We start from the raw sequence: 57,506 nt of genomic DNA, 5'->3' as shown, positions 1-57,506 counted from the left end.
TGCGCTCGTGGTCGCCGAGCATCTGCACCGCGCGGGCGTGGCCGTCGAGGTTTGCATGCCGATAGCCGTCAAGCCCGACGACGCCCGCTGGGCGCTCGATGCCGCGCAGGCGGCCGGCGTGCCGATCGAAAGCGAACCGCCCGCGTCCTTCGACGGTTTCGGCTGGCTCGTCGACGGCATGTTCGGCATCGGACTCACGCGCCCGCTCGACGGCGTCTTCGCGACGCTGGCCGCGCGCATGTCGCGTCGCGCGCAGCAATCCGGCCGCGTGCTCGCGCTCGATGTGCCGAGCGGCCTCGACAGCGATACCGGCGTGCCCGTCGGCGGCGGCGAGGCGCTCTGCGCGAACACGACGATCACGTTCATCGGCGCGAAGCCGGGCCTCATCACCGCGCTCGGCCGCGATCTATGCGGCACGCTGCACGTCGCGACGCTGGACGTGGAGCCGCCCGCCGCGCCCGCGATCTTGCTCAACGCGACGGCGCTTTTCCGGGCGAGCCTGCCGCCGCGCGACTTCGCGACCAACAAGGGCACGTTCGGCACGCTGGCCGTCGTGGGCGGCGACACGGGCATGTGCGGCGCGCCGATCCTCGCGGCGCGCATGGCGCTCTATGCGGGCGCGGGTAAGGTCCACGTCGCGTTTCTGGGCGAAGGCGGCCCGCCGTACGACCCGCCGCATCCCGAGCTGATGCTGCATCACGTCGACGGCTTCGCGCTCGACAAGACGGATGCGCTCGCCATCGGCTGCGGCATGGGCAAGACGGATCGCGCGAAGCGCGTGCTCGCCGATGTCCTCAAGCTAGACATGCCCAAGCTCCTCGATGCGGACGCGCTCAATCTCGTCGCGACTGACGACGCGCTCGCGGGCGAAGTCGCGGCGCGCGGCCGCGCGGGCGATCCGTGCGTGCTGACGCCTCATCCGCTGGAGGCCGCGCGGCTTCTGCAATCCGACGCGAAAGCCGTGCAGGCGGATCGCATTGCCGCAGCGCGCCAGCTTTCGGCGCGCTACGCAGCTGTCGTCGTGCTGAAAGGATCGGGCACCGTGATCGCGTCGCCGGATGGCCGCGTCGCCGTGAATCCGACCGGCAACGCGGGACTCGCCACAGGCGGCACCGGCGACGTGCTCGGCGGCCTGATCGGCGCATTGCTCGCGCAAAAGCTGCCGCAGTACGAAGCGGCGCTCGCGGGCGTCTATCTGCACGGACTGGCCGCGCAGTCGCTGACCGGTCGCGGCATCGGACCGGCCGGGCTCACGGCGGGCGAACTCGCGCCCGAGGTACGCAGTCTCATCAACCGCCTGTTTTATCCGCCGAACGGCTAACGCCGCGGCGCGTGTGACGGCTTGCAAGCATCCATTCACGCATGGTCGCTATACTCCCTTTGATTCGTTGCTTCGATTCGGGCATCCGCGGCGGCACGCACCGCGTTCACGAACCTTCGATGGTCGCAGTACGCAGCCTCGGCAAACCGCATCCGCACGGACGTTTCCCACTGTCACTCTGGACTATCAGACCGCTATGACGCTCAAATCGCACCCTGCCTGGTCGGCGCTCCAATCGCACTACGATGCCATCTCCGGCGAGCGCTTGCGCGACTGGTTCGCGCCGCAAAACGACACGGCGCCGACGCGCGCCGAGCGCCTGACGTTCGAAGGCGGCGGCCTCACGATCGATTTCTCGAAGAACCGCATCACCGACGCCACGCTCGAACTGCTCGTCCAGCTCGCCGAAGAAGCCGGCGTCACGAAGCGCCGCGACGCGATGTTCGCCGGCGAAACCGTCAACGTCACCGAAGGCCGCGCCGCGCTGCACACGGCGCTGCGCGCGCAGTCGCCCGATGCGCCGTTCCACGAACAGGTGCAGAAAGAAAAAGCGAAGATGGCCGCGTTCGCCGACAAAGTCCGCGGCGGTTCGTGGACCGGCTATACCGGCAAGCGCATTCGCCATGTGGTGAACATCGGCATCGGCGGCTCGGATCTTGGGCCGAAGATGGTCGTGCACGCGCTGCATCATCTCGCGTCGAAGGAACTGGATACGCACTTCGTCTCCAACGTCGACGGCGCCGATCTCTATAGCGTGCTGCAACAGATCGACGCGGAAGAGACGCTCGCCATCGTCGTCTCGAAGACCTTCACCACGCTCGAAACCATGACCAACGCGCACTCCATGCGCGACTGGTTCCTCGAACAGGGCTGTCCGGAAGACCAGCTGTCTAAGCACTTTGTCGGCGTGTCGGCGAATACGGCCGAGGTCGTGAAGTTCGGCATCGCGAAGGAAAACGTCTTCGAGATGTGGGACTGGGTCGGCGGGCGCTATTCGCTGTGGTCGGCGGTCGGACTGTCGATCATGCTGTCGGTCGGGCCGCAGAACTTCGAGGCGCTGCTGCAAGGCGCCGACGCGATGGATCAGCATTTCCGCACCGCGCCGCTCGCGCAGAACCTGCCAGTGCTGATGGGCATGATCGGCATCTGGTATCGCAACTTCTTCGGCTCGCAAAGCGATCTCGTCGCGCCGTATTCACAGGCGCTGCACTATCTGCCGTCGTATCTTCAGCAACTGGAGATGGAAAGCAACGGCAAGTCCGCGACGCTCGACGGCGGCATGGTCGACTACCCGACCGCCGCGGTGATCTGGGGCGAGCCCGGCACGAACGGCCAGCACGCGTTCTTCCAGATGCTGCATCAAGGGCCGACCATCATCCCGATCGACTTCATCGCGCTGCTGACGCCGGAACACCCGCTCGTCGATCATCACGCGAAGCTGCTTGCGAACTGTTTTGCGCAGAGCGAAGCGCTGATGCTCGGCCGCACGCTCGAAGAAGCGAAGAAGGTCGCCGGTCCGGGCAAGGAAGAACTCGCGACGCACCTGAGCTTCCCCGGCAACCGGCCGACGACGACCATCCTGCTCGACGCGCTCACCCCGCAGTCGCTCGGCGCGCTGATCGCGCTTTACGAGCACAAGGTGCTGGTGCAGGGAACGGTGTGGGACATCAATTCGTTCGACCAGTGGGGCGTCGAACTGGGCAAGATTCTGGGCAAGGTCGTCGAGGCGGATATCACGGCAGCGAGCGTGGACCCGGCCAAGCACGATTCGTCGACGTCCGCGTTGATCGAACGCGCGCGCAAGGCGCTCAAGCGCTAAATTGCCGTTTGTGCAGACGCCCGCATCTTCGCCGATGCGGGCGTTTTCATGTCTAGACCGCGAGACCGTTGACGAGCCGCCCTGCTTCGATCGTTACGGTCGCGTCGCAGCGTTGCGCGAGTTCGGTGTCGTGTGTGACGAGCACGAGCGTCGCGCCGTTGCGCGCGTTCATCTCGAACATCAGGTCGATGATCGCGTAACCGGTCGCGGCGTCGAGGCTGCCCGTGGGTTCATCGGCGAAAAGAATGGCAGGATGCGTGACGAAGGCGCGCGCGAGCGCAACGCGCTGTTGTTCGCCGCCCGAAAGCAGCTTCGGGTAATGCCCGGTCCGTTGCGAGAGACCGACCTGATCGAGCAGCGAGCGCGCGCGCTGCGCGATCTGGTCATGCGGCATCTCCGCGCGCAGTTCGAGCGGCAGCATGACGTTTTCGAGCGCGGTCAGGTGCGGCATCAACTGGAACGACTGGAACACGAAGCCGACAGCGCCGCTTCTGAGCGCGGCGCGCTCGTCTTCGTTCAGTGCGGACAGGTCCTTGCCGAGCAGGCGAACCGAGCCGTCGCTCGCGCTGTCCAATCCCGCGAGCAAGCCGAGCAACGTCGACTTGCCCGATCCCGATGCGCCGACGATCGCCACGCTGCTACCCTTCGCGATGGACAAGTCGATGTTGTCCAGAATCGTCAGCTCGCCCGTGGCGTCCTTCACCCGTTTGCTCAATCCCCGAACTTCGATGACCGGCTCAGTATTGTTTTGCATGGACACCTTGAATAAGAACTGGAGCGCGCGCGGCTTCGTGAAGGCAGCGATCGCGAGCATGATGTTGTCAGCGGCCGCTTTCTCGCATGCTCAAGCTGCCGAGGCGCAAATGAAGCCCGCCATCGTCGTGCTGGGCGACAGTCTCTCGGCGGAATACGGCCTGCCGCGCGACACCGGCTGGGTCGCGCTGCTGCGCGAGCGGCTGGCCAAAGAGCGTCTCGATTATAACGTCGCCAATTCGAGCATCAGCGGCGACACCACGAGCGGCGGACGCGCCCGCCTCACCGCCGTGCTCGCGCGTATCAAGCCGGCAGTCGTTATTGTGGAACTGGGCGCCAACGATGCGCTGCGCGGCGTGCCGCTCGCGACCACGGAGGCGAACCTTCGCGGCATCGTCGACGCGTCGCAGGCGGCGCACGCGAAAGTGCTGCTCATCGGCATGTATGTGCCGCCCAACTACGGCCCGGACTATTCGCAAAAGTTCCACGCGGTGTATGAGCGCATCGCCAAGGACAAGCACGTCGCGCTGGTGCCGTTCCTGCTCGCCGGCATCGAAGACAAGCCTTCGATGTTCCAGTCCGACCAGATTCATCCGACGGCTCAGGCGCAACCCTTGCTATTAAACAACGTCTGGCCGACGTTGAAACCCTTGCTGGGCGCAAGCGCGTCGCAATAGCGGGACGCAAGCGCGGTAGCGGCGGGAAAAACGCGAAACGCGGCCAGGATTCTGTCATCAGACTCGCGTCACTCTTATAACCCGCTCGACATCGAGCGACTCTACAAGGAGGTCACGTGAAACATATCCCCTTGCTCGCATTGACCGTTGCGATCTCTGCCTGTGCTGCGCAGCCGCCTGCCGGCGTGCAGCAAGTCGGCACGAGCCAGAAGGCGCCGAAGGTGGTCGCGCAATGCATCTCCCAGCAGTGGGCGACGAAGTCGCAGCAGCAGGTGATTTCGCAAGACACGCTCGCGAACGACCAGGCCGTCGACGTGTTCGTTCCGGGCCAGCAGCCGCCTAACGGCGCAGCGGCCGTGGTGCGTCCGTCGTGGTCCGGTTCGGGTACGTGGGTCGGCTTCCGCGCCTCGGGCGCAGCCGGCAGCGACGCGACCGGCGACATTCAAGGCTGCCTGTAAGTCCGCGTTCGCTCTGTGATGTGCCGAGACATCGCAGGCGGCTGATTCGCGGATGACGGCCAAGACAAAGCCCCCGCTCCTTTCGGACGCGGGGGCTTTTTCGTGAGCGACGCTTGAGATGCTTACTCGTTCGCGGACGGCGCAGGCGCCGCGCTGAGCTTGACCTTCGAGCGCGCCTTCAGCGAGTCGATATAGGCTTCCATTTCGGCCTGCCCATACACCTGCGCGATCTGCTGCTGCGCGCCTGCGAGGCGGTCCGCTGCGACCGGAGCGGCCTTCTCGATGCCGTTCACGCGATAAATCGCGTAGCCGTCCGCGCCCAGATCGACGCCCACATACGCCGGCAGTTTCGATGCATCCGCCTTGAAAATCGCTGCGAGCGCGGGAGGCGGCAAGCCTTGCGCGTCGTTGCGCGAGACCGTGACGGCCGACGTGAAGCCGTCCGCCGACTTCGACTTCTGCAATTCGGCGAGCTTGGCTTCGCCTTCCTTGTGGGCGAGCGCCGCAGCTTGTTCCGCGACGACCTTCGTGCGCACCGCATCCTTGACGGCGTCGAACGCCGGCACCGTCGGCGCCTTGTAGTCGGTCACGCGAGCCGCGATCAGCGTGTTGTTGCCCACGTCGATCGCCTGCGTGTTGTAGTGCTGCTTCACCGAATCCGGCGTGAACACGGCGGCGAGGAACTTCGCGTTGTTGAGCGGATTGTCCGGCGGCAACTGAGGATTCGGCTTCGGTCCCACCGTGGCGGTCTGGATCGTCAGCTTGTACTTGTCGGCGGCGGGCTGAAGCGACTTCTCTTTCTCGTAGACGAGGTCCGTGAAGCCCTGCGCGCTGTCCGCGAAGCCCTTCGAGCCCTGCTGCGCGGCATAGTCCTTCGCGACGGCGTCCTTCACTTCGTCGAACGGCTTCGTCGCGGCGGGCTTCACATCCGTCGCCTGAATGATGTGATAGCCGAAGTCCGATTCGACGATGTTGCTGACCTCGCCCTTCTTCAGGCTGAACGCGGCGTCGTCGAATGCCTTGCCGCCCGCGATCTGGCCGGGCGCGAAGTAACCGAGATCGCCGCCCTTGTCGGCCGAGCCCTGGTCATCCGAATTCTTCTTGGCGATATCCGCGAACTGGTCCGGATGCGCCTTCACTTGTGCGAGCAGCGCTTCGGCCTTCTGCTTCGCCTTGGCTTTGTCGGCGGCGCTGGCGTCCTTCGGCGCGTTGATCAGAATGTGGCTCGCGCGCACTTCGCCCTGCGTGCGGTAACGCTGGATGTTGTCGTCGTAGAACTTCTTGAGGTCGGCGTCGCTCGGCTTCGAAGCCGCCGCGAGCGTGGCCGGCGACAGCACGAGATACTGGATCGTCGCGGTCTCGGGCGTCGCGAATGCGTTGCGATGCGCGTCGTAGTAAGCATGCAGTTGCGCGTCGGTCGGCTGGACCTTCGCGGTGTAGTCCGCGCTGCGCAGCGACAGGCCCTGCACCGACCGGCGCTGTTCGGCCAGTTCCGTCAGGTTCTGTGCGAGCGACTTCGACGTGAACGCGCTCTGCTGAATGCTCGACGGAATCTGATCGTTCGCAATCGTGTAGCGCATGCGTTCGTCGTATTGCGCGGGTGTCATGCCCTGCATCGCGAGAAGCTGCTTGTAGCGGTCGAGGTCGATGGTGCCGTCCGGCTTGCGCAACGACGCAATGCCCGGATCGGACAGCAGCGCGCGGCGCACGGCGTCGTCCGAAGCCGTGAGATGCAAGCGCTGGGTTTCGTCGGCCATGACGCGTTGCTGCACGAGGCTGTTCACCATCGCGCTGCGCGTCTCGGGCGAATCGAACATTTTGGGATCGAACTGCGCGCCGAGCATGGCGCGGGCGCGGTCGACCTGCTGCCGGAAGGCGCTTTCGTATTCGGCGCGGGTGATCTTGTGACCGTTCACGCTGGCGACGTAAGCGCTTTCGTCGAAGAAGTTGCTGAAGCCCTGAATCCCGACGATACCCAGTCCGGGCACGATGATGAGAATCAGCAGGGCCATCATCAGGCGCTGGTGGTTGCGGAAGAAGTCGAGCATGCGTTGCGCTGCGAGGTTAGACAAAACGCTCGATATTACAACAGCGGGAGGGGAAAAGGCGAAAGCCGGCGGCGTTTTCCGCTTTTTGATGCTGTGATCTTTCGTTTGATCGACGCGTGATGTCCCATCCTCGCCCGAATCGTTGCGCCAACTGCAACTTGAGAATAATTAGGATACTTAACGAGACGCGGCCAAAATAAAAATCCCGCAAGCCGTGAAGCTTGCGGGATTTCCGGTCGTTCTTGGCGGAGCGGACGGGACTCGAACCCGCGACCCCCGGCGTGACAGGCCGGTATTCTAACCGACTGAACTACCGCTCCTGGGTGCTGCTACTGCATCAATGTACTGCGTGCCGCTGGAAGTGGTGGGTGCTGAGAGGCTCGAACTCCCGACCTACGCCTTGTAAGGGCGCCGCTCTACCAACTGAGCTAAGCACCCGGATTTCTGTTCGCCTGGAACAGAAGAACCGGTGAATTGCACCGTTCCCAGCGAGTCAGCTAGTTTAGCGCATCCTTCAGGGCTTTACCAGCGCGGAACTTGGGAATTTTTGCCGCTTCGATGGTGATCGCCGCGCCCGTGCGCGGATCGCGACCGGTGCGGGCGACGCGCTCGCCTACCGCGAAGGTGCCGAAGCCGACGAGCGTCACTGAATCGCCCTTTTCCAGCGTCGCCCGCACGCCGTCGATGACCGCTTCGAGCGCTCGCCCGGCCGTTGCCTTGGATATATCGGCTTGCTGCGCGATATGGTCGATCAGTTCCGTCTTGTTCATTGTTTCCCCAAATCTGTAATGGCACGTTGTAATCGATTTTTCGGTCCGCCGTCATTCGCGAACCGCATCGCGCCTGAGCCGATGCGCGGCCATTAAACGCAGCCGAAACTGCCGTGTCAACGAGGGTTGCGCCCGATTGGAACGCGTGCTCGGGCGACTTAGAAGCGGCAGCCGAAAAAAAACCCGCGGACGAAGCCGCGGGTTTCGATTGATGCCTTGAGACGCTCAGTGTTTCACGACGTCGCCCGTAGCGGGCTGGTCTTTCTGCGCTTCCGCTGCCACCGGGGTCGCTTTCGCTTCCTCTTCCGGCAGCGGTTCGGGCAGACGTTCCAGCGCCAGTTCCAGCACGCGGTCGATCCAGCGAACCGGCACGATCTCGATGGCGTTCTTCACGTTGTCGGGGATGTCGGCCAGATCCTTCGTGTTCTCTTCCGGGATCAACACGAGCTTGATGCCGCCGCGATGCGCCGCCAGCAGCTTCTCCTTCAACCCGCCGATCGGCAGCACTTCGCCGCGCAGCGTGATTTCGCCGGTCATCGCCACGTCCGCGCGCACCGGAATGCCGGTCAGCACGGACACGAGCGCCGTCGTCATCGCGATACCGGCGGACGGACCGTCCTTCGGCGTCGCGCCTTCGGGCACGTGGATGTGGATGTCCTTCTTCTCGAACGACTCATCCGTGATGCCGAGACGCCGCGAGCGCGAGCGCACGACCGAGCGCGCGGCCTCGACGGATTCCTTCATCACGTCGCCGAGCGAACCTGTGCGGATCACGCCGCCCTTGCCCGGCATGACCGCCGCTTCGATCGTGAGCAGATCGCCGCCCACTTCCGTCCACGCGAGACCCGTCACCTGACCGATCTGGTTTTCCTTCGCGGCCAGACCGAAGTCGTACTTGCGCACGCCGAGGAACGTGTCGAGGTTCGAACCGTCCACCTTCACCGCGCCATCCGCCTTCTTCAGGAGCAGCATCTTCACGACCTTGCGGCAGATTTTCGACACTTCGCGCTCGAGCGAACGCACGCCCGCTTCACGCGTGTAGTAGCGAATGATGTCGCGGATAGCCTGCTCCGCCACCTCGATCTCGCCTTCCTTCAGGCCGTTGTTGCGCTTTTGCTTCGGCAGCAGATAACGCTGCGCGATGCTGACCTTCTCGTCCTCGGTGTAACCCGAGAGGCGAATCACTTCCATCCGGTCGAGCAGCGGCGGCGGAATGTTCAGCGAGTTCGACGTCGCGACGAACATCACGTCCGACAGGTCGAAGTCCACTTCGATGTAGTGGTCCGCGAACGTATGGTTCTGTTCCGGATCCAGCACTTCGAGCAGCGCGGAAGCCGGATCGCCGCGGAAATCCATGCCCATCTTGTCGACTTCGTCGAGCAGGAAGAGCGGATTGCGCACGCCGACCTTCGCCAGGCTTTGCAAAATCTTGCCCGGCATCGAGCCGATGTACGTGCGACGGTGGCCACGAATCTCGGACTCGTCATGCACGCCGCCGAGCGCCATGCGCACGAACTTGCGATTCGTCGCGCGGGCGATGGACTGCCCAAGCGACGTCTTGCCGACGCCCGGAGGCCCGACGAGGCACAGGATCGGCGCTTTCACCTTCTCGACGCGTTGCTGAACCGCGAGATATTCGAGAATGCGTTCCTTGACCTTTTCGAGGCCGAAGTGGTCTTCGTCGAGCACGCGCTCCGCGTTCGAGAGGTCGTTGTTGACCTTGCTCTTCTTGCGCCACGGCAAGCCGATCAGCGTGTCGATGTAATTACGCACGACGGTCGCTTCAGCGGACATCGGCGACATCAGCTTCAGCTTCTTGAGCTCGGCGTCGGCCTTCTTCTTGGCTTCCTTCGGCATGCGCGCGGCGGCGATGCGCTTCTCGAGTTCTTCGAGATCCGCGCCTTCTTCGCCTTCGCCCAGTTCCTTCTGGATGGCCTTGACCTGTTCGTTCAGGTAGTACTCGCGCTGGCTCTTCTCCATCTGACGCTTCACGCGCCCACGGATGCGCTTCTCGACCTGCAGAATGTCGATTTCAGCTTCGAGCTGCGCAAGCAGGTGCTCCAGCCGCTCGATGACCGGGAACATCTCGAGGATGTGCTGCTTCTGGTCGAGCTTGAGCGGCAGATGCGCGGCGATGGTGTCAGCGAGACGACCCGCCTCGTCGATACCCGACAGCGAGGTCAGGATCTCCGGCGGAATCTTCTTGTTGAGCTTCACGTACTGATCGAACTGCGAGACGATCGCGCGGCGCAGCGCTTCGGTCTCGGCGCTGTCGGCGTGGTCCGGTTCGAGCGGCATCACGTCGCAGGAGAACTGGGTTTCCTGCTCTTCGATCGAGAGCGTCTTTGCCCGCTGCAAGCCTTCGACGAGCACTTTCACGGTGCCGTCCGGCAGCTTCAGCATTTGCAGGATGTTGGCGACACATCCCACTTCGTACATGTCTTTTTCGGTCGGCTCATCTTTCGCCGCCGTTTTCTGGGCGACGAGCATGATGTGCTTGCCGCCTTCCATCGCGGCTTCGAGTGCCTTGATCGACTTGGGCCGCCCAACGAAGAGCGGAATCACCATGTGCGGGAACACGACTACGTCGCGCAGCGGGAGCAGCGGCAACGTGATGCGTTCCTGCGGGAGGAGTTGGGTTCCTGACATTTCATTTCCCCATTAATGGAATCGGTTCGTTCGTAAGTAAGGCCGTTAAGAGCTATTGCAAGCCTTTATCGGAAGGGAAAAGTCGGTAGTCCAAGTTCGTCAGTAACGTCCACAAGATAAACCGAAAAATAAAAACAAAGGCCGTTCACGTCGCCATGAACGGCCTCTCGCCGACACACAGCCCGATTTAGTTCGACCCTGCTACTTTCGGTGCGTCTTCATAGATGAGCAACGGTTTGCCGTCGCCGTCGATGGTGTTGTCATCGACGATCACCTTCGACACGCCCTTCATCGTCGGCAGTTCGTACATCACGTCGAGCAACGCCTGTTCCAGAATCGAGCGCAGCCCGCGCGCGCCGGTCTTGCGGCGAATCGCCTTTTGCGCGATGGCCTGCAGCGCGGCCGGACGAATCTCCAGTTCCACGCGTTCCATGGCGAAGAGCTTGTGATACTGCTTCACCAGCGCGTTCTTCGGCTCGATGAGAATCTTCACGAGCGCGGCTTCGTCCAGCTTGCCGAGCGTCGCCACGACGGGCAGACGGCCGATCAGTTCCGGAATCAGGCCGAACTTGATCAAATCTTCCGGTTCCACTTCGCGCAGCACTTCGCCGGCGTCGCGATCCTGCTTGCTCTTCACGCTCGCGCCGAAACCGATGCCGGTCTTTTCCGTGCGGTCCGTGATGACCTTCTCCAGACCGTCGAACGCGCCGCCGCAGATGAACAGGATGTTCGTCGTATCGACCTGGATAAAGTCCTGGTTCGGGTGCTTGCGCCCGCCCTGCGGCGGCACCGAAGCCATCGTTCCTTCGACAAGCTTCAGCAGCGCCTGCTGCACGCCCTCGCCCGACACGTCGCGCGTGATGGACGGGTTGTCCGACTTGCGGCTGATCTTGTCGATTTCATCGATATAGACGATGCCGCGCTGCGCCTTGTCGACTTCGTAGTTGCAGTTCTGCAGCAGCTTCTGAATGATGTTCTCGACGTCTTCGCCGACGTAACCCGCTTCGGTGAGCGTGGTGGCGTCCGCGATCACGAACGGCACGTTCAGCATGCGCGCGAGCGTCTGCGCGAGCAGCGTCTTGCCGGAGCCGGTCGGCCCGATCAGCAGGATGTTGCTCTTCGACAGCTCGATGTCGTCCTTCTTGTCGAGGTGCTTGAGCCGCTTGTAATGGTTGTACACGGCCACCGCGAGAATTTTCTTCGCGCGTTCCTGGCCGATCACGTACTGATTCAGGATGTCGCTGATTTCCTGCGGGCTCGGCAGGTCGGACTTGGTCAGCCCGGCCTCTTCCGCCGCGCCGGCCGCTTCATCGCGAATGATCTCGTTGCACAGGTCGATACATTCATCGCAGATGAACACCGACGGGCCGGCAATGAGCTTCTTCACCTCATGCTGGCTCTTTCCGCAGAACGAGCAGTACAGCAGCTTCTCGCTGCTGGAACCTTTTTTGTCCGCCATAAATGTGTAAGCCTCCGGACACTCTTGTTACATGATACGCCCTTCGATCCGGCCACGCAGATTCGACTCCGCGCGCCCGCCACGAAAGGCGTTTTGGCGTTGCGCCGCATGCGCCATCCGCATTGCCCAGCCCTGTTTCCGGGGCCGGCGCGGCGCCGCTCCGGACGCCTTCAGGGACGCTTGTGCAGCACCTGGTCGACGATGCCGTAGGCTTGCGCGTCGTCGCCGGACATGAAGTTGTCGCGATCCGTGTCGCGCGCGATGCGCTCGACCGGCTGACCCGTGTGATGCGACAGCAACTGGTTTAGACGTTCCTTCAGGTACAGAATTTCCCGCGCCTGAATTTCGATGTCCGACGCCTGGCCGCGCGCGCCGCCGAGCGGCTGGTGAATCATCACGCGGGCGTTGGGCAGCGCGACGCGCTTGCCCTTCGCGCCCGACGCCAGCAGGAACGCGCCCATGCTGGCAGCAAGCCCCATGCACAGCGTGGAGACGTCCGGCTTCACGAACTGCATGGTGTCGTAGATCGCCATGCCGGCCGACACCGAGCCGCCCGGGCTGTTGATATACAGGCTGATGTCCTTGTCGGGATTCTCGCTTTCCAGGAACAGCAACTGGGCGACGACGAGATTCGCCGACTGGTCGTTGACCTCGCCGACGAGGAACACCACGCGCTCCTTCAGGAGCCGGGAATAAATGTCATAGGCACGTTCGCCACGGCCGCTCGTTTCCACGACCATCGGGACGAGGCCGAGCGCCTGGGCTTCGAAGTCCCGCGGAGCGTGGGACGCCAACGTATCGAGCAATTCAGCGCGAAAGGTCATGCAATTTCCTTGTTCGGAATAGGGATACTGATCGACGAAGGAACATCCAAAAGAACGGCACGTGCATGCACAACTTTAATGCAAAAAAGGCGTGCGGGCCGCCCTCCGACGACCCCGCACGCCCCTTGGCTTTCCGCGTCAGGCTTGCGCCGTTGCGCTGGCCAGTTCCTCGAAGCTAACTTCCTTGTCGGTCACCTTGGCCTTGCCGAGCACGAATTCGACGACGTTGCTTTCCACGACGTACGCTTCCATTTCGGCGAGGCGCTGCTGGTTCGAATAATACCAGCGGACGACTTCCTTCGGGTCTTCGTAGCTTTTCGCGAATTCGTCCACTTCAGCGCGGATCTGTTCGGGCTTCGCCTGCAGGTCGTTCGCCTTCACCAGCTCGGCCAGCACGAGGCCCAACTTGACGCGGCGCTCGGCCTGCTCGGCGAACATTTCCGCCGGAATCGGCGCGTCCGCTGCGTTCGGCACGCCGCGCTGCTGCAGGTCCTGACGCGCCATTTCCACCAGACGCTGCTGGTCCTGCTCGATCAGCGCCTTCGGCACGTCCAGCTCCGAAATCTTCAGGAGCGCGTCCATGACCTGGTTCTTCACGATCTGCTGCGTGCGGCGCTTGGCTTCGCGTTCCAGATTGTCCTTGATCTCGGCGCGCATCTTCGTGAGATCGCCGTCTTCGATGCCCAGCGACTTCGCGAATTCCGCGTCCACTGCGGGCATATGGGGCCATTCGACCTTTTTCACAGTGATCGTGAATTGCGCCGTCTTGCCCGCCACTTCCTTGCCGTGGTAGTCCTCGGGGAACTTCAGGTCGAATTCGCGCGTTTCGCCGACCTTCAGGCCGGTCGCCGCCTGTTCGAACTCCGGCAGCATGCGGCCTTCGCCGAGCACGAACGCGAAGTCCTGCGCGCTGCCGCCTTCGAATTCCACGCCGTCCAGCTTGCCGACGAAGTCGAGCGTCACGCGGTCGCCGTTCTGCGCAGCGGTGTCCGCGCCGCCGTCGCCGTGCTCGCCGCCTTCGCCGCGCGGGTGGAAGTGCACGCGCTGCTTGCGCAGGATTTCGAGCGTGCGGTCGACTTCGGCTTCCGAAATGGTGGTGACGGTGCGCTCGATTTCAGCGGTGGCGACATCGCCCAGCTTCACTTCCGGGTAGACCTCGAAGGTCGCGTCGAACGAGTACGCGTCGGCGGCCGGCTCGGCCTTCGGCGCGAAGCTCGGCTGGCCCGCGACGCGCAGGTTTTCCGCGCGCGTGACATCGAAGAACTCCTTGCCGACCTTGTCGCTCAGCACTTCGGCCTCGACCTGGCCGCCGTACTGCTGCGTCACCATCTTGAGCGGCACCTTGCCCGGGCGGAAGCCCGGCATGCGCACGTTCTTGGCCAACTGACGGATGCGCGAATCCACTTCCTTCTGCACCGAGTCTTTCGGCAGGGAAATGGTCAGGCGGCGTTCGAGCTTGCCGAGGTTTTCAACTACGTTAGCCATGGCTTCAATCGTCCTAGAGTAATTCGGTGTTCGTTCGGTGGTCGGTTCTTCCGCGGTTCTAAAGGCGCGGGTCCGGTGAGCTTGCCGGCGCTCGCCACTTCGACGCCCGATTCGCGAAAGCGCACGTCATGCGCGTTTCGAAGACGCCCGGACCGTCGCCGAGCGAGTCAGCCAACAGAGCCCAGCATTTTAGCAAACAAATCAGGCCGGCCTGCTTGCGCGAACGCGCATGAAGCGTTTCGCGGGGTTTTTGGCGGATTTAGGGCGCGGATACGGCGTAAATCCCCGTTTTCCGGACGGTCGCGGCCGCGCACAATTCCCGCTATCGCAGCCGCGCTATTTTGCCGGACAAAGCGCGCTGCTAAGCTTGCCGCGCGTCGTTGACCCAATCTGCGCGCAGTTGTCCGACGCCGCGCCTCAAACAGAACATTCGAGACACCATGCCTACTACGTCCGCCACGCCCGCTCCCGTTGTCGTCATCGCGCCCGATTCGTTCAAGGGATCGCTCTCCGCGCAAGGCGTCGCGAACGCGATCGCGGAAGGCATCAGGCGGGCGCGGCCCGACGCGCAAATCCGCATTCGCCCGATGGCCGATGGCGGCGAAGGCACCCTCGACGCGATGCTCGCGGCCGGCGGCGAGCGCCGCATGCTCACCGTGCGCGGCGCGGCGGCGGCACGCCGCGACGCCGCGACGGGCCTGCTCGCCGATGGCAGCGCGATGATCGAGACGGCGGAGGTCGTCGGCATCACGGACCCGGACGGCATGGCCGTGCCCGTTACCGAACGCAGCACGCTCGGCATGGGCGAGGCGATCCGCGCGCTCTTCGACTCCGGCGCGCGCCGGTTCTTCGTCGCGCTCGGCGGCAGCAGCACGAACGACGGCGGCGCCGGGCTGCTCGTCGGCCTCGGCGTGAAGCTCTTCGACGCCGACGGCAACGAACTCGCGCCGGTGCCGTCGTCGCTCGCGAGGATCGCGCGTGTCGACGCATCGGGGCTCGATCCGCGCGTGAAGGAAGCGGAGTTCGTCGGCATGTCGGATGTCGATAATCCGCTCACCGGCGAGCACGGCGCGACCGCCGTCTTCGGGCCGCAAAAAGGCGTGACGCCCGAGCAGATCGCCACCATCGACGCCGCCCTCGCCCATTTCGCGGACCGGCTTGAACCGGCGATGGGTCTCGTGAAACGAAACGAGCCGGGCGCGGGCGCGGCGGGCGGTCTCGGTTTCGCGCTGCACATGCTGGGCGCGCGCTTCGAGACCGGCGCGGAAGTCGTGGCGCGTGAAATCGGTCTGGACGCGGCGCTGGAAGGCGCGAACTGGCTCATCACGGGCGAAGGCCGCTCCGACGTGCAGACCCTGCATGGCAAGGCGCCCTTTATTGCCTGCAAGCATGCGCGGGCGTCGGGCGTGCCGGCGTCGTTGCTCTCCGGCGCGATCGATCCGGCCGCGCTGCCGCGCCTCTCGGAATTCTTCAGCGGATGCTTCTCGCCCGCGCCCGGCCCGATCACGCTCGATGTCGCCATTCGCGACGCCGCGCGTCTGCTCGCCAATGAAGCGGAGCAACTGACGCGCTTGAAATTCGGCGTCGCGTGAGAAAGGGGCGGCGCTAGATTTGCGCCTGTGACCGCGCCGGGTTCTCGCCCGCGCCCGGCCCGATCACGCTCGGTGTCGCCACTCGCGACGCCGCGCGTCTGCTCGCCAACGAAGCGGAGCAACTGACGCGCTTGATGTTCGGCGTCGCATCAGAAAGGGGCGGCACTAGATTTGCGCCTGTGACTGCGCCGGGTTCTCGCCCGCGCCCGGCCCGATCACGCTCGGTGTCGCCATTCGCGACGCCGCGCGTCTGCTCGCCAACGAAGCGGAGAAACTGACGCGCTTGAAGTTCGGCGTCGCATGAGAATGGAGCGGCGCTAGATCTGCGCCTACGACCGCGCCCTGATTCTCGCCCGCGCACAGCTCCATCACGCTTTATGTCGCCATTCGCGACGCCGCGCGTCTGCTCGCTAACGAAGCGGAGCAACTGACGCGCTTGAAGTTCGGCGGCGCATGAGAAAAGGCCGCCGTCTGGTTTGCGCTGACCCCGCCCCGACTCGCGCTTGATGTCGCCATTCGCGACGCCAAACGAAGCCGAGCAACTCGCGCGCTCGAGCTTCGGCGTCGCCTAATAGCGTCAGCCTTGCGCTCGTGCCCGCGAGCCGAACGCGAGGCGGTCGAGACACCAGACGGCGAGCATCGTCAGCCCCATCAACGGGAAAATCGCGCCGACGAGCGCGAGGCCGGCGCGCCACACGCGCATCGGCGGGCGATTCGCAGGCCGCGACGGCGCCCCGAGCGTGCGCGACCGACGGCGCTTGAACCACATCACGACGCCGGTCACGGACAGCGCGGCCAGCCCGAGCGAGATCGCCGCACACACGATCTGATTGGCAATGCCGAAATAGCGCCCCATGTGCAACGACGTGCCATACGAGATGAATCGCGCGACCGCGCCATAGGTGCCGTACGAGATGTCGGACAGCACGCGGCCGCTGTACTGGTCGATGTGCAGCGTGCGTTCCGAGCGTGGATCGGCGGGAAAATACGACACCGTGTAGACGCCCGTCGGCGACGTGGGCAGCGCGATCCCGTAGTCGCTCGTCACGCCCTGTTTCGCGGCGAGCGCAATCACATCGTCGAGAGAGCGGTTCGCCGCCGCCGACGCCTTCGCGGTCTGCGGCACGTCCCTCGCGCCGACGGCCCACGGCGTCTGATGCAGCGGGAGATCGTCCATTTTCATCGGCATGGCGTGCATCGCGTGATCGGCGGGCACGCTCGAATGCACATGCGCCTCGCCCCACGCCCCTTTCGGATAGCCGAGCGATGCGGACGTCGCCAGCGCCTTGAACTGCTTGCCCCACGATCCGGACCACGGCAGTCCGCTGAGCACGAAGAAGAGCGCGCCGATAGCGAGCCACACGCCGCCCACCGCGTGCAGATCGCGCCACCACGCGCGGCCTTCGAGCGTAAGACGCGGCAGCCACACGCCGCCCGCGCGACGGCCCGCGCCGCCCCACGGCCACCATAGCGCGACGCCCGTGCCGATCATCACGAGCGTCCAGCATCCCGCGAGTTCCATCGCGAGTTCGCCGGTCTTGCCGAGCATGAGCCCGCGATGCAGATTGCGGATCTGCTTCATCAGCCGATGCTCGACGGAGAGCGTGCCGAGCACCGCGCCGTCGTACGGATTCACGTACACGCTCTCGCTCTCGCCCGAAGGCAGGCGGAACACGAATTCGGCGCTGCGCGTGCGACGCGTGTCGATCTGGGCGAGCGTCGGCACGGCGCCGCGCGGCTCGTGGGCGACGGCTTTGGCGAGCAGCGCATCGGTGGAAAGACGCGGGCCGTGTGTATCGGCGACAACCATGCGGTCGCGGTACAGCATCGGCTCGATCTGCGGCTGAAAGCAGTACAGCGTGCCCGTGATGGCGAGCACGACGAGAAGCGGCATCACGAAGAGGCCGGCGTAGAAATGCCAGCGCCACAGCGTGCGGCGCTCGGCGACGGCGTCGCCCTGCGTCGAAGCGGGCGTAAAGGGTTGTGCTTGCATGACGTGTCCTTTTGGAATCGAACGAATGCGAATGGATGGAGATCAGATGCCGATGCGTCCTTCGACATAGAACGTGCGTCCCGCATACGGGTGGAACACGTAGTAGCGGCGATCGAACAGGTTATCGACGCCGATGCCCAGTTCCGTGCGCTTGGTCGGCTTGTAGGAGAACTTGGCATCGACGACGGCGTAGGTGCTCGTGCCGCCATACGTGTCCGGATTGATGTCCGTGTTCGTAAGCGTGTTGTACTGGCGTCCCGAATAACGCACCGCGAGCGTCGCGGCGGTTTTCGCGTTCGCGCGATAGGTCGCCACCGCATTCGCCCGCCACAGCGGAATGCGATAGAAGTACTTGCCCACGGACGCCGGATTGCCGCTGTTCGCGAGAATCTTCGACTGCGTGTACGCGACGTTGGCGGCGAGATCGAGTCCGCGCAGCCACACGTCCTGACCTTCGTAGCTCGCTTCGGCGCCGCGCGAACGCACCTTGTCGATGTTCTGGAAGTTGGTGATGTTCGGAATGACGGTCGTGTTCGTCTGACTCAGAATGGTGTTCTTTACGTCGTCCTGAAAGAGCGTGAAGCGATAGATGCCGTTGCGGTGCGCCCATTCCGCGGTCAGTTCTTTCGAAAGATCGTCCTCGGGCTGCAGGTTCGGATTGCTGTTGACGATCGACACGCCGTTGATTTGCCCTTGAAACAGCTCGCCGACAGTCGGAAAGCGGTACGCCCGCCCGATGGATGCGCGCAACGTTAGATCGTTCGTGGCGTCGAATGAAAGCGATGCCTTGGGCGACCAGTGGCTCTGGCTTGCATCGGCGTAATCGAGCGATGTCGCGCCGACGGCCCGCGTGCCGTCATAGGCATTCCAGTTCTCGTAACGCAGGCCGTAAGTGAACGCCCAGCGCGGCAGGAAGCGCCACGCGTCCTGCGCATAGATCGCTTGCGTGCGGGTGCGCCCGCCGAACGCGTTGGCGAACGAGATGCCCGCGTCATCGCGCCATGCGGCCGTGTTCGAGCTTACGTTGTCCAGAAAGTAGTTGTCGTAGTGATAGCCGAACGACAGCCCATGCGCGGCCAGTCCCGAACGAACGGTCGGCGTCCAGCTTGTGCGCAAATCGAGCGACTTCCATCCCGATCCGGAGCCGTCCGTGAGCGTGCCGGGGCCGTCGCCCGGCACCCCAGAAGTTGCCGTGCGCGCGATGCTCTGCGTGATGTCGAAGTACGACGCGATGGCTTCCGCGTTCCAGCCGGTGTCGTGGTGCGTGCGCAGCGTGAGGCCGTAGAGAAAGTTTTCGCTCGATCCCATGCTCGGCGCGAACGTCGCGGCGGGAATCGTGTATCCGAACCCGCCGATGTTCACGCGCCCGCTATACACCGGGTTGCCGGCCGCGTCGCGCAGAAAGGTCGTCGTGTCGCTGTTGTATTTCTGATGCCAGTAGCCGAGCGTGAAGCCGGCTTGCAGCGTGTTCGTGATGTCGTAGGCGAGCTTCACGCGCAACTGGTCCTGAAACGTGCGCTCGATGCCTTCGGACGACGTGCCGAGCACCGCCGCGCGCGCGCCGTTCTGATCGTTGTAGAACGTCGCGCCGGTCACGGGCCGGTCGGCGGCGGTGGCGGGCGTTTTCGATTGCGCGAGCGTCGCGAACTGCAGCGGCTGCCCGGTGTTTTCCAGATGATCGACGCCGATCAGAAACGAGAGCTTGCCGATGCGGTCGCCGACGGTCGCGGTCGTGTTCGTGCCGTTGAAGCTGCGGTTGATGCCGAAGAGATCGAAGTGCTGCGTGAAGGCCTGCACTTTCGCGTCGGCTTCGAACTGCGTCGGCATGCGCGTCGTGATCGCGACGGTTGCGCCGATCGAGTTGCCCGGATAGAGCGCCGAGTAAGGACCGTAGATGACGTCCGTGCGCGCGATGTCGTCGGCGAAGACCATCGACCAGCGCGGCGCGAAGGTGAACGTGTTACCCAGGAAATTGCTGAGCAGAAGGCCGTCCGCATACACGAGGCCGCGCGCCGTTTGCGCGTTGCTCGTGCCGCGCACGGCGATGGGCGCGTTCACGTCGCCGATAAAGCGCTTGCGCACCGCCATGTTCGGCGCGTACTTGAGCATGTCTTCGGGCGTGACGACGTTCCAGTACTGTGACTCGTCCGCCGTGACGGTCGCGACGCTCGCGGGCAGGTTCGGATCGAGCGGCGATTTCAGGGACGCTGACTGCGCGCTCACCATTACCGGCGCGAGCGTGGTCTCGGTATCGGAAGCGGCTGCTGCTGCCGGCGTGGCCGGCCATGCGGCATGAGCGAAGAGGGACAGCGGCAGTGCGGCGTGCAAGGACGCGACGGTGCGACGGCGCGCGCGTCGGCGCGCTCGCGGGAGGAGCGTGAACATGGCGAAATAATTTCCTGAATGAGCTGACGAGCGAGCGCGCGCGTCGCCGGGCGCTCAGGCGCCTGACGAACAACAAAGCGATCGGACGGAGAACGGCTTCAGGAAACGATGGGCGGCGCGCGCGCAGACGCGGCGTTGAATGACTTCGAGCAGGCGGCGTCGACCGCCGCGACGGGCACCGCGCGCGTGACGCGCTCGGCAGGCGTGACCGCATGCGCCGCCGCCGACGCGACCGGCAGATGATGCGCGAGCAGCCCGCAATACGCGCAGGCGTCGAAGTGGCTTGCGGCGTCGTGATGGCCCGCGTGCTCGTCGGCGCCTACATGCGCGGCATGGTGATCAGCGTGCTCGCCGCCTTGCGCGAACAAGCTCGCTAGCGTACTGACGGTACAGAGCGGCGCCTCGGGATCGAGTGCCGCGTTGCGCTCGGCGATGCTCTGGCTGATGACCGGCGCGACAATGGCAAGCCACATGGCGGCGATGCCGAGCCATGCGACGAAGCGATTGCGCGCGTTGCGGGTCATTGGGAGCGAGAAAGCGAAACGGAAGGATTGAGCGAGATTCTAGGCAGACGTCTGCCTCGCCGCAATGCTTGCGCCCATATCGCCAGCATCGCGCGCTGCATGGCGCAGCGAGCGATGCAATCGTCACGCAAATTCTCAGACATCGCCTGACGAATGCGTTAGAATGCCCGGCTTGGCACAGTGGACCGGTGCCAGACACGGGGATGTGTCAAGTGCGGCAGGATAAAATCCGCTGCCTCGCGAAGCCCCCGTGCTGCGAGGATGGCGAAATTGGTAGACGCACCAGGTTTAGGTCCTGACGCCCGCAAGGGTGTGGGGGTTCGAGTCCCCCTCCTCGCACCACTCCCCTCACCGCTCGCTCAGAGCGGCTATAGCGCGATGTCGCTCAGCTCGACCATCATCACTTCGCCCTTCTCCTGCGATCGTCCCGCGAAGTCCACGCCCGTCTGATTCATCAGCTTCCTGATTTCTTCCGGCACGCGCTCGCTGGCACGCGCGGCGGCAATCGGCCGGTCCAGGTTCGATAGAAACTGGCGCACGCTCGACGGCGGCAAGTACACGAACACGTTGAGCGGATACGACGCTTTCGCGTCCGCGCGGCGCGCCGCCGTGATATGCAGCCCGGGCGTCGGCGAGACGCTCATCTGACGCGGGCATACGCGGAAATCGAAGCCGAGGCCCGTTGCCACGCTCCTCACGATAAGCGGCAGGCACTTGTCGCCGAATTGTTTGGTTTCCGTTTTGCTGAGCGGCATGGCGGCTGTCTCCGTTGGTCTCGCGCGTGTGCGTGTTTCACGCAGTGTTGCGCGGGCCCTTCGGCGCGTCGGTGGGTCGGCGCACACGCCCAGGCAGCGCGGCGCGGGCGGCTGCGAATGCCGCGCCGGGATAAAATGAGCGCCCGCCTCGCTCGACGCGCGGCGCAAGCGCGAGCACAGAACAACCTATCGCCTTCCCCACCACAAGCTCCCCGTCCGTGAATTTCGACGACTATTGCCAGCAAAAGGCCGCTCCCGAAGGCTCAGGCACGTACTACGCGCTGCGCCGGGCCCCGGCCGCGCGTCAGCCGCTTCTCACCGCCCTCTATGCGCTCTATCGCGAACTGGAGGAAACGGTGAAGGAGACGAGCGATCCGACCATCGGCCGCACCAAGCATGTGTGGTGGCAGAGCGAACTCGAGCGGCTCTATCTCGGCGAGCCGACGCATCCGGTCACCAAGGCGCTGCAGGCTCACGCAAACGGAAGCGGCGTGCTCGACGAAGAAGGCCGCGCGTCGCTGTCGATGCTCGTCGACGGTTTCTCGATGGACCTCGACCAGGCGCGCTATCTGGACTGGCCGGGCCTCAGACGCTATCTGGACCAGACGGGCGGCGCGTTCGCGACCGCCGTCGCGCGTGCAACCTCGCGTCCGAGCGCGCGTGGCGACGTGTCGTCGTGGGCCGCGCCGCTCGGCTCGGCGCTGCTGCTCGCCGAACGCGTGCAGGAAATCGGCGACGATGCGCGCAACGGCCGCGTCTACGTGCCGATCGATGAATTGCAGCGTTTCAATGTCACGGCGGCGGACATCATCAACCGCAAGTACAGCGACGCGTTCACCGAACTCATGCGTTTTCAGACAGAGCGCGCGCGCCGCTCGCTCGACGAGGCGCTTGCCGCCATTCCGCCCGCTGAACGGGCCTCGCAGCGCATGTTGCGGGCGCAGGCGGCGTTGTCGCTGGCCCGCTTAGATGAAATCGAGCGCGAAGGCTTCAAGGTGTTGCACCAGCGCATTACGCTCACGCCGATCCGCAAGCTGTGGATCACTTGGCGCACGCGCTAAGCGCTAGGCTCATGAGTGCGTGATCGGCAACGGGGCGAACGGCCGCACGGGGAACCGATGCGGACACAGGGGGGGCCGGATCTAACGCGCGGATAGTTGGCAGCGGTGGGAACTGCCGCTCAAAAAGTCGCGCACGCGGTAAGCGCGATGCATGTGCACGTGATCGGTAGCGGCACGAACGGCCGCACGAGAACAGCGGCGCACGTGGTGAGCATGCATCTAACGCGCGGATTGTCGGTAGCGACGCGAACGACCGGCCAAAAGACTGGCGCACGCGCTGAGCGAGAACCTCACGCGCGCCTGGGCAGCAGCTCGGCGAATGTCCGGCCAGCAACCCTTACGCACGCGGTCAACATGGAACCGCGCGGATGCCGAGCTGCGGCGCACACGACCTCCGAAAGGCCTGGCGCACGCGGTAAGCGCGATGCTCATGCGTGTGATCGGCAGCGCGGCGAACGGCCGCCTGCCAAACGTGACGTACGCGGTGAGCTTGGATCTAACACGCGGATAATCGGCAGCGGCGCGAACAGCCGCTCAAAGAACTAGCGCACGGGCTAAGCCCGAACCTCACGCGCGCATGACCGGTAGCGGCGCGAACGGCCGCCCGAGCACATCCGCGGCGTTCGCGTTCCAACATGCATCGAGCGCCGTGGCGCACAGCCGCCTGAAGTCGACGGCGGCCGTCAACCCGCCTTCCGCATCCAGGGCGTCGAGTCTCGGCGCTTCGCCGAAAAGACCGCCGCGCACGGCGCCACCCAGCACGAACTGCGGCGCGGCCGCGCCATGATCGGTGCCGCGCGTCTCGTTCTCGCGCGCCGATCTTCCGAACTCCGAACGAGTCATCACGAGCGTGCCGCGCCAGTCGCCTGTCGCGAGCAACGCGGCCCGCAGCGAAGCGATGCCGTCCGCGAACTGCGCGAGCAGCGCCGCATGTCGCGCGGCCTGATGCTGGTGCGTGTCGAAGCCATCGAGCGTGAGTCGAATCAGCGTGACGCCGCTCTGCGCGCGATTCGCCGCGATGACGCGCGCAGCCGCCTCGCAGGATGCGGTGAACGATCGCGTATCGAACGGCGCGCTTGCCGGATGAACCATCGCGGTGTGCGGCGCCTGCACGCGCGCGAGCCACGCATCGCGGCGATATTCGTCCGCCTCGGATGCCGTGTGCGAGATCTGCTGCGCGCGATAGTGCGAGCGGTTCGGCCGCGCATACCCGACGCCCTGCACGATGGCGCATTCGCCGGCATTCCACGCGGGCATCAGAGCACGCAGCGACGGATGCAGACCGGTGCGCTCGTCGATGCGCAACGCGTGATCCCGCGAAATGGCGAGCGTCGGCCGCAGCGCGTAGTAGCGCGGATCGGCAATGGGAATGACCGTGTTGAGTCCGTCGTTGCCGCCGTTGAAGTCGACGAGAACGAGCGCCCTCGTCATCGGGCGACGCCCTTCGGATGCGCGGCAGAGCGCGACCGGTTGTACTGCGACGACGCTTGCGATCGACAGGAACTCACGTCTGTTCATCGCGTTCGTCCCTGTGTGAATCAGCGTTTGTAGAGGTCCCGCACGGCCTCTTCGATGTGCTGACGCAAGAGGCGTCGCTCGTCGGCCGTCATGACGGTGTGGCGCGGCGGGCGCGCGGGCGGTGTGTCTTCGACTTGCTGCACGGGTTGCAGCGCGGCGGGCTTGCTGTCGCGCTCGCGCTTGTTCGAGCCTCGGCCCGTGCGATCCTGCGCGCGGATCATCCGGCCGTCGTAGCGACCGGCGGGCATGTGGACGGAGCGGTCGAACTCGTTGGATGGTGCAGACAAGGACGGGAACGCAGGGAGTCGGGAAGATTGCGCATAGGCATGCTGTGCGCTCAGTACAGCGTACAGCGCACTAGCCACTAACGTCTTTCTGAGAATGCGCTCGGTGCGCACAGGTCCGCGCCGCCGCGCTCCCTTCATGTTGTTCCCTTCGTTGCTCGACAACCGGACAGCCTCATTCTTTTCATGCGTCTCACGCGGCCTGGTCGCGCCGCTTGGGGCCGCTGGTCTAATGGAGTATCTACCGAATGGCGGGCTTAGGTAAAGCAGTGTACGCAGAGAAGTCAGGGGCCGTGCCACAGGCCCCGTAAATTTTGTAACTAACTGTTACACTCGCTTTTGTTACAAACTCGGCGCTTGAACAAACGCGCTAAGATGCCGCCATGGAAACCAAAAATCCTTCGAAAATTCTGGTAGTCGATGACGATCCGCGCCTGCGCGATCTGCTTCGGCGTTATCTCGGCGAGCAGGGCTTCAACGTGTATGTGGCGGAAAACGCCCCGTCGATGAATAAGCTTTGGGTGCGCGAGCGTTTCGACCTGCTCGTGCTGGACCTCATGCTGCCCGGCGAAGACGGCCTTTCCATCTGCCGCCGTCTGCGCGGCAGCAACGACCGCACGCCCATCATCATGCTGACGGCGAAGGGCGAAGACGTGGACCGCATCGTCGGTCTGGAAATGGGCGCGGACGACTATCTGCCGAAGCCTTTCAATCCGCGTGAACTCGTCGCGCGCATTCATGCGGTGCTGCGACGCCAGACGCCGTCGGAGTTGCCCGGCGCGCCGTCCGAGACCACGGAAGTGTTCGAGTTCGGCGAATTCGCGCTGAATCTCGCCACGCGCACGCTGACCAAGAATGGCCAGGAGATTCCGCTGACCACCGGCGAATTCTCGGTGCTCAAGGTGTTCGCGCGTCATCCGCGCCAGCCGCTGTCGCGCGAAAAGCTGATGGAACTCGCGCGCGGCCGTGAATACGAAGTGTTCGATCGCAGCCTCGACGTGCAGATTTCCCGTCTGCGCAAGCTGATCGAGCCGGATCCGAGCAGCCCGCGCTTCATTCAGACGGTGTGGGGCCTCGGCTACGTCTTCATTCCCGACGGCGCAGCCTAAAGCGCGTCGCGCCGCCTAGTCCCACGCACTTCAAGCGAGTCCGATACGCTTTATCCCCTTCACCGAGCGGAACCCGATAGACCCATGCGCATCGACAGGCGGCTTCTGGCGCTTGCGTTCGGCGGCCTGTTCTGGCGAACTTTCGCGCTGATCGCGCTGCTCATCGCGGTTAGCCTCACCGCCTGGTTTCAGAGCTTTCGCGTGATCGAACGCGAGCCGCGCGCGCAGCGCGTGGCGCTTCAGCTCGTCGCCGTCGTGAAGCTCACGCGCACCGCCCTTCTCTATTCCGATCCCGATCTGCGCCGCGCGCTGCTTCAGGATCTGGAAAGCAACGAAGGCGTGCGCGTATATCCGCGCGAGACCACGGACAAATACAAGCTCCAGCCGGACGAATCGCTCAACCGGCTGATCGAGCGCGACGTGCGCGGGCGGCTCGGCAACGACACGATCATCGCGCAGTCGGTCAACGACATTCCGGGCGTGTGGATCAGCTTCAAGATCGACGACGACGACTACTGGGTCGCGCTCGACCGCGATCAGCTCGACACTGTCACGGGCCTGCAATGGGCCGGCTGGGGCGTGTTCGCGCTCGCGCTGTCGCTTTTCGGCGCGGCATTCATCACGAGTCTCGTGAACCGGCCGTTCGCGCGGCTCGCGCTCGCGGCGCGCAAGGTCGGTTCCGGACAGTCGCCTGAGCCGTTGCCGGAACGCGGCATGGGCGTCGCGGCCGAAACCAACCGCAGCTTCAACCAGATGGTGCAGGACCTCGAACAGCTCGAAGCGGACCGCGCGCTGATGCTCGCCGGCATCTCGCACGACCTGCGCACGCCGCTCGCGCGCCTGCGGCTCGAAACGGAAATGAGTCCGTCGGACGAAGCGACCAAGCTCGCGATGATCGACGACATCGAGCAGATGGACATGATCATCGGGCGCTTCCTGGACTACGCGCGGCCGATGCAGCGCATGCCCGAAGCCGTCGATCTCTCGATGATCGCGAGTGAACTCGCGGCGCGCTTTCAGGCGGACGAAGGCGTCGTAATGCGCACGGACCTCGCGCCGGGCGCGGTCATCGAGGGCGATCCGACAGATGCAAGGCGCGTCGTCGGCAATCTGCTCGAAAACGCGCGTAAGTATGGCCGCAGCGAACGCGACGATATCGCGCGCATCACGCTGCAAACGCGCGTGGCGCACGGGCGCGTCGAGCTGTCCGTGATGGACGAAGGTCTCGGCATCCCCGACGATCAGGTGGCGCTCATCACGCGGCCGTTCTATCGCGTCGATGCGGCGCGCACGCAGGCGAACGGCACGGGTCTCGGCATGGCGATCGTGCAGCGGCTCGTCACGCGCCAGCGCGGCGCGCTCAGGCTGCGCAATCGCACGCCGCTGCCGGGCTTCGAAGTGACCATCGACTTCCCGCAGATGAAGGGCGCGCGCTTCGACGGCCCGCGCGACTAGCCCGCGTATTTACCTGCGCGTTCAACCCGCGACTCGCTGGCACGTTCGAAAAAAGCTATCCGCGTCATTGGGCAAACCTTTTGAAGCGGTTCTGCCGTGGGGTTATGATGATCCGTTACGACGCGCGGCATTCATGGCAACTGTCATGCACGCGTTACCGCTTTCCGGTAGTTTGGCTTGAGTTGTCCTTTCAACGAACACAGGAGCGTTGCATGAAGACCGTTGGCGATAAAGTCGAAGCATTCACCGTCACCGCTGCAAAACCCGGCTTCAACAACCACGAGGAAAACGGCCAGTCCGCTTTCGAGGAAATCACCGAGCAATCGTTTCCGGGCAAGTGGAAGATCATCTACTTCTATCCGAAGGACTTCACGTTCGTGTGCCCGACCGAAATCGTCGAGTTTGGCAAGCTCGCGAAGGACTTCGAAGACCGCGACGCCGTGCTGATGGGCGGCAGCGTCGACAACGAATTCGTGAAGCTCGCATGGCGCCGCGAGCATAAGGACCTGAACAAGCTGAACCACTATTCGTTCGGCGACGTGAAGGGCGAACTCATCGACCAGCTCGGCGTGCGCGACAAGGAAGCGGGCGTCGCGTTGCGCGCCACGTTCATCGTCGATCCGGACAACGTCATTCAGCACGTGTCGGTCAATAACCTGAACGTGGGCCGCAATCCGGAAGAAGTGCTACGCATTCTGGACGGCCTGCAAACCGACGAGCTGTGCCCGTGCAACCGCGCGGTCGGCGGCGCGACGCTCTAAAGCGAAGGCACACGAGCGCATGCGTGAGCCCGCCTTCTTTCGAGTGCAAGCTCGGGAGCCGGCGGGCTTTTTTAACGCCATCGAATAGGAGAAATCAATGGAATTCCTGTCGTCGATCAAGGAGCTGGTCCCCGATTACGCGAAAGACATTCGCCTGAACGTCGACGGCACGATCGCCCGTTCGTCGCTCGAAGGCAATGACGCGGTGGGCGTCGCGCTCGCTGCGGCTTACGCGGCCAAGGCGACGAAGCTCGTGTCGATCATTCGCAATGCCGGCGTGCTCTCGCCCGAAGAGACGAACGCGGCGCTCACGGCGGCGGCGCTGATGGGCATGAACAACGTCTGGTATCCGTATCTTGAGATGGCCGACAACGCCGACCTGAAGACGCAGCCCGCCGGGCTACGCATGAACGCGTACGCGTCGCACGGCGGCGTGGACAAGCGGCGCTTCGAGATGTACGCGCTTGCGGCGTCGATCATCGGTAAGTGCCATTTCTGCGTGAAATCGCACTACGAGAATCTCGTGACCGAGGGCATGTCGACGACGCAACTGCGCGATGTCGGCCGCATCGCCGCGGTGATCGGCGCGGTGGCGCTCGCGATTGAAGCCGAAGGGAAGTAACGCGCCCCTCGACGCAGGCAGACGCCACGTCGTTCGCGCGTGGCGTCGCTCGCTCAATGATCGATCGACGTGCGCCGCAACAGCACGGCCGCCTGCGCCTCGATGCCTTCCTTGCGGCCGAGATAGCCGAGCTTCTCGTTGGTCTTCGCCTTGACGTTGACGCGATCGACCGGTAGATCGAGGTCGGCGGCGATGTTCTCGCGCATCGCTTCGATATGCGGACTCAGCTTCGGCGCCTGCGCGATCACGGTGCTGTCGACATTCGCAATCGCGAAGCCCGCTTCCGACACGCGCTTGGCCGCCTCGCGCAGCAGCACGCGGCTGTTCGCGCCGGCGAACTCGGTGGCCGTATCCGGAAAATGCCGGCCGATGTCGCCGAGCGCCGCCGCGCCAAACAACGCGTCGGTGATCGCGTGCAGCAACACGTCGGCATCCGAATGGCCGAGCAGGCCGCGTTCGTACGGAATCGTCACGCCGCCGATGATGAGCTCGCGCCCTTCGACGAGCTGATGCACGTCGTACCCCTGTCCGATTCTGAAATCCATCGATGCCACCTAGCAGTAGAGAGTGAGCGGTCCGTCAGGCGCGCGCCGAGAGGATCGCGCTGGCGAGACCGAAGTCTTCCGGATAAGTCACCTTGAAGTTGCGCAGGCTGCCCTGCACAAGCTTCGGCGAGTGGCCGAGCCATTCGATGGCGCTGGCTTCGTCCGTGAGGTCGTGGCCGTCATGGCGCGCACGGTCGATCGCTTCGCGCAACATGCCGAGCCGGAACATCTGCGGCGTCTGCGCCTGCCACAAGCCGTCGCGCGATTCTGTCCGCGCGATGCGCGCGCCGCCCGCCGGCGCATCGGGCATGGTCGGTGCGACGCGCTTTAGCGTATCCGCGACCGGCAGCGCGAGAATGCCGCCGACGGGATCGTCGCGCACTTCGGTGACGAGCTTGCGAATCAGCTCGGGCGTGATGCCGGGGCGCGCGGCGTCGTGCACGAGCACCCAGTCGTCGTCGCGCGCGCCGAATTCCGCCAGCGCGACGAGGCCGTTATAAACGGACGCCTGCCGCGACGCCCCGCCCCGGCGCTGCACCACGAAGCGCAGGCCGGCGAAGCGGCGCGCGTCGAAGTGATGATCGTCCGGTGCGAGCACGACGAGTGTCTGCGAGAATTCGGGGCACGCGTCGAATGCGGCGAGCGTGTAGCCGAGCATCGGCCGTCCCGCGACCGTCTGGTATTGCTTGGGCATCGGCGCGCCGGAGCGGCTGCCGGTTCCGGCGCAGGGAATGAGCGCGAAAAGACGCGCAGTGGTAGACGGGGCGGCGGGCGAAGTCACGAGAAAATCATGTGGCCAAGTCAAAGTGAAGCCCGGATTTTATAATAGGTCCTCCGCGACCACGTCCGGCGCGCGCCTTTTCAGTGGCAGCGCGCGGGCGGTTCAATGCACACCTTATGTCTTCGAAAGCCGTCAACGCGCAGTCCACTTCCCCCATCGCGCTCGTCAAGGCAGGTCAGCGTTTCGTCTTCGACGGCGCTTCCGGCTCCGCCGATGCACTCGCCATCGCGCGATACCTCGCGGCGCATCGCGAGGCGGTGCCGCTTCTGACGGTGGTTTGCGCGAGCGCCGTCGACGCGCAGCGCCTCGCGGCCGAGTTGCCCTACTTCGCGCCGGACGCCCGCGTGCGTCTCTTGCCCGACTGGGAAACGCTGCCCTACGATACGTTCTCGCCGCACCAGGATCTCGTCTCCGAGCGGCTTGCGACGCTGCACGACCTCGGCGAAGGCCGCTGCGACATTCTCATCGTGCCGGCGACCACCGCGCTGTATCGCATGCCGCCCGCGTCCTTTCTCGCGGCGTACACGTTCTCTTTCACGCAAGGCGAGCGTCTCGACGAAGCCAAGCTCAAGGCGCAATTGACGCTCGCGGGCTACGAGCACGTGAGCCAGGTCGTGCGGCCGGGCGAATACTGCGTGCGCGGCTCGCTGATCGACCTGTATCCGATGGGCTCGCCGCTGCCGTATCGCATCGACCTGTTCGACGATCAAGTGGACTCGATTCGCGCGTTCGATCCCGACACGCAGCGCAGTCTCTATCCGGTGCGCGACGTGCGCCTCTTGCCGGGCCGCGAGTTTCCGTTCGACGAAGCGGCACGCACCGCGTTTCGCAGCCGCTGGCGTGAAGTTTTCGAGGGCGATCCGAGCCGCTCGCAGATCTACAAGGACATCGGCAACGGCGTGCCGTCGGCGGGCATCGAATACTATCTGCCGCTCTTCTTCGATGACACCGCGACGCTCTTTCACTACTTGCCGCAAGGCTCGCAACTCGCGTTCATCGGCGATCTCGACGCCGCGATCAAGCGCTTCACGCACGACACGAAGCAGCGCTACGAATTCCTCTCGCACGACCGCGAGCGTCCGCTCTTGGAGCCGCGCCGACTCTTTCTCACGGACGATGACTTCTTCACGTTCGCCAAACCGTTCGCGCAACTGAAGTTTCCGCCGACGCCCGAAGGCGGCTGGGCCGTGCCGCTGCCGGGCCTTGCCATCGACCGTCACGCGGACGAGCCGCTGCTCGCGCTGCGTCACTATCTGGAGCAGACACCGAACCGCGTGATGCTCGTCGCGGAATCGGCGGGCCGGCGCGAGACCATTCAGCAATTGCTCGCGGACAACGGCTTGCGCGGCGAGTTGCAGGACACGTTCCAGGAATGGCTCACGAGCGACGCGAAGTTCACGCTCGGCATCGCGCCGCTCGCGAACGGCTTCGCGCTGCCCGCCGAAGAGCTTTCGATCATCACGGAGACCGAACTGTACGGGCCGCTTGCGCGCCGCGCCGGGCGGCGGCGTCAGGAACAGGCGAGCAATGTCGATTCGATGGTGCGCGACCTCGCCGAATTGAAGGTGGGCGATCCGGTCGTGCATGCGCAGCATGGCATCGGCCGATACATGGGCCTCGTGTCGATGGACCTCGGCGAAGGCGAGACCGAGTTTCTGCACCTCGAATACCAGAACGAATCGAAGTTGTACGTGCCGGTCGCGCAGTTGCATGTGATCTCGCGCTATAGCGGCGCGGACCCGGAAAGCGCGCCGCTTCACACGCTCGGCTCCGGCCAGTGGGAGAAGGCCAAGCGCAAAGCCGCGCAGCAGATTCGCGATACCGCCGCCGAGTTGCTGAACCTGTACGCCCGCCGCGCCGCGCGCGAAGGCTTCGCTTTCAAGCTCGATCCGCGCGACTACACGAAGTTCGCGGAGAGCTTCGGCTTCGAGGAAACGCCGGATCAGGCGGCGGCGATCGCATCGGTCATTGCGGACATGACGAGCGGCAAGCCGATGGACCGCCTCGTGTGCGGCGATGTCGGCTTCGGCAAGACGGAAGTCGCGCTGCGCGCCGCGTTCATCGCGGTGATGGCGGGCAAGCAGGTGGCGATTCTTTCGCCGACGACGCTGCTCGCCGAACAGCACACGCAGACCTTCACGGACCGCTTCGCGGACTGGCCGGTGCGTATCGCGGAGTTGTCGCGCTTCAAGAGCACGAAGGAAGTGTCGCAGTCGGTGCAGCAGATCAACGAAGGCTCGGTCGATATCGTGATCGGCACGCACAAGCTCCTGTCGAGCGATGTGAAGTTCAAGCGGCTCGGGCTGGTCATCATTGACGAGGAACACCGCTTTGGCGTGCGGCAGAAAGAGGCGCTTAAAGCGCTGCGCGCCGAGGTCGACGTTCTCACGCTGACCGCGACGCCTATTCCGCGAACGCTCGGCATGGCGCTCGAAGGTCTGCGCGATTTCTCGGTGATCGCGACCGCGCCGCAAAAGCGTCTCGCGATCAAGACCTTCGTGCGCCGCGAGGAAGACGGCGTGATCCGCGAGGCGATGTTGCGCGAACTCAAGCGCGGCGGCCAGGTGTACTTCCTGCACAACGAAGTGGAGACGATCGACAACCGCCGCGCGATGCTGGAGGCGCTCGTGCCGGAAGCGCGCATCGCGGTCGCGCACGGGCAGATGCACGAGCGCGAGCTCGAACGCGTGATGCGCGATTTCGTCGGCCAGCGCGCGAACGTGCTGCTGTGCACGACGATCATCGAGACGGGCATCGACGTGCCGAGCGCGAACACGATCATCATGCATCGCGCGGACAAGTTCGGGCTCGCGCAATTGCATCAGCTGCGCGGGCGCGTCGGGCGCTCGCATCATCAGGCGTATGCGTATTTGCTCGTGCATGATCCGCAGTCGCTGACGAAGCAGGCGCAGCGCCGGCTCGAAGCCATTCAGCAGATGGAGGAACTCGGCTCCGGCTTCTATCTCGCGATGCACGACCTCGAGATTCGCGGTACCGGCGAAGTGCTCGGCGACAAGCAATCGGGCGAAATTCACGAGATCGGCTTCCAGCTTTACACCGACATGCTGAACGACGCGGTGCGCGCGCTGAAGGACGGTCGCGAGCCGGACTTGAACGCGCCGCTCGCCGCGACGACGGAGATCAATCTGCACGCGCCGGCCATTCTGCCCGCCGAATATTGCGGCGATGTGCAGGAGCGTCTGTCGCTGTACAAGCGGCTTGCGAACTGCGAATCGAGCGATGCGATCGACGGCATCCTCGAAGAACTCGTCGACCGATTCGGCAAGCTGCCGCCGCAGGCGCATGCGCTTGTGGAGACGCATCGGCTGCGTTTGGCCGCGAAGCCGCTCGGCATATCCAAGATCGACGCGGCCGAGCTTTCCATCGCGTTGCAGTTCGTGCCGAATCCGCCCGTCGATGCGATGAAGATCATCGAGATGGTGCAGAAGAACAAGCACATCAAGCTCGCGGGGCAGGACAAGCTGCGTATCGAGACGCGTAGTCCGGATCTGGCGGTGCGGATTGCTACGGTGAAGGAGACGTTGCGGGCGTTGGGGGGGCCGGTGAGGAAGCCTGTTGCGGCGGTGCGGTAAAGGCTTCGCGGGTTTTTGAACGCCTGCGGGAAGGCGGCTATCCGAGGTATGATCGAAGCCTACCCGCCGCATCCCAACTGCATGCGATCAGAGCAAAGACGCTCTGCGTCCGCACACTGGTCGACAGGAGTCAAAAAATGTCATACGTCGCTGATCCGGCGCATTCCGAAGCTTCTTCACCGTCCAGCAAGGGGCAAGCGTCGTCGCCCCAATCCCTGCCGTGGATCGAACGGCTCATTTCCTTCGACACGGTAAGCCGCAACCCAAATCTCGGCCTGATCGAAACCGTCCGCGACGACTTACGCAAATCGGGCATCGAAGCCGTCATCACGACCGACCCGCGCGGCCAGTGGGCGAATCTCTTCGCGACCGTGCCCGCGCACGACGGCGAGACCAACGGCGGCATCGTGCTGTCGGGTCATACCGATGTCGTACCGGTCGACGGCCAGGACTGGACAAGCGATCCGTTCAAGCCAGAAGTCCGCGACGGCCTGCTCTACGGCCGCGGCGCGTGCGACATGAAAGGCTTCATCGGCGCGGCCCTCGCGATGCTTCCCGTCATGCAGTCGACCAAGCTCGCCAAGCCCATCCACTTCGCGCTTTCCTACGACGAAGAAATCGGCTGCGCAGGCGCGCCGCTGATGATCGAAGACCTCAAGAAGCGCGGCGTGCGTCCGGACGGCTGCATCGTCGGCGAACCGACGTCCATGCGCCCGATCATCGCGCACAAGGGCATCAACGCGTTCCGCTGCTGCGTGCGCGGCGCGGCGGCGCATTCGTCGCTGACGCCGAAGGGACTGAACGCCATCGAATATGCGGCGCGCCTCATCTGCTTCATCCGCGATGTCGCCGACGAGTTTCGCGCGAAAGGCCCGTTCGACGAACTGTACGACGTGCCCTTCACCACCGCGCAGACGAGCACCATCAAGGGCGGCAACGCGCTCAACACCGTGCCCGCCGAATGCAGCTTCGACTTCGAATTCCGCAATCTCCCGACGATGGACCCGGAAGCCATCTTCGCGCGCATCGAGTCGTACACGCGCGAGACGCTCGTGCCGAAGATGCAGAAGGAGCACGCGAACGGAGCGATCGAGTTCTCAAAGATCGCGTCGGCGCCGGGGCTCGATGCCACCGAACAGGCCGCCATCACGCAACTCGTGCGCGCGCTCACCGGCAACCAGGAAAAGCGCAAGGTCGCGTACGGCACCGAGGCGGGTCTCTTCGCGCTCGCGGGCGTGCCGAGCATCGTGTGCGGGCCCGGCAACATCGAGCAGGCGCACAAGGCGAACGAGTACGTGTCGCTCGAACAACTGGCCGCCTGCGAAGCGTTCCTCGGCAAGTTCATTCACAGCATGTCGGTCGACGCGCAGGCGCGCTGACCCGCTTTCATCGGAAAACGCATTGCACGCCATGTCCAGCGCGATACAGCCTACCGACAACACGATCGACGGCACGCCGATCCCGACGCTCGACGAGATCGCCGAACAGCATATGGCGCTCGCGCCTTGGGTCGCGCGCACGCCGGTTTTCGAGCGGCACGACTTTCCGAAGCTGGAAGGCACGCCCGTCACGTTCAAGTTCGAGCTGTTGCAGGCAAGCGGCACATTTAAGGCGCGCGGCGCGTTCTCGAACATCCTCGCGCTGACCGAGAGCGAGCGTGCCGCGGGCGTCACCTGCGTGTCGGCGGGCAATCACGCGGTCGCGGTCGCGTACGCGGCGCAGCGCATGGGCGTCGGCGCAAAGGTCGTCATCATCAAGACGGCGAACCCGGCGCGCGTCGAGTTGTGCCGGCGCTTCGGCGCGGACATCGTGTTCGCGGAAAACGTCGCTGAAGCATTCGAAGTCGTGCGGCGCGTCGAAGCGGAAGAAGGACGCGTGTTCATCCATCCGTTTAACGGCTACCGCACGGTGCTCGGCACCGCGACGCTCGGCTATGAGTGGACGTCGCAGGCGCCCGATCTGGATGCGGTCATCGTGCCGATCGGCGGCGGCGGGCTCGCGGCGGGCGTCTCGACCGCGATGCGCCTCGCGAATCCCGCGCTGCACGTGTACGGCGTGGAGCCGGAAGGATCGGATGCGATGAGCCGCAGCTTCGCGGCCAACCATACGGTGAAGATGGGCGCGATGCACAGCATCGCCGATTCGCTGATGGCCCCGCATACCGAGCAGTACAGCTACGAGCTGTGCCGCCGTCATATCGACGCCGTCGTGACCGTGTCGGACAGCGAGTTGCGCAACGGCATGCGCCAGTTGTTCAGCGAACTCAAGCTGGCGGTCGAGCCGGCGTGCGCGGCGTCCACCGCCGCCCTGCTCGGCCCGTTGCGCGAGACGCTGCAAGGCAAGCGCGTCGGCCTGCTGCTCTGCGGGACCAACACCGACGCCGACACGTTCGCGAAGCATATCGCCACGCCCTGATGTGCAAACGGCCCCTTTCGGGGCCGTTTTTACGCTCGCACGCGTGAACGCATCAACTCACCGCCGCGAGCCGCCGCCGCTCGCTGCGCTGCATAAAGACATTCGCCGCGATCACCCCCACCGTCACCAGCGCGATAAAGAGCGTCGCCAACGCATTCATCTCCGGATTCAGGCCGAGACGCACGCGCGAAAACACGACGAGCGGCAGTGTCGTCGATCCCGGTCCGGACAGGAACGCCGACAGCACGAGGTCGTCGATGGACAGCGTGAACGACAGCAGCCAGCCCGCGACGAGCGCCTGCGAGATGAGCGGCAGCGTGATGGAGAAGAACACGCGCAGCGGCGTCGCGCCGAGATCAAGCGCGGCTTCCTCGAGCGACGGATTCAGTTCCCGCACACGCGATTCCACGATAATCGCGACATACGAGATGCACAGCATCACATGCCCGATCCAGATGGTGAAGATCCCGCGCCCCGCCGGCCAGCCGATCAGCTTCGCCATTTCGACGAAAAGCAGCAGCAGCGAGATGCCCTGAATGACTTCGGGAATCACGAGCGGCGCGTTGATCATGCCGGTGTACAGCGTGAAGCCGCGAAAGCGCCCCATGCGCGCGAGCACGAAGCCCGCCCATGTGCCGATGACGACCGACGCGCACGCCGTCAGAAACGCGATGCGCAGCGACAGCCACGCGGCGTTGATCAGTTCGTCGTCGGACCATAGCGCGCGGTACCACTTCAGCGAGAACTCGGTCCACACGGTGACGAGCGGCGAGTCGTTGAACGAGTACACGACGAGGCTGATGATCGGGATATACAGAAACGCGAACCCGATTCCCAACGCCGTGATTTGCAGCGAACGGCTCGGCTTGATCATCGGTTTTCCTCCAGTTGCTTCGCCTGGAAGTGCTGGAAAAGCGCCATCGGCACGAGCAGCAGCAGGACCATCGCGCAGGTGACGGCCGAAGCCATCGGCCAGTCGGCGTTATCGAAGAACTCGTTCCACATGACGCGGCCGATCATCAGCGTATCCGCGCCGCCGAGCAGTTCCGGAATCACGTACTCGCCCACCGCCGGAATGAACACGAGCAGGCATCCCGCGATGATGCCGTTCTTCGACAGCGGCAGCGTGATCTGCACGAATGCCTTCCACGGCTTTGCGCCGAGATCGTAGGCGGCTTCGAGCAAGGTCAGGTCCATTTTCACGAGATGCGCGTAGAGCGGCATGACGAGAAACGGCAGATACGAATACACCATGCCGATATAGACCGCGATATTCGTGTGGTATAGCTCGATCGGCGTATGAATCAGGCCGATCGACATCAGGAAGTTATTCAGGAGTCCGTTGTTCTTCAGGATGCCGATCCACGCGTACACGCGAATCAGGAACGACGTCCAGAACGGCAGCATCACGGCCATCATCAGCACGTTGCGCGTGGCCGGATTCGAACGCGCGATGTAATACGCCATCGGATAGCCGATCAGGAGACACAGCACCGTCGACACAGCCGCGACCAGCAGCGAATTCATGTAGGTCGCGAAGTACAGGCTGTCCGTCAACAGGAACGCGTAGTGCGAGAAATCCAGCGCGATGTTCATCACGCCGTCTTTCATCGCGACGAGTTGCGTGTACGGCGGAATGCCGAGTTCGCTGTCCGCGAAGCTGATCTTCACGACCAGCAGGAACGGCACGAAGAACAGCAGCAACAGCCACAGATACGGTCCGGCGATAACCGCGGTGCGCCCGCTCACGCCGATGCGCTTGAGCACGTTCATCATCATGACGTCAGCACCACGCCCGCCGACGCGCTCCAGCGCACGTAGACTTCGTCGTCGAAAGTCGGCGATTCGATTTCGCCGATCGCGAGGCTGGACAGATTCGCGACCACGGTTTTGCCGCTTTCCAACGTCACGTGATAGAGCGTGTAGCCGCCCATGTACGCGATGTTGCTGATCTTGCCGCGGCCCCAGTTGAATGTGCCTTCGGGCGGCTTGCGCGTGAGCGCGATGCGCTCGGGGCGCACGGAAATGGTCACCGGCATGCCGAGCGGCCCGGTGATGCCGTGGCTCACGTACAGGCGCACCGGCAGTTCCGCCGATTCGACGAAAATGTGGTCCGGCTCGTCTTCGACCACGGTGCCGTCGAAGAGATTCGTCGAGCCGATGAACTGCGCCGAGAAACGCGTGTTCGGATACTCGTAGACATCGTGCGGCGTGCCGAGCTGCACGATGCGGCCTTCGCTCATCACGGCGAGGCGGTTCGCCATGGTCATCGCTTCTTCCTGATCGTGCGTGACCATGATGCAGGTGACGCCGACCTTGTCGAGAATGTTCACGAGCTCCATCTGCGTGCGCTGGCGAATCTGCTTGTCGAGCGCGGACATCGGCTCGTCGAGCAGCAGCAGCTTCGGACGCTTGACGAGACTGCGCGCGAGCGCCACGCGCTGCTGCTGGCCGCCGGAAAGCTGATGCGGCTTGCGCTTTGCGAACTGCGCCATCTGCACGAGTTGCAGCGCGTTCTCCACGCGGTCTTTCAGCTCGCCGCCCTTCACGCCTTCCTGCTTCAGCCCGAACGCGACGTTCGACTCCACGCTCATGTGCGGAAAGAGCGCGTACGACTGGAACATCATGTTGACCGGCCGGCGATACGGCGGCATCTTCGCGAGGTCCTCGCCGTCGATCAGGATCTGCCCTTCCGTCACGGATTCGAGGCCCGCCAGCATGCGCAGCAGCGTCGACTTTCCGCATCCGGAACTGCCGAGCAGCGCGAAAAGCTCGCCCTTCTTCACCGACAGATCGACGCCCCGAACGGCCACCGTCTCGCCGAATTTCTTGACGACGTTCACGACCTGCACGAAGTTGTCGTCCGTGCCCGGACCGGACGCCGCACTGCCCGGCTGCGGCCGGCCCGATTGTGGCGCTGCCTTCAACGCGCTCGACTGCTCACTCATGATTGCCTGTTCGACTCCTGCGTCTGTGGTTCGCCGCTTTCACTTTCGCCGACGAATCACGAACAAAGCCCCCGGAGGTCCGAGGGCTTCGTCATTTCAATGAATAACCGGTTCTCTCGACTTAGCGGCCGGACTTGAATTCCGTCCAGAGCCGCGTCTGCAGACGCTGGATCTCGGGCGGCAGCGGCTTCAGCAGGAACAGGGTCTTGATGACGTCCTGCGGCGGATACACCGCCGGGTCGTTCGCCACGTCCTTGTCCACGTATTTGCGCGCTTCCAGATTCGCGCTCGGGTAGTACACAGCGTTCGTAATCGCGGCATGGACCTGCGGCGTCTCGATGTAGTTGATCCACTCGTGCGCGGCTTCCTTGTTCTTCGCGTCCTTCGGAATCGCCATCACGTCGAACCAGATCGGCGCGCCGCCCTTCGGGATGTAGTAATCGATCTTGAACGGCTTCTTCGCCTCGATGGCGCGGTGCTTCGCGATCACCACGTCGCCGGACCAGCCGTACGTGAAGCAGATGTCGCCGCCGACCATGTCGTTGATATAGCCCGACGAATTGAACTGCGTGATGTAGGGGCGAATCTTCTTCAGCATCGCGAGTGCTTCGCGATAGTCGGCGGGATTCGTGCTCATCGGATCCTTGCCGATGTAGTGCAGCGCGGCCGCGAACATCTGGTCCGGCGCGTCGAGCACGGACACGCCGCAGGCCTTCAGCTTCGAGATGTTCTCCGGCTTGAAGAGGATGTCCCAGTTGTTCAGTTCAGCGTTCGGGCCGAGGATCTGCTTCGCCTTGTCGACGTTATAGCCGAGGCCGGTCGTGCCGTACGCCCAAGGCACCGCGAATTTGTTGCCGGGGTCCGCGCCCGCGACGAGTTGCATCAACGTGGGGTCGAGATACTTCAGGTTCGGCAGCTTCGACTTGTCGAGCGGCGAGAAGATGTTCGCGGCAATCTGCTTGCCGGCGTAATTGCTCGTCGGCACGACGATGTCGTAGCCCGAGTTGCCCGTGAGCAGCTTGGCCTGCAGGGTGTCGTCGCTGTCGTAGTTGTCGTACTTCACCTTGATGCCCGTCTGCTTGGTGAAGTTCGGGATCGTGTCCTTGGCGATGTAGTCGGACCAGTTGTACACGTTGAGTTGCGTGTCTTTCGCCGATGCCCCGAGCGGAAGCAGCATCGCCGCGCACCCGAGCGCGCCCGCGAGCTTCGCCAGTTTGTTGTTCATCTCGATTCTCCCTTGTTCCGACTTCTCGATGGCATCGCGCACGCGGTACGCCTCTTCTGGTCGAGCGGCCCGCGACAGCCTGTAAAACCCCGAAAACTACCACTAAACCGAAGTGCGACAAAAAATAATGCGCCGCTTGTCGCGCAAAGCACACGGGCGATGGCGCCAACACCCTTCGCCCGCAAAAGTGGGCGCATTTTAGCCCCTAATCGCCCCGCGCGACACCGGATAAAACCAAGCGCTTCGGCTCGGCCGCGCCGAAAGGCCGCAGTAATGTCATCACATGTGACGTTCGCCCGTCCGCCGGTCGCGTGCCCTTCTCAATCCGCCGCGAAAAGGGGTGCGCGGCGCTTTCGGACGCGAATAACGATCAGCGGAACAGTCGTTGCTTAATCAACCAGCGTGCGTCGCGGGAAAGCGTCGCCGTCGTGGCATCCGTCACGCTTATCCGTCACGCACGCTGCTGCGGCGGCCTCGGGAACCGCCCGAGCGCGCCGTCGCACCGCACCTCGAGGCCACCGTCTGCATGAACACCAACCCGTCCGCGCTTGCTCAACTCTCCGCCTCGAAGTCCGGCGCACCGTCCCGCCCCGGCACGCGCGATCTCCCGCCCCGGCGGCCGCGCGGCCGCTGGTATTCGTTCGCCGGAGCCGGCGCGCTCGTCGCCGTCGGCTACATGGACCCCGGCAACTGGGCGACGGCGCTTTCCAGCGGCGCGCGTTACGGCTATCAGCTGCTCTTCGTCGTGCTGCTCGCGAGCCTGATGGGCATGCTGCTCCAGTGGGTCGCCTCGCGCGTCGGCGTCGTGACCGGGCGCGATCTCGCGCAGCTTTGCCGCGAACGCTACAGCCGCCGCACCACCATCGTGCTGTGGCTCGCGTGCGAAGTCGCGATCATCGCGTGCGACGTCGCCGAAGTAGTCGGCAGCGCCGTCGCCTTGCAGATGCTGCTCGGCGTCTCGCTCACGGTGGGCGTGCTGATGTCGGCGGTCGGCACGTTTGCGATGCTCGCGCTGCAAAGCCGCGGCAAGCGGCCGTTGCAGCGCGCCGTGACCGCGCTGATCTTGTTCGTGAGCTTCTGCTTCGTAATCCAGCTCGCGCTCGCGCATCCGGCGTGGCATGAGGCGCTGGCGGGCTTCGCGCCGCCGCGCGCCCTGATTCGCGACGCCGGCATGCTCTGGCTCGCGGCCGGCGTGCTCGGCGCCACCGTGATGCCGCACAACCTCTATCTGCATTCGTCGCTCGTTCGGGACCATGCGGCGGACCGCGACGACGAAGCTATCGGCGACGCGCTCAAGGGCGTGAACATCGACACGTTCGCGTCGCTTGGCATTGCGTTCGTCGTCAACGCGTCGCTGCTGATCGTGGCCGCCGCCGTCTTCCACGCGGGCGGCCACGCCGAAGTCGACGATCTGGCGGACGCGCATCGGCTGATCGCGCCGCTCGTCGGCAGTCACTGGGCGGGCATTGCGTTCGCGTCGGCGCTGCTCGCGTGCGGACTCAACGCGACGGTGACCGGCACGCTCGCCGGCCAGGCCGTGATGGAAGGCTTCCTGAACCTGAAAGTGGCGCGGTGGGCGCGGGCGCTGCTCACGCGCGGCCTCGCGATCGGCCCGGCGCTCGCGGCGGTCGCAAGCTTCGGCCAACACGGCTCGAACTCGCTGCTCGTCGCCACGCAGGTCGTGTTGAGCGTGCAATTGCCGCTCGCGGTAATCCCGCTCGTGCGCTTCGCTTCGGATGCCGGGCTCATGGGCCGCTGGCGCGTCGCGCGCGTGCCGCTCGTGCTGTCGTGGGGCTGCGCGGGCGTGATCGTCGCGCTCAATGCCGCGATGCTCTGGCAAGCGGCGACGGGCCACTGAACGTTCCCTGTCGCGGGACAGCGAGCGCCGGCGTCTGGGCAAGGTCGGCGTGATCCGGTTAGGATCGAAAGTTCGTGCTCTTCGTCGGACTCAATGAGACCGCAGTGACACCGCAGTCCGACGATCTCCCCTTTGCCAACAGGATGCCGACTACATGGCCTCAGGCCCCCGTTTGCTTGCGATTCCGTCCCTCAACCTCCGAACCCGCCGCGCGCTGCGGTGCATGTGCCTTGCGTCGGGTCTTTCCATCGGCACCGCCGCGCACGCGACCGTCGCCGTGCTGCAACCGGCGCGCGAAGCGGCGGCCACGCAGCCGCTCGAACTGACGCTGCTCTACACCGACGACGACGCGAAGCCGCTCACCGTGGACGTGCCGAAGCAGCTCACCGTGCGCCTGACCAACGGCGATCTGCCGCCCGCGCCGCTCCTCCTCGCGCGCGATCCGAAGACGCCCGATCGACTGCGGCTCGTGCCGGGACAGTATCGGCGCGTGCGGTATTCCGCGCCGTGGCCGGACTCGGCGCGCGGCACCATCAAGATCGATCCGGTGGGCTTCGATGCCTCGCCGATGCTCGTCACGCTGAATCGGGGCGAGGATCAGACGCAGGTGGTCGCCGCGGAGAAGCGCGAGACGCAAGCGGCGACGCCGACGCAACTCGCCAGCGCGGCCGCCGTTGCGAACACGTCGGACGTGCCGACCACGACGACCGACACCATGCTCTCCGGCCGCTTCTCGACCTTCGAGCCGATCTACTTCGCCGACGGCCGCAACGGCGACAATCTCGCCAAGTTCCAGTTCAGCTTCAAATACCGGCTGCATCTGCCGGACGACCCGCGCTCGCGCGGCTTTCTGGACAACTTGTATTTCGCGTACACGCAGACGTCGATCTGGAATCTGTCGGCGCCGTCCGCGCCCTTCCGCGACACGAGCTATCAGCCGCAGCTGTTCTACTACGTGCAGGACACCGGCTGGAAGAGCCCGCTTTTTACGCGCATGGGCGTGGCGGCGGGTATCGGACATGAGTCGAACGGGCGAAGCGGCCCCGAGTCGCGCGCGATTAACATCGCGTTCGTGCGACCGACCTGGGACTTCGGCGACCTCAACAGCAATCACCTGACGCTGTCGCCGAAGTTCTATTACTACCTGTCGAAGAGCGGCAACGAAGATATCGCGGATTATCGCGGCTACGTGGATCTCCTCGTGAAATACGGCAGCCCGGATAGCTGGCAACTCGCGACCACGCTGCGCAAGGGCACGAAGCACTGGTACGGCAGCGTCGATTCGCAACTGACCTATCCGCTTGCGAAGCTGATCGGCAGCGCGTGGGGCGGCTATGTCTTCGTGAGCTATTTCAACGGCTACGGCGAGGACATTCTGGACTACAACCAGCGGCATCACTGGATCGCGCGGATAGGCTACAGTATTGCCCGCTGATTCTTTTCCGACGATCCCGCTCATGTCCTCGATTCTCCACGACCTACCCGACAGCCCTTGCATCGGCGTGTGCTCCACGCTTTTCGACGAAGTCTGCAAAGGCTGCGGCCGCACGGCGGGCGAAGTCTCGAACTGGGTGTTTCTGAGCGACGAGGAAAAGCGCGCGATCTGGGAGCGGATCACGCGCGAGGGAACGGCCATGCGGTTTCGCAACGACAAGCTGTGAGCGTTGGGCGGTCGCCCGACACAACAAAACCGGCGTCTGCAAACGAAAAAAGCCGCGAACGCGGCTTTTTTCTCTTCTGCGGCCGAACTTGCCGGCTTACTGAATCCCCTGGCTCGCCAGAAAATCCTCGTAATTGCCGCCGAAGTCGCGCAGCGTGCCGTCCGTCTTCACCTCGATGATCCGGTTCGCAAGCCCGCTCACGAATTCGCGGTCGTGCGACACGAAAATGAGCGTGCCTTCGTACTTGTCCAGCGCGATCTGCAGCGACTCGATCGACTCCATGTCCATGTGGTTGGTCGGCTCGTCCATCAGGAGCACGTTGTGGCGGCCGAGCATCAGCTTGCCCCAGATCATGCGGCCCTTCTCGCCGCCCGACAGCACTTTCACGTTCTTCTTGATGTCGTCCGCGTTGAAGAGCAGCCGGCCGAGCGTGCCGCGCACCATCTGGTCGTCGTCGCCTTCTTGACGGTATTGGTCGACCCATTCGGTCAGCGTCTCGTCCTTCGGAAACTCTTCGTACGTGTCCTGCGGCATGTAGCCGACGTTCGCGTTTTCCGCCCACTTGACCGTGCCGCCGTCCAGTTCCAGCGCGCCCTTCAGCGCCTTGAGCAGCGTGGTCTTGCCCGCGCCGTTCTCGCCGATGATCGCGATGCGTTCGCCCGGCTGCACGCTCAAGTTGAAGTTCTGGAAGATCGTGCGGTCGTACTTCTTCGTGATGCTGTCGGCCACCACCGCGATGTTATGCAGCTTCTTCTCGAAGTCGAAGCGAATGAACGGGTTCTGCCGCGACGACGGCTTGAATTCCTCGATCTTGATCTTGTCGATCATCTTCAGGCGGCTGGTGGCCTGGCGCGCCTTCGACTTGTTGGCCGAGAAGCGGCGCACGAAGTCTTGGAGATCGGCCACGCGTTCCTTCGCCTTGGCGTTCGCGGCCTGCTGGCGCTCGCGGGCTTGCGTGCTCGCGAGCATGTAGTCGTCGTAGTTGCCCGGCCAGATCTTCAGCGTGCCGTAGTCCATGTCCGCCATGTGCGTGCAGACCTGGTTCAGGAAGTGTCGATCGTGCGAGATGATGATCATCGTCGAGTTGTACTGGTTGAGCACGTCTTCGAGCCAACGGATCGAGTTGATGTCGAGGTTGTTGGTCGGCTCGTCGAGCAGCAGCACGTCCGGCTTCGAGAACAGCGCCTGCGCGAGCAGCACGCGCAGCTTCCAGCCCGGCGCGATGTTGCTCATCGGGCCGTTGTGATCGGCAATGTTGATGCCGATGCCGAGCAGCAGTTCGCCCGCGCGCGCTTCCGCCGTGTAGCCGTCGTATTCCGCGAACTTCGCTTCGAGTTCGGCGGCGCGCATGTAGTCGTCGTCGGTGGCGTCCGGGTTTGCGTAGATCGCGTCGCGCTCGGTCATCGCGGCCCACATTTCGGTGTGGCCCATCATGACGACGTCGAGCACGCGCATGTCTTCGTACGCGAACTGATCCTGACGCAGTTTGCCGAGACGCACGTTCGGCTCCAGCATGACGTTGCCGGAAGTAGGTTCCAGATCGCCGCCCAGAATCTTCATGAACGTCGACTTGCCGCAGCCGTTCGCCCCGATCAGGCCATAGCGATTGCCTTCGCCGAACTTGACCGAGATGTTCTCGAAGAGGGGCTTGGGCCCGAATTGCATGGTGATATTGGCGGTAGACAGCACGGCGCGTCCTTTCGAATGGAGTACGGCGAAAAACCTGAGATTTTAGCAGCTTTTGACGGCTTTTTCGCCGTCTGCGGCGGTTCTGCGAGCGGTTGTCCGGCGCGACGTCCGGCAAAAATGCCCGCGATGATGCGTCGCTGAAAGCACTGCGGGGGCGCGGCCCTCGCTCGGACCGCGCCCCCGCGCGTCGTGTGGCTCCCGAAACTCAGGTCCGCTCGGCGATATATGCCTTCACGACAGCCGCATCGGCAGGAACGATATCGAACCTTTGTGGCAGTTTTTCAAGTCCCACGAATGCCGCCGGCCGCTCTGGCTCGCGTTCGAGCGCCTCGCGGATGGTTTCGCCGAATTTGATCGGCTGAGCCGTCTCCAGCACGATCATCGGCACGCCGGGCTTGAGATTCTCGCGCGCGACCTTCACGCCGTCCGCCGTGTGCGTGTCGATCATCGTGTCGTAACGCTCGAAGACGTCGCGGATGGTCCGCACGCGGTCGTCGTGGCCGCTCTTGCCCGACACGAAGCCGAACTGCTTCACGCGCGCGTAATCGCCGCTCGCCGCGAGATCGAACCCGCCCTTCTCTTCGACATCGCGGAAAAGCTGCACGACGCGCGCCGGATCGCGGCCGAGCAGGTCGTACACGAAGCGCTCGAAGTTCGACGCCTTCGAGATGTCCATGCTCGGCGATGTCGTGTGATACGTTTCCGCCGCGCCGCGCACGCGATACACGCCCGTCCTGAAGAACTCGTCGAGCACGTCGTTCTCGTTCGTCGCGACGACGAGCTGGTCGATCGGCAGGCCCATCATCCGCGCGATATGCCCCGCGCACACGTTGCCGAAATTGCCGGACGGCACGGTGAACGACACACGCTCATCATTGCTCTTCGTCGCGGCGAAATAGCCCTTGAAGTAGTAGACGACCTGCGCCACGACGCGCGCCCAGTTGATCGAATTGACCGTGCCGATCTTGTGCTTTGCCTTGAACGCGTGATCGTTCGACACCGCTTTCACGATGTCCTGGCAGTGGTCGAAGTTGCCTTCCACGGCCAGATTGAAGATGTTCGGGTCCTGCAGCGAAAACATCTGCGCGGTCTGGAACGCGCTCATCTTCTTGTGCGGCGACAGCATGAAGACGCGCACGCCCGTCTTGCCGCGCATCGCGTATTCGGCGGCGCTGCCCGTATCGCCCGACGTCGCGCCGAGGATGTTCAGTTCCTCGCCGTGCTTGGCCAATGCGTACTCGAACAGATTGCCGAGCAGTTGCATGGCCATGTCCTTGAACGCGAGCGTCGGACCGTTCGAGAGTTCCAGCAGCGAAAGCGGCGCGCCGTTTTCCACGCCGAGCGTCTTGAGCGGCGTGATCTGCGACGCGCTTTCCTCGTGGCGCACGTTGCTGTAGACCTGCGCCGTGTACGTCTTGCGCGTGAGTGAGCGCAGGTCGTCGGCGGGAATGTCGTCGCTGAATTTCGAGAGCACTTCGAACGCGAGATCCGCGTACGACAGCGTGCGCCAGCGCTCGAGTTCATCGGCCGATACGCGCGGATACTCCGCCGGCAAGTACAAGCCGCCGTCCTTCGCGAGACCGCCGAGCAGGATGTCGGAAAACGTGTGGCGCTCGCCGGTGCCGGCGCCGCGCGTCGAAATGTAGTTCATGTCACTGTCCTGCGCTTAATTGAGGGCTGCGATGCGCAGCTTCGTCACCTTCGAGACCACCGTCGCGAGCGCCTCGATCTCGGCGATCGCCGCGTTCGCGTTCTTTTCCACGGTCTCGTGCGTGATGAGGATGATGTCCGTTTCGCCCTCGTGGGCGCCATCGACTTGTTGCGATTCCTTTTGCAAGAGCGCGTCGATGGAAATGCCCTTGTCCGCCAGAATGCGCGTGATGTCGGCGAGCACGCCCGTGACGTCCGCCACGCGCAGCCGCAGGTAATAGCCGCTCGTGATCTCGTCGATCGGCAGAATCGGCGTGTTCGAAAGACTATCGGGCTGGAAAGCCAGATGCGGCACGCGATGCTCCGGATCGGCGGTATGCAGCCGCGTGACGTCCACCAGATCGGCGACCACGGCCGATGCCGTCGGCTCCGCGCCCGCGCCCTTGCCGTAGTAGAGCGTCATGCCGACCGCGTCGCCGTGCACGACGACCGCGTTCATCGCGCCTTCGACATTCGCGAGCAGGCGCTTTTCCGGCACGAGCGTCGGATGCGTGCGCAGCTCGATGCCCTTCTCCGTGCGCCGCGCGATGCCGAGCAGCTTGATGCGATAGCCGAGATCCTCGGCGTAGCGAATGTCGATCGCCGCGAGCTTGCTGATGCCTTCCACGTACGCGCGGTCGAACTGCACCGGCACGCCGAACGCAATCGCGCTCATGATCGTGATCTTGTGCGCGGCGTCGACGCCTTCGATGTCGAAGGTCGGATCGGCTTCCGCGTAGCCCAGCTCCTGCGCGGCCGAAAGCGCCGTCGCGAAGTCGATGCCGCGGTCGCGCATCTCCGAAAGAATGTAGTTCGTGGTGCCGTTGATGATGCCCGCGATGGCCTCGATGCGGTTCGCGGTCAGACCCTCGCGCAGCGCCTTGATGATCGGAATACCGCCCGCCACCGCCGCCTCGAACGCGACCATCACGCCTTTCGCGCGCGCCGCTTCGAAGATCTCCGTGCCGTGGACCGCGAGCAGCGCCTTGTTCGCGGTCACGACGTGCTTGCCGTTGGCGATCGCGCGCAGCACCAGTTCCCGCGCGAAGCCCGTTCCGCCGATCATTTCGCACACGATATCGATGGCAGGATCGTCGACGACCGAGTGGAAGTCGTCGGTAATGGCAACGCCCTCCGCAGCCTTCGCCTTGGCCGGCGTGCGCACCGCGATGCGCGCGATCTCGATGCCGCGGCCCGCGCGTCGTTTGATTTCTTCCTGATTGCGCCGCAGCACCGTGAAGGTGCCGCTGCCCACCGTGCCGAAGCCCAAGAGTCCTACTTTGATCGGTTCCATACTGCGCGAGTCTTATAAAGGGAGATTTAAGCGGAGTGCCGTTTGCGATAGCCGTCGAGAAAGCGCGCGATGCGGTTGATCGAATCGGCCAGATCGTCGATGTTCGGCAGGAAGACCACGCGGAAATGATCCGGCGTCGGCCAGTTGAAGCCGGTGCCTTGCACGAGCAGAACACGTTCTTCGAGCAGCAGATCGGTGATGAACTGCTGGTCGTCGGCGATCGGGTACATCTTCGGATCGAGCTTCGGGAACATGTAGAGCGCGGCCTGCGGCTTCACGCAGCTTACGCCCGGAATGGCCGTGAGCATGTCGTAGGCGAGATCGCGCTGCTTGAAAAGCCGTCCGCCCGGCACGATCAGGTCGTTGATGCTCTGATAGCCGCCGAGCGCCGTCTGAATGGCGTACTGGCCGGGAACGTTCGGGCACAGGCGCATCGACGCGAGAATGCCGAGCCCTTCGAGATAGTCTTTCGCGCGGCGACGGTTCTCCTCGATCAGCCCCGAAATCGCCATCCAGCCCGCGCGATACCCGCACGAGCGATAGCTCTTCGAGAGGCTATTGAACGTGACCGTGATGACGTCCTCTGACAGGGCGGCCATCGACGTATGCGTCTTGCCGTCGTAGACGATCTTGTCGTACACCTCGTCCGCGAAAATGATGAGACCGTGCTCGCGCGCGATGCCGATCAGTTCCAGCAGCAGTTCGTCCGAATACAGCGCGCCCGTCGGGTTGTTCGGATTGATGACGACGAGCGCCTTCGTGTTCGGCGTGATTTTCGCGCGAATATCGTCGAGATCGGGCATCCAGCCGTTGCCTTCCTCGCACATGTAGTGGCGCGGCGTGCCCGCCGAGAGGCTCACGGCCGCGGTCCACAGCGGATAGTCGGGCGCGGGCAGCAGCACTTCGTCGCCGTCGTTCAGAAGCGCCTGCATGGCCATCACGATCAGCTCGGACGCGCCATTGCCGATGAAGATGTCGTCCAGTTCGACGCCCGCCACGCCCTTTTGCTGCGTGTAGTGCATGATCGCCTTGCGCGCCGCGAACACGCCCTTCGAGTCCGAATAGCCCGACGAGCCGGGCAGATTGCGGATCATGTCCTGAATGATCTCGTCCGGCGCCTCGAAGCCGAACGGCGCCAGATTCCCGATATTCAGCTTGATGATGCGATGCCCTTCCTCTTCGAGGCGCTTCGCGTGTTCGAGCACGGGACCGCGGATGTCGTAGCAGACGTTTTGCAGCTTGTTGGATTTAAGGATCGGTTTCACGGCTAGCGGCTCTTTTGTTGAACGGGCTGTCGGGTTCGCTTGTTGTGCGGCTGCTGAAGCGGGCGATTTCGGCGGCCACCGCGCCGTCCGGACGCGCGGCGCCGCTCGAAGTATCGCCGAAGTGTCGACGAGTATCGACGAAACAGCGCCGGACAGGCAAAGCGGGATGTTACGGAGTTGTGCGGCCGACCCAGCCGTTTGACTTTGCGCAATGGCCGGCGCCGCGATTGACGCCGGGCCAGATAGGGCAAGGGCGCTGCCGGCCGGATTGCGTGTCGATGGCGGCTTGTGGCGGCACGCGAGCGCAACGGGCGCCGCAAGCGAACCCGGCGGCCGGAAAGTTATAATTTACTGATTATGGCTCAGTTCCGCAATGCACCATCGTGCACCATCGGCGGGAGCGTTTCGCCCCGTTGACGCGGTGCGCCGCGCCGGATCGGGCGCCGCGCGTCAGCCGGAACCGGGCCCGCCCCCTCTTTCCTTGCCGGATCATCGTTTTGAAACTTCATCAGGAATCCAGCGGCGCGCTCAACACCATCACGAGCTACGGCGAAGGCTTCGTGGCCGTCAATCTCCAGCGCCACGAAGGCAGCGTGATCATCGTGCCGGACGCGCCCGTGCAGGACTGGCCCGTCACCGCGTTCGACGCCCTCACCCCCGCCGACTTCGACGCGCTCATCGAAGCCGCGCCCGAAGTGGTGATCTTCGGCAGCGGCTCGAAGCTGCGCTTTCCGCATCCGCGCCTCGTCGCGAATCTGGCGAAGCATCGCATCGGCGTCGAGACAATGGACTTCGGCGCGGCCTGCCGCACCTACAACATTTTGATGTCAGAGGGGCGGCGCGTCGCCGCTGCGCTTTTGATCGAAGGGTGATGTCACCCCGAGATTCAATAAGCGTCCGATAAGCCGGGGTCAGGCACACTCGCGGGTCGCGGGCTGCGCGTGCCCTATCCGCGTGCGCCAAATTGACGAATCGCGGCCGCGCGTGCGATACACTCCCGCCCGGCGCGCACGCCACCGCGTCCCGCACGTCATGGCCGTTGCGAGCGAACTTCGGCGGCGCATGCGTGCCTGAAGATGCGGCGCGCGCCGGAAGCACCGGGCGCATGAAAGCGCCGGCATCGCGCCTCGCCAAGCCATTTCGAATCACTAGCGCCGCAATTGCGGCATCGGACAGGTCGACTTCATGAACGATACGCCTTCGCGGCTACCGCTCACACGTCTTTCGCTCATTCTTCTGGTACTCGTGCTCGCGATCGTCTGGTTCGCGCCGCTCGGCCTGCGTCATCTGGTGCCGAGCGACGAAGGCCGCTACGCCGAAATGGCGCGCGAGATGTTCGCGACCGGCGACTGGATCACGCCGCGCTACAACGGCTACAAGTATTTCGAGAAGCCGCCGCTGCAAACCTGGGCAAACGCGCTGACGTTCGCGTGGTTCGGCATCGGCGAATGGCAGGCGCGGCTCTATACCGCGCTCACCGGCTTCGCGGGCGTGCTGCTCGTCGGCTACACCGGCACGCGCGTGTTCAACGCGATGACCGGTTTCGCCGCCGCCGTGATCCTCGCGACCTGCCCGTACTGGAACCTGATGGGCCACTTCAACACGCTGGACATGGGCCTGTCGTTCTGGATGGAGGTGACGCTCTGCGCGCTGCTGCTCGCGCAGCGGCCCGGCCTGCCGACGCGGCAGGTGCGGCTGTGGATGTGGCTCTGCTGGGCCGCGATGGCCGCCGCCGTGCTCTCGAAGGGCCTCGTCGGGCTGATTCTGCCGGGCGCGGTGCTCGTGCTCTATTCGCTGGTTTCGCGCGACTGGGCGCTGTGGAAGCGGCTTTATATCGGCAGCGGGCTGATCGTGTTCCTCCTCGTCGCCGCGCCGTGGTTCGTGCTCGTGCAGATGAAGAATCCCGAGTTCTTCGATTTCTTCTTCATCGTCCAGCAGTTCAAGCGCTATCTGACGCCCGAGCAGAACCGCCCCGGCGCGTTCTATTACTTCGTGCCGGTGCTGATCGTCGGGTTCCTGCCGTGGCTGTCCATCGCGTTCCAGAGCGTGCGCCACGGCATCAAGACGCCGCGCCAGCCGAACGGCTTCGCGCCGGTGACGATGCTGCTCATCTGGTCCGCCTTCATCTTCCTGTTCTTCAGCGCCTCGCACTCGAAGCTGATTTCGTACGTGTTGCCTATCGCGCCAGCCATCGCGCTCGTGTTGGGGCTCTATTTGCCGTCGCTCACGCGCAGCCAGTACCGCAGGCACCTGATCGGATATGCGGTGTTCCTGATCGCCGCGGCGTTCGGCGCAATTTTCATCGGCCGGGCTGGCAGCGCGAATACGCCGAACGCGCTGTATCGCGAGTTCCAGGTGTGGGTCTATGCGGCACTCGCGGTGGCCTTCGTCGTGACGATCTTCGCGCTGTGGCTGAACCGTCGCAGCGTGCTCGCGGGCGCGGCGGGACTCGGCGCGGCGTGGCTGCTGCTCGGGACCATCGCGGGCACGGGCCACGATGTGTTCGGCACCGACAGCTCGGGCGTGAAGCTCGTGCCCGCCGTGAAGGCCGCGATGGCGGAGCTGCCGCCGGACGCGCCGTTCTATTCGGTGGCGAAGCTCGATCACACGATGCCCTTCTACCTCGGCCATACGATGATCATGGTGCAGGAAGCCGACGAGCTGAACTTCGGCGTGCATGCTGAGCCGCAGAAGTGGCTGCCGACGCTCGACGACTGGGTGAAACAATGGGACGCCGACCGCTACGCGCTTGCGCTGCTGCCGCCGTCGCGCTATGACGAGATGCTCGCGCGCCATGTGCCGATGCAGGTCATCGCCCGGGACGCGCGCCGCGTGATCGTCGAAAAGCCGCAGCCCTGATGGCGCGGCGCCGCCCCGCCACGGTGCCGCCAGCGCACGAGCGTTCGGCATCCGGCGGCGAACCGAGTATCCTTATTCTTCATCGATGAACCCGATATCCTTCACTTGCATCGTCATCGGCGTATTGTTGAACGCGTGCGCCCAACTGTTGCTCAAAGCAGGCGTGAATGCCGTCGGCCATTTCGACATGACGCCGGCGAACATTCTGCCGGTCGGCTTCAAGATCGCGACGCAGTGGCCTATCATCGGCGGCCTCGCGTGCTACGTCGTGAGCGTGGTCGTGTGGATTGTCGGGCTGTCGCGCGTGGACGTGTCGCTTGCCTACCCGATGCTCTCGCTCGGCTACGTCGTCAACGCGTTCGCGGCATGGTATTTGTTCGGCGAAGTGCTGTCGGTGCAGCGGCTCGTCGGCATCGGCATCATTCTCGTCGGCGTGGCCGTGCTCGCGCGCGGCTGACCCCGGATTCTCTCCACACTCTTTAAGCACACACTCCATGACTCAGACCTCGCGGCCGTTCCTGCCCTTCGTCAAGCCCGAGATCGACGAAGAGACCATCCAGGGCGTCGTCGACGTGCTGCGCTCCGGCTGGATCACCACCGGCCCGCAGAATCAGCAGTTCGAAGCGGAGTTGTCGGCGTACTTCGGCGGCCGTCCGGTGCGCGCGTTCAATTCCGGCACCTGCACGATGGAGATCGCACTGCGGATCGCGGGCGTCGGCGCGGGCGACGAGGTCATCACCACGCCGATGACCTGGGTCTCGACCGCGAACGTGATTCTGGAAGTGGGCGCCACGCCGGTTTTCGTCGATATCGACCCGGTCACGCGCAACATGGACCTGAACTTGCTGGAACGCGCGATCACGCCGCGCACGAAGGCGCTGATGCCGGTGTATCTCGCGGGCTTGCCGGTGGACATGGATCGGCTCTACGAGATCGCGCGCGCCCACAAGCTGCGCGTGATCGAAGACGCCGCGCAGGCGGTCGGCGCAAGCTGGCGCGGCAAGCGCATCGGTTCGTTCGGCGATCTGGTGTCGATCAGCTTTCACGCGAACAAGAACGTGACGTCGATCGAAGGCGGCGCGCTCGTGATGAACAACGAGGACGAAGCGGAACTCGCGCGCAAGTACCGGCTGCAGGGCATCACGCGCACGGGCTTCGACGGCATGGACTGCGACGTGCTGGGCGGCAAATACAATCTCACGGATGTCGCGGCGCGCGTCGGGCTAGGATCGCTCCGCCGGATCGAGTCGATCACCGAACGCCGCCGCGAACTGGCGCGTCTCTACTTCGACGCATTCGAAGGCGGCGCGGCGGCGCGGCTCGGTGTCGGGCTGCCAGTGAAGAACTTCGCCGACAGCAACTGGCACATGTTTCAGATCGCGCTGCCGCTGGACAACCTGCGCCTCACGCGGGCGGAGTTCATGGCGCAACTGAAGGAGCGCAACGTCGGCAGCGGCGTGCATTATCCGGCGCTGCATCTGTTCACGCTGTACCGTGAGCGCGGGTTCAGGGAAGGCATGTTCCCGCACGCGGAGCGCTTCGGCGCGAGCACCGTGACCTTGCCGCTCTTTCCCGGCATGAGCGCGGACGATGTCGCGCATGTCGTGAAGTCCGTCGACGAAATCTGCGAGCAGTATGGACACAATCGTTAAGGAAACGCACAGCCACATGAGTCATACCGATTTTCCGGCGAGTTCGCCCGAGGTCTCGGTCATCATTCCGGTGTACAACGAGGAGGACGGTCTCGCCGCCCTCTTCCAGCGCTTGTACCCGGCACTGGATGCGCTCGGCGCGTCGTATGAAGTCATCTTCATCAACGACGGCAGCCGCGACAAATCGGCCGCGCTTCTCGCGCAGCAGTTCCACGCGCGCCCCGATACCACGCGCGTCATTCTGCTCAACGGCAACTACGGCCAGCACATGGCGATTCTCGCGGGCTTCGAGCAGTCGCGCGGCGAGATCGTCGTGACGCTCGACGCCGATCTGCAGAATCCGCCGGAAGAAATCGGCAAGCTCGTCGCGAAGATGCGCGAGGGCTACGACTACGTCGGCACCATCCGCCAGCAGCGGCAGGACAGCCTGTGGCGCAAGAAGGCTTCGCGCGCGATGAACCGCCTGCGCGAGCGCATCACGAAGATTCGCATGACCGACCAGGGCTGCATGTTGCGCGCGTACAGCCGGCACATCATCGATACGATCAACCGCTGCGGCGAGATCAACACGTTCATTCCGGCGCTCGCGTACACGTTCGCGCAGAATCCGATCGAAGTGGACGTCGCGCACGAGGAACGCTTCGCGGGCGAATCCAAGTACTCGCTCTATAGCCTGATCCGCCTGAACTTCGACCTCGTCACCGGTTTCTCGGTGGTGCCGCTGCAATGGCTGTCGTTCATCGGCGTGATTCTGTCGGTCGGCTCCGCGGGCCTGTTCGTGCTGCTCTTGATTCGCCGCTTCATGTTCGGCGCGGAAGTTCAGGGCGTGTTCACGCTCTTCGCCATCACGTTCTTCATGCTCGGCGTGATCATCTTCGCGCTCGGGCTGCTCGGCGAATACATCGGCCGCATCTATCAGCAGGTGCGCGCGCGTCCGCGTTATCTCGTGCAGACCATTCTCGAACAGCGCGACGGGCTTTCCATCGCAAGCAAGCCGATGCAGGAACCCGTGCAGCCGGTCGCCGCCGCCGTGATCGGCCGCGAGGAACCGGGCCGATGAAGCCGCGCGCCGTCGTCTTCGCGTATCACAACGTCGGCGTGCGTTGTCTGCAAGTGCTGCTCGCGCGCGGCGTGGACGTCGCGCTCGTCGTCACGCACGAGGACAGCGCGAGCGAGAACATATGGTTCGGCAGCGTCGCGCAGGTCGCGGCGGAACGCGGGATAGAAGTCATCACGCCGGCCGATCCCAAAGCCCCGGAAGTGCACGAAGCCGTGGCTAAAGCCGCGCCCGATTTCATCTTTTCGTTCTATTACCGGCACATGCTGCCCGTCGCGCTGCTCGCGCTTGCGAAGCGCGGCGCGTACAACATGCACGGCTCGCTCTTGCCGAAGTATCGCGGCCGCGTGCCGACCAACTGGGCGGTGCTCAACGGTGAGACTGAAACCGGCGCGACGCTGCACGAAATGGCCGAAAAGCCCGACGCCGGCGCGATCCTCGCCCAGACGCCCGTGCCGATCCTGCCGGACGACACCGCCGCGCAGGTCTTCGATAAGACCGTGGTCGCCGCCGAACAGACGCTCTGGCGCGTGCTGCCCGCCCTGCTCGCGGGCGAAGCGCCGCATCTGCCGAACGATCTCGCCGCCGGCAGCTATTACGGCGGTCGCAAGCCGGAAGACGGCCGCATCGACTGGACGCAGCCGGGAGAGCGCGTCTACAACCTGATTCGCGCGGTCGCGCCACCTTATCCGGGCGCCTTCACCGATATCGGCGAGCATCGCTTCATCGTCGCGCGCGCGCGGCTCGTGCCGCCGACCGGCGCGCCCGGCATCCCGCCCGCGCGGCTCGCGGCAATGGCCAGTTTGCCGCCGGGCCTGACGGTGACGGATAATGCGCTGTTTGGCGTCTGCGGCGATGGCCGCGTGATCGCCGTGTACGAGCTGCGTCACCGGCTGCTCGATAGCGCGTCGCAACCTTTGGGCGAAGAACGCGCCGTCGATTCCGCCGAATTCGGCCGACTCATTCAATCCTCTCGTCATTCATGAAAAAAGTTCTCATCCTGGGCGTCAACGGCTTCATCGGCCATCACCTGTCCAAGCGCATCCTCGAAACCACCGACTGGGAAGTCTTCGGGATGGACATGCAAACCGATCGTCTGGGCGACCTCGCGAATCACGAGCGGATGCATTTCTTCGAAGGCGACATCACCATCAACAAGGAGTGGGTCGAGTATCACGTGAAGAAGTGCGACGTGATCCTGCCGCTGGTTGCCATCGCCACGCCCGCGACTTACGTGAAGCAGCCGCTGCGCGTGTTCGAACTGGACTTCGAGGCGAACCTGCCGATCGTGCGTTCGGCCGTGAAGTACGGCAAGCATCTCGTGTTTCCGTCGACGTCCGAGGTGTACGGCATGTGCACCGACGAGCAGTTCGACCCGGAAAACTCCGTGCTCTCGTACGGTCCCATCAACAAGCCGCGCTGGATCTACGCGTGCTCGAAGCAGCTGATGGACCGCGTGATCTGGGGCTACGGCATGGAGGGGCTCAACTTCACCCTCTTCCGCCCGTTCAACTGGATCGGCCCGGGCCTCGACTCCATCTACACGCCGAAGGAAGGTTCGTCGCGCGTGGTGACGCAGTTCCTCGGCCATATCGTGCGCGGCGAGAACATCAGCCTCGTGGATGGCGGCGCGCAGAAGCGCGCATTCACCGATATCGACGACGGCATCGGCGCGCTGATGAAGATCATCGAGAACAAGGACGGCGTGGCGACGGGCAAGATCTATAACATCGGCAATCCGAAGAACAACTTCTCGGTGCGCGAACTGGCGAACAAGATGCTCGCGCTCGCGGGCGAGTTTCCGGAATACGCGGACACGGCCAAGCAAGTGCAACTCGTGGAAACGTCGTCGGGCGCGTACTACGGCACGGGCTATCAGGACGTGCAGAACCGCGTGCCGAAGATCGACAACACCATGCAGGAACTCGGCTGGGCGCCGCAAGCCACGATGGACGACGCGCTGCGCAAGATCTTCGAGGCGTATCGAGGACACGTGGGCGAAGCCCGCAAGCTCGTCGAACAGGCGTAAGAAAGCAGCGTGGCCCGCATCGTCCTCAAGATCGACGTCGATACGCTGCGCGGCACGCGCGAAGGCGTGCCGAACCTCGGGCGCCTGCTCGACAAGTACAACGCCCGCGCGACGTTCCTCTTCAGCCTCGGCCCGGATCACACCGGCTGGGCGCTGCGCCGCGTGTTCCGGCCCGGCTTTCTGCAAAAGGTGTCGCGCACGTCGGTGGTCGAACACTACGGCATCAGGACGCTGATGTACGGCGTGCTGCTGCCGGGGCCGGATATCGGCCGGCGCGCGGTGTCGGAGATGCGCGCGATTCACGAAGCCGGCTTCGAGTGCGGCATCCATACGTGGGATCACGTCTACTGGCAGGACAACGTGCGCTCGCGCGACCGCGCGTGGACCGTCGCGCAGATGGAGCAGAGTCACGCGCGCTTCGTCGAGATTTTCGGCGCGCCGCCCGTCACGCACGGGGCGGCCGGCTGGCAGATGAACGGCTACGCGTTCGAGCAGATCGACGCCTGGGGCATGCGCTATGCCTCCGACGGCCGCGGACACACGCCGTACATTCCGGTGCTCGATGGCCGCACGCTCGCGCATATCCAGATGCCGACCACGCTGCCCACGCTCGACGAAGTGCTC

Annotated in this window: 47 protein-coding genes and 3 tRNA genes (2 of these 50 running past the window's edge); 25 read left to right on the top strand and 25 right to left on the bottom strand. The window is 64.3% G+C overall.

The annotated features are described in order from the left end of the window. Both JYK05_RS06310 and pgi read left to right on the top strand, forming a co-directional pair. Positions 1-1,321: the 3' portion of an NAD(P)H-hydrate dehydratase gene (locus tag JYK05_RS06310; protein ID WP_206468114.1), read on the top strand. 233 nt of this gene lie to the left of the window's left edge; only the last 1,321 of its 1,554 coding nucleotides appear in the window; its start codon lies off the left edge, out of view; it ends in the stop codon at positions 1,319-1,321. A gap of 196 nt (positions 1,322-1,517) precedes the next feature. Next, positions 1,518-3,140, top strand: a complete 1,623-nt coding sequence (gene pgi, locus JYK05_RS06305; protein ID WP_206468113.1) for a glucose-6-phosphate isomerase — start codon at positions 1,518-1,520, stop codon at positions 3,138-3,140. A gap of 52 nt (positions 3,141-3,192) precedes the next feature. Here the strand turns inward: pgi and JYK05_RS06300 are convergent, their stop codons facing one another. Then, entirely contained in the window at positions 3,193-3,894 is a 702-nt protein-coding gene (locus JYK05_RS06300; RefSeq protein WP_175940283.1) for an ABC transporter ATP-binding protein, read from the bottom strand. On the opposite strand from JYK05_RS06300, the gene JYK05_RS06295 reads away from it, so the two are divergent. Continuing rightward, positions 3,893-4,570, top strand: a complete 678-nt coding sequence (locus JYK05_RS06295; RefSeq protein WP_206468112.1) for an arylesterase — start codon at positions 3,893-3,895, stop codon at positions 4,568-4,570. The genes JYK05_RS06300 and JYK05_RS06295 overlap by 2 nt on opposite strands. Before the next feature lie 116 nt (positions 4,571-4,686). Next, positions 4,687-5,028: a hypothetical protein gene (locus JYK05_RS06290; RefSeq protein WP_175940281.1), complete on the top strand. Its 342-nt coding sequence runs from the start codon at positions 4,687-4,689 to the stop codon at positions 5,026-5,028. A 122-nt stretch (positions 5,029-5,150) separates the two neighbouring features. On the opposite strand, the gene JYK05_RS06285 is transcribed toward JYK05_RS06290, so the two are convergent. The 8 genes from JYK05_RS06285 to tig form a co-directional block, all read right to left on the bottom strand. Then, the gene (locus JYK05_RS06285; RefSeq protein ID WP_206468228.1) at positions 5,151-7,076 is read right to left on the bottom strand and encodes a SurA N-terminal domain-containing protein; all 1,926 of its coding nucleotides are present in this window, start codon (positions 7,074-7,076) and stop codon (positions 5,151-5,153) included. Positions 7,077-7,319: 243 nt separating this feature from the next. Further along, positions 7,320-7,396 (bottom strand) — tRNA-Asp (locus JYK05_RS06280). Positions 7,397-7,438: 42 nt separating this feature from the next. After that, a tRNA-Val gene (locus tag JYK05_RS06275) sits at positions 7,439-7,514 on the bottom strand. 59 nt (positions 7,515-7,573) lie between these two features. After that, positions 7,574-7,846, bottom strand: coding sequence for an HU family DNA-binding protein (locus JYK05_RS06270; protein ID WP_175940280.1), 273 nt, complete (start codon positions 7,844-7,846; stop codon positions 7,574-7,576). Between the two features lie 225 nt (positions 7,847-8,071). Continuing rightward, positions 8,072-10,495, bottom strand: a complete 2,424-nt coding sequence (gene lon / locus JYK05_RS06265; RefSeq protein WP_206468111.1) for an endopeptidase La — start codon at positions 10,493-10,495, stop codon at positions 8,072-8,074. A gap of 187 nt (positions 10,496-10,682) precedes the next feature. Continuing rightward, complete coding sequence (gene clpX / locus JYK05_RS06260) at positions 10,683-11,954, bottom strand: ATP-dependent Clp protease ATP-binding subunit ClpX (protein WP_106855990.1); 1,272 nt, start codon at positions 11,952-11,954, stop codon at positions 10,683-10,685. Positions 11,955-12,124: 170 nt separating this feature from the next. Beyond that, on the bottom strand, positions 12,125-12,778 hold the full coding sequence (gene clpP, locus JYK05_RS06255) for an ATP-dependent Clp endopeptidase proteolytic subunit ClpP (protein ID WP_014191278.1): 654 nt from the start codon (positions 12,776-12,778) through the stop codon (positions 12,125-12,127). A 138-nt stretch (positions 12,779-12,916) separates the two neighbouring features. Continuing rightward, positions 12,917-14,263: a trigger factor gene (gene tig, locus JYK05_RS06250; protein ID WP_206468110.1), complete on the bottom strand. Its 1,347-nt coding sequence runs from the start codon at positions 14,261-14,263 to the stop codon at positions 12,917-12,919. A 440-nt stretch (positions 14,264-14,703) separates the two neighbouring features. Between tig and JYK05_RS06245 the strand changes: the two genes are divergently transcribed. Next, complete coding sequence (locus tag JYK05_RS06245) at positions 14,704-15,855, top strand: glycerate kinase (protein ID WP_206468109.1); 1,152 nt, start codon at positions 14,704-14,706, stop codon at positions 15,853-15,855. A 577-nt stretch (positions 15,856-16,432) separates the two neighbouring features. On the opposite strand, the gene JYK05_RS06240 is transcribed toward JYK05_RS06245, so the two are convergent. From JYK05_RS06240 to JYK05_RS06230, 3 genes are all read right to left on the bottom strand, one after another. Continuing rightward, complete coding sequence (locus tag JYK05_RS06240) at positions 16,433-17,848, bottom strand: PepSY domain-containing protein (RefSeq protein ID WP_206468108.1); 1,416 nt, start codon at positions 17,846-17,848, stop codon at positions 16,433-16,435. Between the two features lie 42 nt (positions 17,849-17,890). Further along, entirely contained in the window at positions 17,891-20,233 is a 2,343-nt protein-coding gene (locus JYK05_RS06235) for a TonB-dependent receptor (protein ID WP_206468107.1), read from the bottom strand. 98 nt (positions 20,234-20,331) lie between these two features. Beyond that, complete coding sequence (locus JYK05_RS06230; protein ID WP_206468106.1) at positions 20,332-20,757, bottom strand: DUF2946 domain-containing protein; 426 nt, start codon at positions 20,755-20,757, stop codon at positions 20,332-20,334. Between the two features lie 255 nt (positions 20,758-21,012). Here JYK05_RS06230 and JYK05_RS06225 point away from each other — a divergent pair. Further along, positions 21,013-21,099, top strand: a tRNA-Leu gene (locus JYK05_RS06225). 26 nt (positions 21,100-21,125) lie between these two features. Here JYK05_RS06225 and JYK05_RS06220 read toward each other — a convergent pair. Beyond that, positions 21,126-21,512: a hypothetical protein gene (locus tag JYK05_RS06220; RefSeq protein WP_175940273.1), complete on the bottom strand. Its 387-nt coding sequence runs from the start codon at positions 21,510-21,512 to the stop codon at positions 21,126-21,128. 218 nt (positions 21,513-21,730) lie between these two features. On the opposite strand from JYK05_RS06220, the gene JYK05_RS06215 reads away from it, so the two are divergent. Further along, positions 21,731-22,573 (top strand): squalene/phytoene synthase family protein, encoded by an 843-nt coding sequence (locus JYK05_RS06215; RefSeq protein WP_206468105.1) that lies wholly within the window; start codon positions 21,731-21,733, stop codon positions 22,571-22,573. 567 nt (positions 22,574-23,140) lie between these two features. Here the strand turns inward: JYK05_RS06215 and JYK05_RS06210 are convergent. Both JYK05_RS06210 and JYK05_RS06205 read right to left on the bottom strand, forming a co-directional pair. Then, entirely contained in the window at positions 23,141-24,091 is a 951-nt protein-coding gene (locus JYK05_RS06210) for a DUF1501 domain-containing protein (RefSeq protein WP_206468104.1), read from the bottom strand. 20 nt (positions 24,092-24,111) lie between these two features. Beyond that, positions 24,112-24,540, bottom strand: a complete 429-nt coding sequence (locus JYK05_RS06205; protein ID WP_241269858.1) for a hypothetical protein — start codon at positions 24,538-24,540, stop codon at positions 24,112-24,114. A 218-nt stretch (positions 24,541-24,758) separates the two neighbouring features. On the opposite strand from JYK05_RS06205, the gene ompR reads away from it, so the two are divergent. The 4 genes from ompR (at position 24,759) to JYK05_RS06185 (ending at position 28,322) form a co-directional block, all read left to right on the top strand. Continuing rightward, entirely contained in the window at positions 24,759-25,484 is a 726-nt protein-coding gene (gene ompR / locus JYK05_RS06200) for a two-component system response regulator OmpR (RefSeq protein WP_008349770.1), read from the top strand. An 84-nt stretch (positions 25,485-25,568) separates the two neighbouring features. Next, positions 25,569-26,939 (top strand): ATP-binding protein, encoded by a 1,371-nt coding sequence (locus JYK05_RS06195; RefSeq protein WP_175940270.1) that lies wholly within the window; start codon positions 25,569-25,571, stop codon positions 26,937-26,939. A gap of 212 nt (positions 26,940-27,151) precedes the next feature. Next, a complete protein-coding gene (locus JYK05_RS06190; protein WP_175940269.1) occupies positions 27,152-27,700 on the top strand; it encodes a peroxiredoxin in 549 nt (182 codons plus the stop codon). A gap of 97 nt (positions 27,701-27,797) precedes the next feature. Continuing rightward, complete coding sequence (locus JYK05_RS06185) at positions 27,798-28,322, top strand: carboxymuconolactone decarboxylase family protein (RefSeq protein WP_175940268.1); 525 nt, start codon at positions 27,798-27,800, stop codon at positions 28,320-28,322. Positions 28,323-28,375: 53 nt separating this feature from the next. On the opposite strand, the gene ispF is transcribed toward JYK05_RS06185, so the two are convergent. Further along, a complete protein-coding gene (gene ispF / locus JYK05_RS06180; RefSeq protein WP_206468103.1) occupies positions 28,376-28,867 on the bottom strand; it encodes a 2-C-methyl-D-erythritol 2,4-cyclodiphosphate synthase in 492 nt (163 codons plus the stop codon). A gap of 34 nt (positions 28,868-28,901) precedes the next feature. Further along, positions 28,902-29,561: a 2-C-methyl-D-erythritol 4-phosphate cytidylyltransferase gene (ispD, locus tag JYK05_RS06175; RefSeq protein ID WP_241269857.1), complete on the bottom strand. Its 660-nt coding sequence runs from the start codon at positions 29,559-29,561 to the stop codon at positions 28,902-28,904. Between the two features lie 203 nt (positions 29,562-29,764). Here ispD and mfd point away from each other — a divergent pair, with 203 nt between their 5' ends. The 3 genes from mfd to JYK05_RS06160 all read left to right on the top strand — a co-directional run bounded on the left by mfd (position 29,765) and on the right by JYK05_RS06160 (position 35,656). After that, on the top strand, positions 29,765-33,241 hold the full coding sequence (mfd, locus tag JYK05_RS06170) for a transcription-repair coupling factor (RefSeq protein ID WP_206468101.1): 3,477 nt from the start codon (positions 29,765-29,767) through the stop codon (positions 33,239-33,241). A 137-nt stretch (positions 33,242-33,378) separates the two neighbouring features. Then, positions 33,379-34,620, top strand: coding sequence for an acetylornithine deacetylase (gene argE, locus JYK05_RS06165; RefSeq protein WP_175940264.1), 1,242 nt, complete (start codon positions 33,379-33,381; stop codon positions 34,618-34,620). Positions 34,621-34,651: 31 nt separating this feature from the next. Further along, a complete protein-coding gene (locus JYK05_RS06160) occupies positions 34,652-35,656 on the top strand; it encodes a threonine/serine dehydratase (RefSeq protein ID WP_206468100.1) in 1,005 nt (334 codons plus the stop codon). 52 nt (positions 35,657-35,708) lie between these two features. Here JYK05_RS06160 and JYK05_RS06155 read toward each other — a convergent pair whose 3' ends face one another. From JYK05_RS06155 to JYK05_RS06140, 4 genes are all read right to left on the bottom strand, one after another. Beyond that, positions 35,709-36,527, bottom strand: a complete 819-nt coding sequence (locus JYK05_RS06155) for an ABC transporter permease subunit (RefSeq protein ID WP_175940647.1) — start codon at positions 36,525-36,527, stop codon at positions 35,709-35,711. Next, positions 36,527-37,435 carry an ABC transporter permease subunit gene (locus JYK05_RS06150; protein ID WP_175940262.1) on the bottom strand — a complete coding sequence of 303 codons (909 nt, stop codon included), beginning with the start codon at positions 37,433-37,435 and terminating at the stop codon, positions 36,527-36,529. The genes JYK05_RS06155 and JYK05_RS06150 overlap by 1 nt, the downstream gene beginning before the upstream one ends. Further along, positions 37,432-38,604 (bottom strand): ABC transporter ATP-binding protein, encoded by a 1,173-nt coding sequence (locus JYK05_RS06145; RefSeq protein ID WP_175940261.1) that lies wholly within the window; start codon positions 38,602-38,604, stop codon positions 37,432-37,434. The genes JYK05_RS06150 and JYK05_RS06145 overlap by 4 nt, the downstream gene beginning before the upstream one ends. A 121-nt stretch (positions 38,605-38,725) precedes the next feature. Further along, positions 38,726-39,781, bottom strand: a complete 1,056-nt coding sequence (locus tag JYK05_RS06140; protein ID WP_175940646.1) for a polyamine ABC transporter substrate-binding protein — start codon at positions 39,779-39,781, stop codon at positions 38,726-38,728. A gap of 574 nt (positions 39,782-40,355) precedes the next feature. On the opposite strand from JYK05_RS06140, the gene JYK05_RS06135 reads away from it, so the two are divergent. The 3 genes from JYK05_RS06135 to JYK05_RS06125 all read left to right on the top strand — a co-directional run bounded on the left by JYK05_RS06135 (position 40,356) and on the right by JYK05_RS06125 (position 43,348). Then, complete coding sequence (locus tag JYK05_RS06135) at positions 40,356-41,687, top strand: Nramp family divalent metal transporter (protein WP_175940260.1); 1,332 nt, start codon at positions 40,356-40,358, stop codon at positions 41,685-41,687. 223 nt (positions 41,688-41,910) lie between these two features. Then, positions 41,911-43,122, top strand: a complete 1,212-nt coding sequence (locus JYK05_RS06130) for a phospholipase A (protein WP_241269888.1) — start codon at positions 41,911-41,913, stop codon at positions 43,120-43,122. A gap of 22 nt (positions 43,123-43,144) precedes the next feature. Continuing rightward, the gene (locus tag JYK05_RS06125; protein WP_159836099.1) at positions 43,145-43,348 is read left to right on the top strand and encodes a DUF1289 domain-containing protein; all 204 of its coding nucleotides are present in this window, start codon (positions 43,145-43,147) and stop codon (positions 43,346-43,348) included. A 96-nt stretch (positions 43,349-43,444) separates the two neighbouring features. Here JYK05_RS06125 and JYK05_RS06120 read toward each other — a convergent pair whose 3' ends face one another. From JYK05_RS06120 to JYK05_RS06105, 4 genes are all read right to left on the bottom strand, one after another. Then, the gene (locus JYK05_RS06120; protein WP_206468099.1) at positions 43,445-45,037 is read right to left on the bottom strand and encodes an ABC-F family ATPase; all 1,593 of its coding nucleotides are present in this window, start codon (positions 45,035-45,037) and stop codon (positions 43,445-43,447) included. 205 nt (positions 45,038-45,242) lie between these two features. Beyond that, positions 45,243-46,688 carry a threonine synthase gene (gene thrC, locus JYK05_RS06115; protein ID WP_175940257.1) on the bottom strand — a complete coding sequence of 482 codons (1,446 nt, stop codon included), beginning with the start codon at positions 46,686-46,688 and terminating at the stop codon, positions 45,243-45,245. 15 nt (positions 46,689-46,703) lie between these two features. Further along, a complete protein-coding gene (locus JYK05_RS06110) occupies positions 46,704-48,020 on the bottom strand; it encodes a homoserine dehydrogenase (RefSeq protein WP_175940256.1) in 1,317 nt (438 codons plus the stop codon). Positions 48,021-48,046: 26 nt separating this feature from the next. Further along, positions 48,047-49,285: a pyridoxal phosphate-dependent aminotransferase gene (locus JYK05_RS06105; RefSeq protein ID WP_206468098.1), complete on the bottom strand. Its 1,239-nt coding sequence runs from the start codon at positions 49,283-49,285 to the stop codon at positions 48,047-48,049. A 497-nt stretch (positions 49,286-49,782) separates the two neighbouring features. Between JYK05_RS06105 and JYK05_RS06100 the strand changes: the two genes are divergently transcribed. The 8 genes from JYK05_RS06100 to JYK05_RS06065 all read left to right on the top strand — a co-directional run. After that, positions 49,783-50,157: an Mth938-like domain-containing protein gene (locus tag JYK05_RS06100; RefSeq protein ID WP_175940254.1), complete on the top strand. Its 375-nt coding sequence runs from the start codon at positions 49,783-49,785 to the stop codon at positions 50,155-50,157. A 313-nt stretch (positions 50,158-50,470) separates the two neighbouring features. Next, positions 50,471-52,144: a glycosyltransferase family 39 protein gene (locus tag JYK05_RS06095; RefSeq protein WP_206468097.1), complete on the top strand. Its 1,674-nt coding sequence runs from the start codon at positions 50,471-50,473 to the stop codon at positions 52,142-52,144. Positions 52,145-52,229: 85 nt separating this feature from the next. Continuing rightward, positions 52,230-52,601, top strand: a complete 372-nt coding sequence (locus tag JYK05_RS06090) for an SMR family transporter (protein WP_175940252.1) — start codon at positions 52,230-52,232, stop codon at positions 52,599-52,601. Between the two features lie 37 nt (positions 52,602-52,638). Beyond that, positions 52,639-53,796: a DegT/DnrJ/EryC1/StrS aminotransferase family protein gene (locus JYK05_RS06085; protein ID WP_206468096.1), complete on the top strand. Its 1,158-nt coding sequence runs from the start codon at positions 52,639-52,641 to the stop codon at positions 53,794-53,796. Between the two features lie 16 nt (positions 53,797-53,812). After that, the gene (locus tag JYK05_RS06080; RefSeq protein WP_206468095.1) at positions 53,813-54,856 is read left to right on the top strand and encodes a glycosyltransferase; all 1,044 of its coding nucleotides are present in this window, start codon (positions 53,813-53,815) and stop codon (positions 54,854-54,856) included. Further along, positions 54,853-55,839, top strand: a complete 987-nt coding sequence (locus JYK05_RS06075) for a formyltransferase (protein WP_206468094.1) — start codon at positions 54,853-54,855, stop codon at positions 55,837-55,839. Before JYK05_RS06080 ends, JYK05_RS06075 begins: the two co-directional genes overlap by 4 nt. Continuing rightward, positions 55,836-56,882 carry a bifunctional UDP-4-keto-pentose/UDP-xylose synthase gene (locus JYK05_RS06070; RefSeq protein ID WP_206468093.1) on the top strand — a complete coding sequence of 349 codons (1,047 nt, stop codon included), beginning with the start codon at positions 55,836-55,838 and terminating at the stop codon, positions 56,880-56,882. The genes JYK05_RS06075 and JYK05_RS06070 overlap by 4 nt, the downstream gene beginning before the upstream one ends. 9 nt (positions 56,883-56,891) lie before the next feature. Next, on the top strand, positions 56,892-57,506 hold the 5' portion of the coding sequence (locus JYK05_RS06065; protein ID WP_206468092.1) for a polysaccharide deacetylase family protein. It continues 282 nt past the right edge of the window; the window shows 615 of its 897 coding nt (coding positions 1-615); it begins with the start codon at positions 56,892-56,894; its stop codon lies off the right edge, out of view.

Source organism: Caballeronia sp. M1242 (assembly GCF_017220215.1).
Taxonomy (GTDB): Bacteria; Pseudomonadota; Gammaproteobacteria; order Burkholderiales; family Burkholderiaceae; genus Caballeronia.
Note: the sequence above shows the minus strand (reverse complement) of the source record. Positions and strands in the feature narration are given on the sequence as shown.

What these genes read in the sequence shown, in the direction of transcription:
- pgi (WP_206468113.1), top strand. Translation starts at nt 1,518, where the DNA reads ATGACGCTCAAATCGCACCCTGCCTGGTCGGCGCTCCAATCGCACTAC.
- JYK05_RS06295 (WP_206468112.1), top strand. Translation starts at nt 3,893, where the DNA reads ATGGACACCTTGAATAAGAACTGGAGCGCGCGCGGCTTCGTGAAGGCA.
- JYK05_RS06300 (WP_175940283.1), bottom strand. Translation starts at nt 3,894, where the DNA reads ATGCAAAACAATACTGAGCCGGTCATCGAAGTTCGGGGATTGAGCAAA.
- JYK05_RS06285 (WP_206468228.1), bottom strand. Translation starts at nt 7,076, where the DNA reads ATGCTCGACTTCTTCCGCAACCACCAGCGCCTGATGATGGCCCTGCTG.
- JYK05_RS06270 (WP_175940280.1), bottom strand. Translation starts at nt 7,846, where the DNA reads ATGAACAAGACGGAACTGATCGACCATATCGCGCAGCAAGCCGATATA.
- lon (WP_206468111.1), bottom strand. Translation starts at nt 10,495, where the DNA reads ATGTCAGGAACCCAACTCCTCCCGCAGGAACGCATCACGTTGCCGCTG.
- clpX (WP_106855990.1), bottom strand. Translation starts at nt 11,954, where the DNA reads ATGGCGGACAAAAAAGGTTCCAGCAGCGAGAAGCTGCTGTACTGCTCG.
- clpP (WP_014191278.1), bottom strand. Translation starts at nt 12,778, where the DNA reads ATGACCTTTCGCGCTGAATTGCTCGATACGTTGGCGTCCCACGCTCCG.
- tig (WP_206468110.1), bottom strand. Translation starts at nt 14,263, where the DNA reads ATGGCTAACGTAGTTGAAAACCTCGGCAAGCTCGAACGCCGCCTGACC.
- JYK05_RS06245 (WP_206468109.1), top strand. Translation starts at nt 14,704, where the DNA reads ATGCCTACTACGTCCGCCACGCCCGCTCCCGTTGTCGTCATCGCGCCC.
- JYK05_RS06240 (WP_206468108.1), bottom strand. Translation starts at nt 17,848, where the DNA reads ATGCAAGCACAACCCTTTACGCCCGCTTCGACGCAGGGCGACGCCGTC.
- JYK05_RS06235 (WP_206468107.1), bottom strand. Translation starts at nt 20,233, where the DNA reads ATGTTCACGCTCCTCCCGCGAGCGCGCCGACGCGCGCGCCGTCGCACC.
- JYK05_RS06230 (WP_206468106.1), bottom strand. Translation starts at nt 20,757, where the DNA reads ATGACCCGCAACGCGCGCAATCGCTTCGTCGCATGGCTCGGCATCGCC.
- JYK05_RS06220 (WP_175940273.1), bottom strand. Translation starts at nt 21,512, where the DNA reads ATGCCGCTCAGCAAAACGGAAACCAAACAATTCGGCGACAAGTGCCTG.
- JYK05_RS06210 (WP_206468104.1), bottom strand. Translation starts at nt 24,091, where the DNA reads ATGAACAGACGTGAGTTCCTGTCGATCGCAAGCGTCGTCGCAGTACAA.
- ompR (WP_008349770.1), top strand. Translation starts at nt 24,759, where the DNA reads ATGGAAACCAAAAATCCTTCGAAAATTCTGGTAGTCGATGACGATCCG.
- JYK05_RS06195 (WP_175940270.1), top strand. Translation starts at nt 25,569, where the DNA reads ATGCGCATCGACAGGCGGCTTCTGGCGCTTGCGTTCGGCGGCCTGTTC.
- JYK05_RS06190 (WP_175940269.1), top strand. Translation starts at nt 27,152, where the DNA reads ATGAAGACCGTTGGCGATAAAGTCGAAGCATTCACCGTCACCGCTGCA.
- JYK05_RS06185 (WP_175940268.1), top strand. Translation starts at nt 27,798, where the DNA reads ATGGAATTCCTGTCGTCGATCAAGGAGCTGGTCCCCGATTACGCGAAA.
- ispF (WP_206468103.1), bottom strand. Translation starts at nt 28,867, where the DNA reads ATGGATTTCAGAATCGGACAGGGGTACGACGTGCATCAGCTCGTCGAA.
- ispD (WP_241269857.1), bottom strand. Translation starts at nt 29,561, where the DNA reads ATGCCCAAGCAATACCAGACGGTCGCGGGACGGCCGATGCTCGGCTAC.
- mfd (WP_206468101.1), top strand. Translation starts at nt 29,765, where the DNA reads ATGTCTTCGAAAGCCGTCAACGCGCAGTCCACTTCCCCCATCGCGCTC.
- argE (WP_175940264.1), top strand. Translation starts at nt 33,379, where the DNA reads ATGTCATACGTCGCTGATCCGGCGCATTCCGAAGCTTCTTCACCGTCC.
- JYK05_RS06160 (WP_206468100.1), top strand. Translation starts at nt 34,652, where the DNA reads ATGTCCAGCGCGATACAGCCTACCGACAACACGATCGACGGCACGCCG.
- JYK05_RS06150 (WP_175940262.1), bottom strand. Translation starts at nt 37,435, where the DNA reads ATGATGATGAACGTGCTCAAGCGCATCGGCGTGAGCGGGCGCACCGCG.
- JYK05_RS06145 (WP_175940261.1), bottom strand. Translation starts at nt 38,604, where the DNA reads ATGAGTGAGCAGTCGAGCGCGTTGAAGGCAGCGCCACAATCGGGCCGG.
- JYK05_RS06140 (WP_175940646.1), bottom strand. Translation starts at nt 39,781, where the DNA reads ATGCTGCTTCCGCTCGGGGCATCGGCGAAAGACACGCAACTCAACGTG.
- JYK05_RS06135 (WP_175940260.1), top strand. Translation starts at nt 40,356, where the DNA reads ATGAACACCAACCCGTCCGCGCTTGCTCAACTCTCCGCCTCGAAGTCC.
- JYK05_RS06130 (WP_241269888.1), top strand. Translation starts at nt 41,911, where the DNA reads ATGTGCCTTGCGTCGGGTCTTTCCATCGGCACCGCCGCGCACGCGACC.
- JYK05_RS06125 (WP_159836099.1), top strand. Translation starts at nt 43,145, where the DNA reads ATGTCCTCGATTCTCCACGACCTACCCGACAGCCCTTGCATCGGCGTG.
- thrC (WP_175940257.1), bottom strand. Translation starts at nt 46,688, where the DNA reads ATGAACTACATTTCGACGCGCGGCGCCGGCACCGGCGAGCGCCACACG.
- JYK05_RS06110 (WP_175940256.1), bottom strand. Translation starts at nt 48,020, where the DNA reads ATGGAACCGATCAAAGTAGGACTCTTGGGCTTCGGCACGGTGGGCAGC.
- JYK05_RS06095 (WP_206468097.1), top strand. Translation starts at nt 50,471, where the DNA reads ATGAACGATACGCCTTCGCGGCTACCGCTCACACGTCTTTCGCTCATT.
- JYK05_RS06090 (WP_175940252.1), top strand. Translation starts at nt 52,230, where the DNA reads ATGAACCCGATATCCTTCACTTGCATCGTCATCGGCGTATTGTTGAAC.
- JYK05_RS06085 (WP_206468096.1), top strand. Translation starts at nt 52,639, where the DNA reads ATGACTCAGACCTCGCGGCCGTTCCTGCCCTTCGTCAAGCCCGAGATC.
- JYK05_RS06080 (WP_206468095.1), top strand. Translation starts at nt 53,813, where the DNA reads ATGAGTCATACCGATTTTCCGGCGAGTTCGCCCGAGGTCTCGGTCATC.
- JYK05_RS06075 (WP_206468094.1), top strand. Translation starts at nt 54,853, where the DNA reads ATGAAGCCGCGCGCCGTCGTCTTCGCGTATCACAACGTCGGCGTGCGT.
- JYK05_RS06070 (WP_206468093.1), top strand. Translation starts at nt 55,836, where the DNA reads ATGAAAAAAGTTCTCATCCTGGGCGTCAACGGCTTCATCGGCCATCAC.